Annotated in this window: 57 protein-coding genes and 2 pseudogenes; 38 read left to right on the top strand and 21 right to left on the bottom strand. The window is 65.5% G+C overall.

The window, feature by feature from the left end; all coding sequences use genetic code 11:
- Positions 1-174: 174 nt before the first annotated feature.
- The 9 genes from UC32_RS18475 (at position 175) to UC32_RS18435 (ending at position 4253) form a co-directional block, all read left to right on the top strand.
- Positions 175-372, top strand: coding sequence for a hypothetical protein (locus UC32_RS18475; RefSeq protein ID WP_045732627.1), 198 nt, complete (start codon positions 175-177; stop codon positions 370-372).
- Positions 373-384: 12 nt separating this feature from the next.
- Positions 385-735 carry a hypothetical protein gene (locus UC32_RS18470; RefSeq protein ID WP_045732626.1) on the top strand — a complete coding sequence of 117 codons (351 nt, stop codon included), beginning with the start codon at positions 385-387 and terminating at the stop codon, positions 733-735.
- 56 nt (positions 736-791) lie between these two features.
- Complete coding sequence (locus tag UC32_RS18465; RefSeq protein WP_045732625.1) at positions 792-1019, top strand: glutaredoxin domain-containing protein; 228 nt, start codon at positions 792-794, stop codon at positions 1017-1019.
- 52 nt (positions 1020-1071) lie between these two features.
- On the top strand, positions 1072-1407 hold the full coding sequence (locus UC32_RS18460) for a hypothetical protein (protein WP_045732624.1): 336 nt from the start codon (positions 1072-1074) through the stop codon (positions 1405-1407).
- Between the two features lie 81 nt (positions 1408-1488).
- Positions 1489-1884, top strand: a complete 396-nt coding sequence (locus tag UC32_RS18455; RefSeq protein ID WP_045732623.1) for a hypothetical protein — start codon at positions 1489-1491, stop codon at positions 1882-1884.
- A gap of 46 nt (positions 1885-1930) precedes the next feature.
- On the top strand, positions 1931-2296 hold the full coding sequence (locus tag UC32_RS18450; protein ID WP_045732622.1) for a hypothetical protein: 366 nt from the start codon (positions 1931-1933) through the stop codon (positions 2294-2296).
- Between the two features lie 88 nt (positions 2297-2384).
- Positions 2385-3017 carry a ParA family partition ATPase gene (gene parA, locus UC32_RS18445; protein ID WP_045732621.1) on the top strand — a complete coding sequence of 211 codons (633 nt, stop codon included), beginning with the start codon at positions 2385-2387 and terminating at the stop codon, positions 3015-3017.
- A gap of 12 nt (positions 3018-3029) precedes the next feature.
- The gene (locus tag UC32_RS18440) at positions 3030-3257 is read left to right on the top strand and encodes a hypothetical protein (protein WP_045732620.1); all 228 of its coding nucleotides are present in this window, start codon (positions 3030-3032) and stop codon (positions 3255-3257) included.
- 90 nt (positions 3258-3347) lie between these two features.
- Positions 3348-4253: a hypothetical protein gene (locus UC32_RS18435; RefSeq protein WP_152642663.1), complete on the top strand. Its 906-nt coding sequence runs from the start codon at positions 3348-3350 to the stop codon at positions 4251-4253.
- A gap of 13 nt (positions 4254-4266) precedes the next feature.
- Here UC32_RS18435 and UC32_RS18430 read toward each other — a convergent pair whose 3' ends face one another.
- The 3 genes from UC32_RS18430 to UC32_RS18425 all read right to left on the bottom strand — a co-directional run bounded on the left by UC32_RS18430 (position 4267) and on the right by UC32_RS18425 (position 6272).
- Positions 4267-4845, bottom strand: a complete 579-nt coding sequence (locus tag UC32_RS18430; protein ID WP_045732618.1) for a recombinase family protein — start codon at positions 4843-4845, stop codon at positions 4267-4269.
- A gap of 436 nt (positions 4846-5281) precedes the next feature.
- Positions 5282-5602 (bottom strand): hypothetical protein, encoded by a 321-nt coding sequence (locus UC32_RS21025; RefSeq protein WP_235423704.1) that lies wholly within the window; start codon positions 5600-5602, stop codon positions 5282-5284.
- A gap of 280 nt (positions 5603-5882) precedes the next feature.
- Entirely contained in the window at positions 5883-6272 is a 390-nt protein-coding gene (locus UC32_RS18425) for a heavy metal-responsive transcriptional regulator (protein WP_012623503.1), read from the bottom strand.
- A gap of 201 nt (positions 6273-6473) precedes the next feature.
- On the opposite strand from UC32_RS18425, the gene UC32_RS18420 reads away from it, so the two are divergent.
- The 8 genes from UC32_RS18420 to UC32_RS18385 all read left to right on the top strand — a co-directional run bounded on the left by UC32_RS18420 (position 6474) and on the right by UC32_RS18385 (position 13819).
- Positions 6474-6785, top strand: a complete 312-nt coding sequence (locus UC32_RS18420) for a hypothetical protein (protein ID WP_012623504.1) — start codon at positions 6474-6476, stop codon at positions 6783-6785.
- A gap of 110 nt (positions 6786-6895) precedes the next feature.
- The gene (gene merA, locus UC32_RS18415) at positions 6896-8344 is read left to right on the top strand and encodes a mercury(II) reductase (RefSeq protein WP_012623505.1); all 1449 of its coding nucleotides are present in this window, start codon (positions 6896-6898) and stop codon (positions 8342-8344) included.
- Positions 8345-8384: 40 nt separating this feature from the next.
- Positions 8385-9050, top strand: a complete 666-nt coding sequence (gene merB, locus UC32_RS18410) for an organomercurial lyase MerB (protein ID WP_012623506.1) — start codon at positions 8385-8387, stop codon at positions 9048-9050.
- Between the two features lie 83 nt (positions 9051-9133).
- Positions 9134-9757 carry a hypothetical protein gene (locus tag UC32_RS18405; protein WP_235423703.1) on the top strand — a complete coding sequence of 208 codons (624 nt, stop codon included), beginning with the start codon at positions 9134-9136 and terminating at the stop codon, positions 9755-9757.
- Positions 9758-9957: 200 nt separating this feature from the next.
- Complete coding sequence (locus UC32_RS18400; protein ID WP_235423702.1) at positions 9958-11742, top strand: cytochrome c oxidase assembly protein; 1785 nt, start codon at positions 9958-9960, stop codon at positions 11740-11742.
- Positions 11743-11789: 47 nt separating this feature from the next.
- Positions 11790-12095: a copper resistance protein CopC gene (locus tag UC32_RS21020; protein ID WP_235423701.1), complete on the top strand. Its 306-nt coding sequence runs from the start codon at positions 11790-11792 to the stop codon at positions 12093-12095.
- A gap of 382 nt (positions 12096-12477) precedes the next feature.
- The gene (locus tag UC32_RS18390; protein ID WP_012623529.1) at positions 12478-13212 is read left to right on the top strand and encodes a YcnI family copper-binding membrane protein; all 735 of its coding nucleotides are present in this window, start codon (positions 12478-12480) and stop codon (positions 13210-13212) included.
- Positions 13213-13249: 37 nt separating this feature from the next.
- Positions 13250-13819 carry a copper resistance CopC family protein gene (locus UC32_RS18385; protein ID WP_012623530.1) on the top strand — a complete coding sequence of 190 codons (570 nt, stop codon included), beginning with the start codon at positions 13250-13252 and terminating at the stop codon, positions 13817-13819.
- Between the two features lie 398 nt (positions 13820-14217).
- On the opposite strand, the gene UC32_RS18380 is transcribed toward UC32_RS18385, so the two are convergent.
- The 10 genes from UC32_RS18380 to UC32_RS18335 all read right to left on the bottom strand — a co-directional run bounded on the left by UC32_RS18380 (position 14218) and on the right by UC32_RS18335 (position 23863).
- The gene (locus UC32_RS18380; protein WP_082072212.1) at positions 14218-15705 is read right to left on the bottom strand and encodes an FAD-dependent monooxygenase; all 1488 of its coding nucleotides are present in this window, start codon (positions 15703-15705) and stop codon (positions 14218-14220) included.
- A 200-nt stretch (positions 15706-15905) separates the two neighbouring features.
- Complete coding sequence (locus UC32_RS18375; RefSeq protein WP_045732617.1) at positions 15906-16865, bottom strand: 2-hydroxyacid dehydrogenase; 960 nt, start codon at positions 16863-16865, stop codon at positions 15906-15908.
- Positions 16862-18061: a pyridoxal phosphate-dependent aminotransferase gene (locus tag UC32_RS18370; protein ID WP_045732616.1), complete on the bottom strand. Its 1200-nt coding sequence runs from the start codon at positions 18059-18061 to the stop codon at positions 16862-16864. The genes UC32_RS18375 and UC32_RS18370 overlap by 4 nt, the downstream gene beginning before the upstream one ends.
- Positions 18062-18344: 283 nt before the next feature.
- Complete coding sequence (locus UC32_RS18365) at positions 18345-19412, bottom strand: LLM class flavin-dependent oxidoreductase (protein WP_045732615.1); 1068 nt, start codon at positions 19410-19412, stop codon at positions 18345-18347.
- A 56-nt stretch (positions 19413-19468) separates the two neighbouring features.
- A complete protein-coding gene (locus UC32_RS18360) occupies positions 19469-19669 on the bottom strand; it encodes a tautomerase family protein (protein WP_012630825.1) in 201 nt (66 codons plus the stop codon).
- 12 nt (positions 19670-19681) lie between these two features.
- On the bottom strand, positions 19682-21163 hold the full coding sequence (locus UC32_RS18355) for an aldehyde dehydrogenase (RefSeq protein WP_045732614.1): 1482 nt from the start codon (positions 21161-21163) through the stop codon (positions 19682-19684).
- On the bottom strand, positions 21160-21900 hold the full coding sequence (locus UC32_RS18350; protein WP_152642662.1) for an alpha/beta fold hydrolase: 741 nt from the start codon (positions 21898-21900) through the stop codon (positions 21160-21162). The genes UC32_RS18355 and UC32_RS18350 overlap by 4 nt, the downstream gene beginning before the upstream one ends.
- Positions 21897-22448: an amino acid synthesis family protein gene (locus tag UC32_RS18345; RefSeq protein ID WP_045732613.1), complete on the bottom strand. Its 552-nt coding sequence runs from the start codon at positions 22446-22448 to the stop codon at positions 21897-21899. The genes UC32_RS18350 and UC32_RS18345 overlap by 4 nt, the downstream gene beginning before the upstream one ends.
- A complete protein-coding gene (locus tag UC32_RS18340; RefSeq protein ID WP_200896414.1) occupies positions 22448-23113 on the bottom strand; it encodes an amino acid synthesis family protein in 666 nt (221 codons plus the stop codon). The genes UC32_RS18345 and UC32_RS18340 overlap by 1 nt, the downstream gene beginning before the upstream one ends.
- Positions 23114-23167: 54 nt before the next feature.
- Positions 23168-23863, bottom strand: a complete 696-nt coding sequence (locus UC32_RS18335; RefSeq protein ID WP_045732612.1) for a GntR family transcriptional regulator — start codon at positions 23861-23863, stop codon at positions 23168-23170.
- Positions 23864-23980: 117 nt separating this feature from the next.
- On the opposite strand from UC32_RS18335, the gene UC32_RS18330 reads away from it, so the two are divergent.
- From UC32_RS18330 to UC32_RS18320, 3 genes are all read left to right on the top strand, one after another.
- Positions 23981-24931, top strand: coding sequence for a flavin reductase (locus UC32_RS18330; protein WP_045732611.1), 951 nt, complete (start codon positions 23981-23983; stop codon positions 24929-24931).
- A 116-nt stretch (positions 24932-25047) separates the two neighbouring features.
- On the top strand, positions 25048-26727 hold the full coding sequence (locus UC32_RS18325; RefSeq protein WP_045732610.1) for a BCCT family transporter: 1680 nt from the start codon (positions 25048-25050) through the stop codon (positions 26725-26727).
- 74 nt (positions 26728-26801) lie between these two features.
- The gene (locus UC32_RS18320) at positions 26802-28307 is read left to right on the top strand and encodes an NAD-dependent succinate-semialdehyde dehydrogenase (protein WP_045732609.1); all 1506 of its coding nucleotides are present in this window, start codon (positions 26802-26804) and stop codon (positions 28305-28307) included.
- Positions 28308-28551: 244 nt separating this feature from the next.
- Here the strand turns inward: UC32_RS18320 and UC32_RS18315 are convergent, their stop codons facing one another.
- Positions 28552-28752 carry a hypothetical protein gene (locus UC32_RS18315; RefSeq protein ID WP_045732608.1) on the bottom strand — a complete coding sequence of 67 codons (201 nt, stop codon included), beginning with the start codon at positions 28750-28752 and terminating at the stop codon, positions 28552-28554.
- A 354-nt stretch (positions 28753-29106) separates the two neighbouring features.
- On the opposite strand from UC32_RS18315, the gene UC32_RS18310 reads away from it, so the two are divergent.
- Together UC32_RS18310 and UC32_RS18305 are read left to right on the top strand one after the other, a co-directional pair.
- Positions 29107-30387, top strand: coding sequence for a glycosyltransferase family 87 protein (locus UC32_RS18310; protein ID WP_235423705.1), 1281 nt, complete (start codon positions 29107-29109; stop codon positions 30385-30387).
- A gap of 61 nt (positions 30388-30448) precedes the next feature.
- Positions 30449-31672: a glycosyltransferase 87 family protein gene (locus tag UC32_RS18305; protein ID WP_200896413.1), complete on the top strand. Its 1224-nt coding sequence runs from the start codon at positions 30449-30451 to the stop codon at positions 31670-31672.
- Here UC32_RS18305 and mptB read toward each other — a convergent pair.
- Complete coding sequence (mptB, locus tag UC32_RS18300) at positions 31669-33360, bottom strand: polyprenol phosphomannose-dependent alpha 1,6 mannosyltransferase MptB (RefSeq protein WP_045732605.1); 1692 nt, start codon at positions 33358-33360, stop codon at positions 31669-31671. The two genes, UC32_RS18305 and mptB, sit on opposite strands and share 4 nt — an antisense overlap.
- Positions 33361-33502: 142 nt before the next feature.
- Complete coding sequence (locus UC32_RS18295; RefSeq protein ID WP_045732628.1) at positions 33503-33892, bottom strand: MerR family transcriptional regulator; 390 nt, start codon at positions 33890-33892, stop codon at positions 33503-33505.
- Positions 33893-34085: 193 nt separating this feature from the next.
- Here UC32_RS18295 and UC32_RS18290 point away from each other — a divergent pair, with 193 nt between their 5' ends.
- On the top strand, positions 34086-35585 hold the full coding sequence (locus tag UC32_RS18290) for a SulP family inorganic anion transporter (protein ID WP_045732604.1): 1500 nt from the start codon (positions 34086-34088) through the stop codon (positions 35583-35585).
- 42 nt (positions 35586-35627) lie between these two features.
- Here the strand turns inward: UC32_RS18290 and UC32_RS18285 are convergent, their stop codons facing one another.
- Together UC32_RS18285 and UC32_RS18280 are read right to left on the bottom strand one after the other, a co-directional pair.
- Positions 35628-35972, bottom strand: coding sequence for a hypothetical protein (locus UC32_RS18285; protein WP_045732603.1), 345 nt, complete (start codon positions 35970-35972; stop codon positions 35628-35630).
- Positions 35973-36222: 250 nt separating this feature from the next.
- The gene (locus UC32_RS18280) at positions 36223-37251 is read right to left on the bottom strand and encodes a LacI family DNA-binding transcriptional regulator (RefSeq protein ID WP_045732602.1); all 1029 of its coding nucleotides are present in this window, start codon (positions 37249-37251) and stop codon (positions 36223-36225) included.
- Between the two features lie 133 nt (positions 37252-37384).
- Between UC32_RS18280 and UC32_RS18275 the strand changes: the two genes are divergently transcribed.
- The 3 genes from UC32_RS18275 to UC32_RS18265 are packed head-to-tail and all read left to right on the top strand — an operon-like array spanning position 37385 to position 40391.
- On the top strand, positions 37385-38614 hold the full coding sequence (locus tag UC32_RS18275) for a Gfo/Idh/MocA family protein (RefSeq protein ID WP_045732601.1): 1230 nt from the start codon (positions 37385-37387) through the stop codon (positions 38612-38614).
- Complete coding sequence (locus UC32_RS18270; RefSeq protein WP_045732600.1) at positions 38611-39309, top strand: ThuA domain-containing protein; 699 nt, start codon at positions 38611-38613, stop codon at positions 39307-39309. The genes UC32_RS18275 and UC32_RS18270 overlap by 4 nt, the downstream gene beginning before the upstream one ends.
- On the top strand, positions 39294-40391 hold the full coding sequence (locus tag UC32_RS18265; RefSeq protein ID WP_045732599.1) for a Gfo/Idh/MocA family protein: 1098 nt from the start codon (positions 39294-39296) through the stop codon (positions 40389-40391). Before UC32_RS18270 ends, UC32_RS18265 begins: the two co-directional genes overlap by 16 nt.
- Here UC32_RS18265 and UC32_RS18260 read toward each other — a convergent pair.
- Positions 40388-41539: a GGDEF domain-containing protein gene (locus tag UC32_RS18260; RefSeq protein ID WP_045732598.1), complete on the bottom strand. Its 1152-nt coding sequence runs from the start codon at positions 41537-41539 to the stop codon at positions 40388-40390. The genes UC32_RS18265 and UC32_RS18260 overlap by 4 nt on opposite strands.
- A 162-nt stretch (positions 41540-41701) precedes the next feature.
- Here UC32_RS18260 and UC32_RS18255 point away from each other — a divergent pair, with 162 nt between their 5' ends.
- The 8 genes and pseudogenes from UC32_RS18255 (at position 41702) to UC32_RS18220 (ending at position 50790) form a co-directional block, all read left to right on the top strand.
- Positions 41702-41938, top strand: coding sequence for a zinc-ribbon domain-containing protein (locus UC32_RS18255; RefSeq protein ID WP_045732597.1), 237 nt, complete (start codon positions 41702-41704; stop codon positions 41936-41938).
- 124 nt (positions 41939-42062) lie between these two features.
- The gene (locus tag UC32_RS18250) at positions 42063-43421 is read left to right on the top strand and encodes a hemolysin family protein (protein ID WP_045732596.1); all 1359 of its coding nucleotides are present in this window, start codon (positions 42063-42065) and stop codon (positions 43419-43421) included.
- Positions 43414-44454 (top strand): hemolysin family protein, encoded by a 1041-nt coding sequence (locus UC32_RS18245; RefSeq protein WP_045732595.1) that lies wholly within the window; start codon positions 43414-43416, stop codon positions 44452-44454. The genes UC32_RS18250 and UC32_RS18245 overlap by 8 nt, the downstream gene beginning before the upstream one ends.
- Positions 44455-44738: 284 nt before the next feature.
- Positions 44739-45899, top strand: coding sequence for a ribosome small subunit-dependent GTPase A (gene rsgA / locus UC32_RS18240; protein WP_045732594.1), 1161 nt, complete (start codon positions 44739-44741; stop codon positions 45897-45899).
- A 174-nt stretch (positions 45900-46073) separates the two neighbouring features.
- A complete protein-coding gene (locus UC32_RS18235) occupies positions 46074-46781 on the top strand; it encodes an alpha/beta fold hydrolase (RefSeq protein WP_045732593.1) in 708 nt (235 codons plus the stop codon).
- A gap of 110 nt (positions 46782-46891) precedes the next feature.
- A complete protein-coding gene (locus UC32_RS18230; RefSeq protein ID WP_045732592.1) occupies positions 46892-48007 on the top strand; it encodes an agmatine deiminase family protein in 1116 nt (371 codons plus the stop codon).
- A complete protein-coding gene (locus UC32_RS18225; RefSeq protein WP_045732591.1) occupies positions 48004-49734 on the top strand; it encodes an amidase in 1731 nt (576 codons plus the stop codon). The genes UC32_RS18230 and UC32_RS18225 overlap by 4 nt, the downstream gene beginning before the upstream one ends.
- A 205-nt stretch (positions 49735-49939) precedes the next feature.
- Positions 49940-50790 (top strand): annotated as a pseudogene (locus UC32_RS18220) (pentapeptide repeat-containing protein).
- A 45-nt stretch (positions 50791-50835) separates the two neighbouring features.
- On the opposite strand, the gene UC32_RS18215 reads toward UC32_RS18220, so the two are convergent.
- A complete protein-coding gene (locus tag UC32_RS18215) occupies positions 50836-52119 on the bottom strand; it encodes a glycoside hydrolase family 27 protein (protein WP_045732590.1) in 1284 nt (427 codons plus the stop codon).
- A 117-nt stretch (positions 52120-52236) separates the two neighbouring features.
- Here UC32_RS18215 and UC32_RS18210 point away from each other — a divergent pair, with 117 nt between their 5' ends.
- Both UC32_RS18210 and UC32_RS18205 read left to right on the top strand, forming a co-directional pair.
- Positions 52237-53493 carry an FAD-binding protein gene (locus UC32_RS18210; protein WP_045732589.1) on the top strand — a complete coding sequence of 419 codons (1257 nt, stop codon included), beginning with the start codon at positions 52237-52239 and terminating at the stop codon, positions 53491-53493.
- A gap of 50 nt (positions 53494-53543) precedes the next feature.
- A complete protein-coding gene (locus UC32_RS18205) occupies positions 53544-53879 on the top strand; it encodes a hypothetical protein (RefSeq protein ID WP_045732588.1) in 336 nt (111 codons plus the stop codon).
- A 53-nt stretch (positions 53880-53932) separates the two neighbouring features.
- Here UC32_RS18205 and UC32_RS18200 read toward each other — a convergent pair whose 3' ends face one another.
- A complete protein-coding gene (locus UC32_RS18200) occupies positions 53933-54529 on the bottom strand; it encodes a MarR family winged helix-turn-helix transcriptional regulator (RefSeq protein ID WP_045732587.1) in 597 nt (198 codons plus the stop codon).
- Positions 54530-54818: 289 nt separating this feature from the next.
- Between UC32_RS18200 and UC32_RS18195 the strand changes: the two genes are divergently transcribed.
- Together UC32_RS18195 and UC32_RS20635 are read left to right on the top strand one after the other, a co-directional pair.
- Complete coding sequence (locus UC32_RS18195; protein WP_045732586.1) at positions 54819-55688, top strand: hypothetical protein; 870 nt, start codon at positions 54819-54821, stop codon at positions 55686-55688.
- Positions 55688-55802: pseudogene (locus tag UC32_RS20635) on the top strand (phage holin family protein); the annotation flags it as partial. The gene UC32_RS18195 and the pseudogene UC32_RS20635, both read left to right, overlap by 1 nt.

The following is a 55802-nucleotide window of genomic DNA, read 5'->3' as shown; positions in this document are numbered from 1 at the left end:
ACCGGGGCAGTACGGCTGGGTTCTAAGGCACATGGGGGCTCCCAGCGAGCTACTGGCGGGGACCACCACTGCCAGGAGCGGCGCATACAGGCATATTTTCCTAGGGGGGCTTGAATAAATGTTCCTAGGGGGACTAGAGTAGAGATATCAGCAGCCCACCGAGAGGAATCGAAAATGCTCACCGAAACCACTTACGCAAGCGGAAACGCCGTCACCTTCGACCATGAAGACAAGTGGTTCCAGACCTTCGGAGCCACCAACAACATCCTCAGTGGTGACTACGTAGCCGCCGGAGGAACCGGACGCCAGCACTTCTGGATCGATAAGGAAACCCTGCGGGCATACGTCCCCGCCGCTATCCGCCACGAGTGAAGGAGCACCCCCATGATCCGCAAGTGCACCGCCCTGGTTATCCCCGCCCGACTCAGCGACGGAGTCACAGCCAACCCCCAAGACGTCCGCCACGGCACTCTTGAAGCGCTGTACGGACAGCTGGACTGCATTGTCAACGGCGACTGGCAGGTCTACCTCAGGGCCAACACCCGGAACCTCCGCCCCAACGTACGCGCCGGGCAATTGCTTCGGGAGACAGGCCTCTATCTGCCCGAGGTAGCAGGCACCGCTATTTATCTGGGACGCGCGGAACACGGCTGGGACACCGACGCCCCAACCCACCTGATCCGCCTCGCTGAAAAGTTGTTCGACATCCGCCTTCCCGCCGCTGAATTCGTCTAGCCAGCCAATGGTGGCCTGGAACCCTGGCCACCCCCGATCCCAAGGGAGCCGGAACCATGAGCATCACCGTCTACACCATCACCGATGAAACAGGCCGTGAGTGCAGTAACTGCACGGCCACCAAAAAGGCTTTGACCCGTCAGGGAATCATGTACCAGGTCAAGGAGATGACAACGACGGAGAGGGACACTTTCCGGCAGGCCGGCCACATGGCCGCGCCTGTCGTAGTCACCGATTCAGATTCATGGTCAGGCTTCCGACCCGACAAAATTCTTACCCTCTAATGAGTATCTAATCATTTACTCAATTGAGTATTGACAGCGAAAAGGAAGGATCATGATGGAGTTGGCCGGCCAGCTCACGCTATTCGACGCGGAGCGGTTCCCCACCGTATTTGACCCGGAAGGTTACGAAGTCGCCTACTGCCCGGCATGCCATTCCAACTGGGGAGCCGAACGTGCCCGCGCCCGCAGAAGCGAGCAAGAGCGCATCGAGCAAGACCACGAGCTGCAGGCCGATGGCCGCTGCGCCTACATGCACAAGCATCTCGTTACGGAGCCCTTTTACACGCTCAAAGAGATTCAACTGATTCGTGTGGGGGGATGGCCCACACCTCACCCACGCCCTGCCGGTTTTACGGGCTTGTACCAGCTCAACGAGGAATCCTGCTAGCCCCCCTGCGACAACTGCTCTAGGGGGACTAGCGTAGACACGGACAGCTGCCCGGACGCCAGGAAAGGACTCCCCCAACGCATGACAACCAAACGTGAGTTTGAAGCAATCGCCCATAAAGAGGGCAAATGGTGGGAGATACGTATCCATCAAATCAACCAGGCAGCCCGGGCCAGCCGCGCAAAAGACATCCAGGACATCGCTGCCGACCTCGTGGCCACGACGCTCAACCTCGATCCGGAAGAGGTAACGGTGCACGTCACCCTGAGAGCGCCTGGAAACATCATGGAACGCTGGACCCAGGCACGGGACGACCTGGAGAAGGCCCAGGAACTATCGACAAAGGGAGCCGCGGAATCCCGTGCCGTCATCGCCGAACTGAGCGAGGACTTCACCATCACCGAAGTAGCCCGCATGCTCGGCATCTCCACGCAGCGCGTATCGCAGTTGAAAGCCAAGAAAGCCCCGCCCGCATAGCCCAGGGCGGCCGGACGAGACACCCATACAGACAAGGAGACGACCAATGGACAACGAAACGCCCGAAGTGGTTCGCGCAGCAGATGAAGCCTATGAGGCTATTCGGGCAATCAATCACCTCACCCTTACGCAGGTCTATGCTGCTCCAACCGTGTACAGCGTCCTAGGGAACCTTAAGGGCATGGGACACTTGCTCCCCCAAGCATGCACGCAGCTGGCACGATCACTTGGAAAATCACTCAACGAATACGAGGTCTACGAAGACGACGGGCAGGACCCGGTCCAGAGCGTCGCCACGGCGGCCGACCACCTGACCCGGGCGGCCAACCTCGCTGCGGAACTTGGCACCGAACTCGAGAAGGCGCAAAGCGCCATATCTCGCCAAGGTTACAGGGACACGCCGCTCCCCTAGCTTCTCTCAAATACTCATCTACTCATGCGACACTCAAATGAGTATTTCCTCAAATACTCATTTGAGTTTGGACAGAACAGGACGCCACGTGAAAGTCATCGCAGTTCTCAACCAAAAAGGCGGAGCCGGCAAAACCACAATTGCCACGCATCTCGCCACGGCGCTGAGGCTTGCCGGCCATACGGTGCTGCTTGTTGACTCAGATCCCCAAGGCAGTGCGCGGGACTGGGCCGCAGCCCGCGAGGATCATCCGATGCCAGTAGTCGGAATGGACCGGCCAACCATCGAGCGGGACCTGAAGAGCATCGCCCCCGTGGACTTTGTCATCATCGATGGAGCCCCACAAGCAGCAGACCTCGCAGTGTCAGCCATCAAAGCCAGCGACTTCGCGCTTATCCCCGTGCAGCCCTCGCCTTATGACATCTGGGCAACATCCGACTTGGTTGACCTGGTGAAGCAGCGAATCGAAATAACGGACGGAAAGCTGCAGGCAGCTTTTGTTGTTTCCCGCGCCATTACTGGAACGAATATAGGTAAGGAAGTTTCCGGGATCCTGGAAGGCTACAACCTCCCCGTCCTGCAGTCCCGGGTGCACCAGCGCGTTGACTATCCAGGAACCGCTGCCGGGGGATCAACCATCCTGGAAGACTTCCCGGGATCTCCAGGGGCCAAAGAGATCCAAGAGCTCACCAGCGAACTCCTTGCACTTGTGAGTAAATGAGGAAATGAGTAAATGAGTAGTTTTTCCAAATTGTCCACTGGTCGCCCCAGTCAGTCCGCCACAGCCAAAGCCAAATTGATGGAAAGCCTCAAGGACGAGGTTCCAGCCGAACAGCTTCAGCGGGTGAACTTTGAAGTCCCCAGAAGTAAGCATGCCAAGCTCAAAATCCTCGCTGCCAAGCGCAATCAAAGCGTCAAAGAGTTCCTGACCGCTTACATAGATTCGTTTCCAGATGAGTAATTACTCATTTGAGTATTTGAGTAGGGGCGAGGATACCAGGGCACTAACTAGTTTTGCTTGGAAACGGGCGGACTCGGCATGAATCGCCGCATGACGCTGCCTATCTGGGAGAGCCTTGTCGCCGAAACTCAGTTCGCCTCCGATCTGGCCTTGGTCGGGCTTCGTAGGCTGTGTTCTGTCCCGACGGCTCCTGATTTGTTCCCCTGGGGCAGCAAAGATCAGAATTACGCACTTCATGTTGGGATGCACTCGTATTCGTCCGGATTGGAGCGCCTGTGCAAGCTGGCTATTGCCTGCAACGGGTACGCGGTCGCTGGCGAGTTCCCGAGGCTGCGTGACTACTCCCATAAAATTGGGAACCTCCTCAACGCGGTTGAAAAGTTGCCGATGCCCCCGTCGGGCCCCGGCATCGCGCGGCGTAAGAGGGGATACCTCGTCCGCCCGCTGGACGCCCTAGACCCCGACCTCACGAACATGGTCGAGCGGTTCGCCAACGGGGCTGGCAGATACGAGCACCTAGATTCGCTTTGGAACGATGACGCCGAGGTCAATACGTACAAGGAGTGGTCTGCACTTGCTGCAAGGGCTTCGGTCTCGGAAGACGTGCGCCGGCTGATCTCGATCAAGGAACGAGCGGCCGACGCAATCCAATCGGAACTGGTTGACAACGGGCTCCTATGGACCTCGCAGCGAGTAATACAGGACCTGGCTCTTGACCTGTACAAGCCGTCAGTCGGCGTAGTGATGAGCCTTTTCCGGAAGGTTCGGTGGGTGTCCGCAAACCTTGATGTGGCCACTTACTACACACGTCAGGAACTGCCACTGCTGGGGGAGATTGTCTCTCGAATCTTCATCCACACTTCCGCGGACTTCTTCAACTACCACATCGCAAGAATCGGGGACGAGGAAGCCGTGGGCGAAGAGCTCGAAGCCGCACACGAACGAATTCGCTTACGTGAGGCGGAAGAGGACGATGAAGGCCCCCTGGCGCCATGAGCCGACTTAGGTCTTAGTCCTTATCGTCGTGGCGAGGCGGTAGGTGGCGGTACAGCGTTGTTCGGGCCAGCCCCGTTTTGCTGACAATTTCCCGCATCGGGATACCCTTCTCCCGCAGCATGGCAGCGTGTTCAAGCTTGTCGGGATCGACAACGGAAGGCCGGCCCGTCCGCCGGCCATGTGCCGTCGCCACCGCCCTCGCATGGGATGCCCGTTCGGTTGCGTAGGTTCGTTCCATCTCTCCGAAAAGTGCCAGCATCACCACCGCCAGCTGCGCCATGGGGCTGTCCGGGTCCGATGTGTCGATTGGCAAGGGATCAGCCAGCGTCCGGACGCCCACCCCGCGACCTTTGAGCTCGTGCATCAGGTTCAGAGTGTCCCGCACCGTGCGCCCCAGTCGGTCCAAAGTATGCACCACGATCACATCACCAGCCCTGGCATGGTCCAACGCCCCCTGAAGGCCGGGCCGGTCCCTTGTGGCTCCGGACTTCTTATCGGCGAACACTTTGGTGATCCCGGCGACCGCCAGCGCATCCAGTTGCCGCCCTAGGTCCTGCTTCGCCGTTGAGACTCGCGCATATCCGATTTCCATCCGAGCACCGTACCGAAAGTTGCGCCTGTGACCTCCTTCTATGGCGGGCGTTTTGGCATAACATCCGGGACGCGAAGATTACGCGAAACGGTGCGGATCTGTCAGTTTTCGAAGTCGGCTGCACGGAATGTCCAAAGTCGTCTGCACAGCCCGCACCCATTGATCCCTGGACTTGAACTGTCTTGCATCGCTAGGGATTCGAGGCACTGAGGTTATGAGACACAGGAATTCAACTCTCCCGTAAGGGGATCCTGTACCGGCAACTGGGATGCATCGGTAGTGGAGAGCGCCTGACCGATCACCGTGGTTGCCGTGCTTAGGGCCGGGCGTCAGCTTCGCCGGGCTTGCTCGCCAGTTATCGCCAAGAAACGGCCCGCACGTCGAAAGTCACGGGCAACGAACCCAAGGCCTATGACCAATCCTGCCGCGCCGATGGTCATGAACCACCCGAACGGCTGTCTCCACGTCTAGCGAAATTTACGGCTTGAGGAATGAAGATGAGCGGGATCATTGGTTGCACCAGTAGCTGGGTGGCAACGTTCTTGCGAAGTTGCACCGCAGCGGCCCTGACGACCGGAAGGTGCTCGATATCTAGTGGTGCTTTTCCCGTGATCTGCCGGCGGATGCGCTTTCGTTCGTCGCTCTCCAAAGAGAGCAGCACGTCGATTCTTCCGGACTGCACAGCCGGCACAACTTTCTTCGCGTTGTAGATCAGGCCGCCAATCCAAGGCAGTACATGCGGCGAGTGAAATCCCAAGTGCCAGAAGGTTAGGTCCTTTGTCTGCAGTATTCGGGAAAAATCAGGGCTCCAATTGCTGCCCCACAGCCACGGAGAGTGCAGTCCAAGCGGGCAGTAACGGGTGTAATACCTCTTTATGGCCTCCCGTTGTCCTGGACGCCTTCGGCTCGTCGCATGGCCACTGTCCGGCCCTCGTTGGACTCGGCCATAAGATCGTCAATGCCGCTCATTGCTGCACAGTTGGCGCAGAATGCCTTGCGAACGGTCGTTCCCGTACTCCGTGCCTGAGGCGGAGTTCTTAAAGATAGCTGCAGATTTGGTCGGGATCACATTTCCTGGGGTCGCCGGCGGCCGCGGTGTCGTGGAATTCCGCGACTGCTGCGCGGAGGGCGGTAAGTTCGGCGATCTGGGCGTCGAGGTCAGCGAGTTGCCGGGCGAGCAGATCCCTGACATGGGTGCAGGGGGCGGTGCCATGGTCACGGACGGTGAGGATGTCACTGATCTGGGCCAGGGTTAGGCCCGCGGCGCGGCCCCTGCGGATGAATTCAAGCCGCGTGATGGCTTCGCCGCCGTAGTCGCGGTATCCGTTGGTAGCGCGATGGGCGGGCGGGAGAAGTCCCCGGTCCTCGTAGAACCGAAGGGTCTTGGTGGTCATGCCTGCAGCCGCTGCGGCCTCACCGATACGCATCATGTGCTCCTGCTGTAGATGTTTGGTCGCTGTGTTGAACCACTGCTTGACATTCCATTATAGGGGAAGGTTGAGAATGGGGATACGGCAAAGCCGGCCCATTATCGGGACCGGCACTGTAAGCCGGGTCGACGTCATTTCGGCCGGCGCTTTGCCTGTAACGGCACCCTTTCCAAACCTACTTTTGCCCGGGGATACAAGATGACTACCCACGCCTCACCCGCTTCCCTCGCCGCTCCGGCTGATGATCGCCAGGACTGGCAGACGCGTGTTCTTTCCGTGCCCGGCTTGGACGGCGCCGCACCCATTGGCGGGGGCTGCTGCGCTATCGCGGCCGATGACGCAGTCCGCGAGGAACTTGAGAGCTGGCCCGGAATCACGGTCGAAAATATCGATTCCGCGGCCGAAATCGTGACGGTCCGGTTGCAGCGCGGTGAGAGCGGGCGGCTCGCTGATGCCGTAGAGGCAGTACGTGACCTCGGTTTTCCGGGCGCCGGCGCCACTACCCTTTGACCAAGCGGTTGGGGCCTTATTGGTTCACCGCTCTCTTGACCTTGCCCTGTAGGTCAATGTGCAGACTGGGCATTGAACGGCATTGTCCTCTATGACTATAGGAAGATCTCATGACTGAAGCAGCAGCAGCGTTTGATTATGATCTGGCAGTGATCGGCTCAGGCGGCGGTGCGTTCGCCGCCGCGATCAGAGCCACCAACCTGGGCAAGCGGGTGCTGATGGTGGAGCGGTCCACCGTCGGCGGGACTTGCGTGAATACCGGTTGTGTTCCCTCCAAGGCGCTGTTGGCAGCGGCGGAGGCGCGGCATGTGGCACTGGATGCCTCCGGCCGGTTCCCCGGGATCAGCACTACATCCGAACCGGTCGATATGGCCGCGCTCATCGAGGGAAAACGTTCCCTGGTGGAGACGATGCGAGCCGACAAGTACGTGGACCTGGCCGCCGAGTACGGGTGGGAGTTGCGCCAGGGCAACGCCGCGTTCGCCGGCAGTCCGCAGGAACCGGTTTTGGAAGTCACTGGAGCGGATGGTGCCCGCAGTGAAGTGCGCGCCGAGCACTATCTGGTTGCGACCGGCTCGACCCCCTGGGCGCCTCCGATCGAGGGCCTTCAGGATGTCGAGTATCTGACCTCGACCACGGCCATGGAACTGGACGAGGTACCGGAATCACTGCTGGTGTTCGGCGGCGGATACGTGGCGCTGGAACAGGCCCAGCTTTTCGCCCGCCTCGGGTCCAAGGTCACCATGCTGGTCCGTTCCCGCCTGGCCTCGGCCGAGGAACCGGAAGCGTCCCGGGCCCTGATGAGCGTTTTCGCCGACGAGGGTATACGCGTCGTCCGCCGTGCCACGGTTTCCGCGGTGCACACCGACCCAGCCACCGGGGAAGTCGTCGCAACCGCGACGGTCTCCGGCGGGCAGGAACAATTCCGGGCCACCCGGCTCCTCGTGGCCATGGGCCGGCGCCCGGTCACCGAGGGTCTTAACCTGGACATCGTGGGCGTGAAGACCGGGGATCGCGGCGAAGTCCTAGTCCAGGACACGCTGGCGAGCACCAACCCCAGGATCTGGGCCGCCGGGGACGTGACAGGGCACCGGGAATTCGTCTATGTCGCAGCCTCGCACGGCACCCTGATGGTGGAGAACGCATTCAACCAGGTCGGCCGCGAGGTCGACTACCGGCACCTGCCCCGGGTCACCTTCACCAGCCCAGCCCTGGCCGCTGTCGGCATGACCGACAAGGAAGCCAACGAGGCGGGCATCCGCTGCGAATGCCGGGTCCTGCCGCTGGAATACGTGCCCCGTGCCCTCGTAAACCGTGACACCCGCGGGTTCATCAAGATCGTCGCCGACAACAGCACCGGCCGGATCGTGGGCATCACGGCCGTGGGTAAGGAAGCCGGTGACCTGGCCGCGGCCGGCGTGTACATCCTGGAGGCCGGGATGACCGTGGATCAGGTCGCGAACCTCTGGTCCCCGTACCTGACGATGGCCGAAGGTATCAAAATCGCCGCCCAGTCCTTCAAAACGGACGTCTCCAAACTCTCCTGCTGCGCCTCCTGACCCTTTTCCCGTCAACCTCAAAAACTCGAAGGAACAAATCATGACGAACGACATTAGCCACGTTACTGAACGCCTCGCCACCGGGGAGACCGGCATGCAGCCCTGGCTGTGGTTGCCGCTGATGAAGCTCCTCGCCCTGGGTGACCCGGTCGACATCGCGGACCTTGCCGCCGCGACCGGGCGGCCCGTCGAGGAAATCCGCGCGGCGCTTGAGGCCATGGCCGACACCGAATACGACGGTTCAGGCCGGATCGTCGGGCAGGGCCTGACTCAGCGTCCCACGCAGCACCGCTTCGAAGTCGGCGGCGAACAGCTCTACACCTGGTGCGCACTCGACACCCTGATTTTCCCGACCCTCCTCGGCGCCCCCGCCCGGATCGAGTCCGCCTACAAATCAACCGGAACACCGGTTCGGGTGCGCGTTGACAGCTCCGGTGTCACCAGCGTCGAACCGGCTACAGCCGTGGTCTCCCTGGTCAACCCGGAGGACATGAGCTCGGTCCGGTCCTCCTTCTGCAACCAGGTCCACTTCTTCGCCTCACCCGATGAGGCAGGACCATGGCTCGAAAACCACCCCGAAGGGACGGTCATCCCCGTCGAGGAGGCATACCGGCTCGCGTCCACCATGGCCGACCAAATGCTCGCCGGGACCACCAGCCAGAACAGGGAAAAACCGGGCAACGGAGCGCAAAGCTGCAGCTGCTGACGCCCCCCGCCCCCGGCGCCCTCCCACAGCGCCGGACCCGTCTGGTTCGAAAGGCCCACCCCTTCGGTATGAAACAGCGTTGGATGACCCTGACCGTCACAGCACTGGCTGCCTTGGCCCTTGCCGGGTGTTCCGGTACCGCGTCGTCCTCGGCGCCGGGGACGACCTCGGCCGTGGCGCCTGGCGTACCCGCGTCGGCCCCCCCTCCCACCGGGCCGTCCGCGACCAGCTGGGCGCTGGATCCTGCCGGGGCGGCCGGGAGGATCGAGGCCGCAGGGCTGCAGGTCCTCACGGCCGAGGGAACGGCGGAACATTTTCATGCCCACCTAGACGTCGTCGTGCACGGCAAACCCGTCACGGTTCCCGGGGGCATCGGGGTCACCCTCGGCCCGGACGGTAAACCCAACGGCATTTCCCCCCTGCACACCCACGACACCTCGGGAATCATCCACATCGAAGCCCCCACGGCCGGCCAGCGCTACACCCTGGGCCAGCTCCTGCAGGAATGGGGAATGCTCGGCGGCACCGGATGTATCGGCCCGGACTGCAGCTCCGAAGCGGACAAGTGGACGGTGTACGTCAACGGAAAGATCAAGACGTGGGACGTGACAGGTGTTGCCCTGGCCGCCCATGACCGGATCGCGCTGGTGTACGGGAAAGAGCCGGCTTTCATCGATCCGAACTACACATTCCCGGCCGGGCTCTGAACGGCGGGACCGCCTTCCGCCACACCTTGAGCGCACAGGAGAGGGTATGCCCCGGAATCGGGGACCCTGCTCCGGGTCCGGGAAGCTCGACCAGAACCTTGAAAGACCGATGACGACTGAAGGGTACCGGGGCGGCTCGAGAGCGCGTTCTGTCAGACCCCGGCATCATTGTCCGGTGGGGGCTAGCGCCCGTTCTGGTGTTGCATCACCTCGCCCTTGCAGCCGTCGTTGGATCGCTGATTTTCACCGCGGTCATCCTGCCCCGCAAACCGGAGCCGGATCAGGGCCCCGCCTTCGGCCGGGCCCTGACAGTGGCATTATGGGCCGCGGCCGTGTGGGTGCTGGCCGCCTTGGCCGTCCTTGTCCTGACGTATGCCGATGTGGCCGGTATTCCCCTCAGCGCCGGGGCGGACTTCGCAGACCAGCTCGGATTATTCGTGACCGGCGTCGGGGTCGGCCGGGCACGGCTGACGATCTTGTTCATCGCGGTCCTGGTGAGCATGCTGGTCGTTGCCGTGCGCTCTGCGGCCGGACTCCTGTCCGCTGCCGTGCTTGCGCTCTCCAGCATCGTTCCGGCGACTGCAGCAATCGGCCACGCTTCCGGTGGCGTCGACCACATCGGAGCCAGCAACGCCTTGGGCCTGCACGTCGGGGCCGGGACAGTCTGGGTCGGGGGAATCCTCGTGCTGGCATGCATCATTCCTGCCCTTGGCACGGCTGATGCCGACGGTTCCACAGCGCAGACGGTTCTCTCCCGTTTTTCAGCCCTGGCCGGACTGGCCTTCGCACTCGTGCTGATCACGGGAACGATCAGTGCCATTTACCGTCTCGGCGGTATCGGGGGGCTCCTCTCCCCATACGGCGGTCTCCTCCTTCTAAAGACGGCCGCTACGCTGCTCCTGGGAGCGATCGGCCTCCTACACCGGTGCTGGATAATCCCCAGATTGACCACTACGCACCGTCGGTCCCGTCTGCTGTGGCGGGTTCTGATCCTCGAACTGGTCATTATGGGGGCGGTTATGGGCCTTGCCGTCGCCTTGTCCCGTAGCCCTTCCCCCGTGCCCCTGGAACCGGACCCCAAGGCAACCCCGGCCCAGATCCTCACCGGCTATCTGCTGCCACCTGAATTAACCGCGTCAGCATGGCTTACCCAATGGCGCCCGGACTGGCTGTGGATTACCGCGGCGATCCTGGCGGCACTCTTTTACGGCTGGGCCTACAGCCGCGCCCGGTGTTCCCACGACCCGTGGCCCCGACACCGCTTGTTCAGCTGGTTTAGTGCGCTGATACTCCTGACCTTCATCACCTCCGGATTCCCCGCCGTTTACGGGCCGGTGCTTCTCAGCGTGCACGCCACTGCCACGATGGCTTTGGCCTATGCAGTGCCGTGGCTGCTTGTCGCTTCCCGGCCGCTGCGGCTCGCCCTTACGGTTCTGCCGGCGAGGGAAGATGGAAGCACCGGAGCGCGGGAAAGCGTCCTATGGCTTCAAAACACCGCCATCGCATCTGGGCCATTGTTCTCCGGGCTCGTGCTCGGATCAGTGACCATCCTGTTCTATCTGACGCCCGCACTCAGGTTGAGCCTGGCCGAGCATGTGGTCCATGAATTCGGCCTAATACTTTTCCTTGCGCTCGGGATCCTCCTCGCCAATGCCCTACAAGAGGGAGGAGAGGAACCTGAACACCTTCGACACCGCTTGGCTGGACTTACAGCCGGATTAGCAGGAATCGGAGCGATAGGTGTCCGATTCCTCAATCCCGATGTCATCGAACAAGAGTGGTTTTCAGGTCTCGGACGAGTTTGGGGGCCCGTCCCCGCCGCAGACCAACACAACGCAGGGATCATCCTGCTCTCCAGCTGCGTCCTGTCGGCCGTGCTCGTCATCAGATCCCGCCAGCGCAGGAGAAGGCCTCTGCAGAATTCCGGCAGGAAAACACGGTCTAGGGGCGCGCGATGGAAATCAATGTCCCGCGACCATGCCTAAGGACCCAATATTTCCCGTTCCCTCGTGCAGTCACCTTTACCGCCGCCATGTTCCCTCTGGCCGCCGGAGCCCACGTGCCAGCCGGCGGTTCCCTGCCCGAGCCGGCCATTTTCGCCGGACTCGTCGCCCTGGTGCTGGCACCGGTGATGATCCTGGCCAAAATAAGGATCACCGCCCCTGTGATGGTCGGGCTTCTCGCCGCCGGCGAACTGGTCCTGCACGAGGCCTTCAATGCCCTGTCGGTGTCAGCAGCGTTCACTCCCGGTCCCGGCGGGCATCTGCACGGCACCGGACCGGTGCCCCCTTTAGCGGGGGTTCAGATGCCGGAGCACGCCGCAGCCCGGGGGCGCTGATGCTAATCCTGCACGCCGCAGCGACTCTGGCCACCGCCCTGATCGTGGCCGGCGGCGAGGCAGCCGTGTGGGCGCTGGCCGCATGGCTGTGTCCCCTGATCCGGATCGGATCCTGACGGCGGTGGTCATTCCCGACTGGCCGCACCTTCCAGCCCCGCGCCTGACCGTCATTCCTTCCCGGTGGAGAAGCCTGCGGCTGCCCGCCCGGCGCGGGCCGCCGCGTGTTCAGCCCGCTTCTCTCTGAGCGGCACCTCACCCTACGCCGCTGATCCGCCGGCCCTGCCCACAAGCAAGGCCTCGCTGCCGGTCAGCCGTGTTTCCTCTCTCTTGCGCCGCCGCATCCGCGGCCCTTTGGCGCACCCACTTTTTGGAAGGCATGTTCATGAAAACCTCAATCCGTCGTACCCTCAAAACCCTCACCGCCGCCACCGCGACCGCCGGGATGATCGCCCTGGGTGCCACCGCCGCCTCTGCCCACATCACCGTGAACCCTGACGACACCGGAGCCAACGGCTACACGCACCTGACATTCAACGTCCCGAACGAATCCCCGACCGCGAAGACCAGCAAACTCGAAGTCAAGCTGCCCACCGACACTCCCTTCACCTCGGTCTCGGTCAAACCCGTCGAGGGCTGGAGCGCCCAGGTCATCACCAGCGACCTGCCCAAGCCGGTCACCGTGTCCGGGACCACCGTCACCAAGGCCCCGAGCTCCGTAGTCTGGAACGCCGACGCAACCCACCAGATCGGTCAGAACGAATACCAGGCGTTCTCGCTTTCCGTGGGCAAACTCCCCGCAGCCGGGACGACCGTGACCCTGAAGGCTGCCCAGACCTACACCGATGGGAGCGTCGTTAACTGGGACGAACAAAGTGCCGAGGGCCAGCCCGAGCCCAAGCACCCGGCCCCGTCCTTCACCACCACCGCCGAAGACGGAACCGCCCCCACCGCATCTCCGGCGGCAGCATCCCCGGCAGCCGCGACCCACACCTCGGAGACTTCCAGCGATGCGGCAGCCGTGTGGGGTATCGTCCTGGGCGCTGCCGGATTGATCCTCGGCGCAGCCGCGCTGGGACTGGTCCTGGCCAGCCGGCGAACTCGCACCGCAGCCAAGTAGCACCAGCCCCCCGCGCCCGCTCCTGAAAGAACCCGCAATGAAAACGACACACCGCTCCGCTTCGCGGGGCAGGCTCGCCCAATGCCTGCTGATCCTCGCCACCACAGCGTTCCTGATGATTCCCGCCGCGGCGGCGCAAGCCCACGATGTCCCCGAGACCACCGACCCCGCCAACGGCTCCGCAGTCCGCACCGTTCCCACGAAGATCGGCCTAACCTTCAACCACACACCGCTTGCCATCGGCTCCGTCGTCCGCGTCGAAGATGCCACCGGCACCGACCAGGCAGACGGTCCCGTGGCCATCGTCGACAACCACGTCACCCAGGCAGTGAAAACCAGCGCTCCGGAAGGTAAATACACAGTGGTCTGGCGCGTTGTTTCCTCCGACGGCCACCCCATCGAAGGAACCTTCACGTTCACCGCCAGCGCCACAAACACCGCGGGCACGGCGACACCATCAGCGTCCCCGGCCGCGGCGGCCACCGGAACGGGCCTCCCGACCGAACTAATCACAGCGGCAGGCGCAGTGCTAGTCCTGGTGATTGTGTTCGTCATGAGGGCAATCTTCGTCAAGCGCCGGCTCCGAAGCCCGGAGTCCGACCGCTAAGCACGGCCGGCAGATGTTGCTATTCGCTTCACCACACGGCTCGCTCCTCGGTCTCGTATCCCTTGGGAAATGAGACGTCTCGACGAGCGCATAATTGCCTGACCTCGGCATACCCAGACCTTCTGCGGAATCTTGGATTTCACGCTGACAAGCCCGATTCTCGTAACTATGTTGCATAACCATCTGGCAAAGATTGTGTACTCATTCTTAGTTATGAGACAGATGAACGGGCATCGCCTGGAGTTGCCCAAAAGCGAGCAAATCTTGTATTCCGTTGGTCAGCGTCTGGAAAAGCGACAGTCTTTAAAACTTCACTTTTTCACCGAGTCAGCCCCAGTGGAGGTTGGCCCCTGGACGGCCCTAACGTCTTGGAAAGGGTTCTCATCCGCTCGGTTCCCCTACCGAGAGGGCCCGAACCACCGAAACAGTGCCTCGGCAAGGCCCGACGCGGTTCCCTTCCCCACCCACGCCACGTAGCCGTCCGGGCGCACAAGCACGGCCGACGGCGGGGGGACAGTTCCGAGGACCGGCAGCTCCCACTCACCCCCGTAGGTGGCGTCCACCAGTTGAATTGCGGGCGGCAGGGGTATGGAGTCAAAGGTGCCGGCAGCGCCAAGATTCAGCAGGACCGGGCGTGCAGTGTGCAGCAGCGCGTACATCCGCCGCGGGCCGGCCGGTGTCTCCAGGTCCAGGTCCGGCATCCGGCGTCCCAGCAGCGGGTGGCCCTCGCCGAGGTGGTAGTGGACGTCCAGGCCTGACTGCATGCCGGCGAACCGGCGGCGCGGCTCCTCCATGCCCAGCAGCTCGGCCATGACCTCTCCGGCGGCGGCAATCCTCGGGTCCGGGCGGCGCAGCACCGACTGGGCCATGGTGTTGCGCAGCACCCGAGCCGCCACGGGATGACGCTCTGCCTGATACGTGTCCAACAGGCTTTCCGGCGACGTCCCCCGGAGCACCTGCGCCAGCTTCCAGCCCAGGTTCACGGCATCCTGCACGCCGATATTAAGGCCCTGGCCGCCGTCGGGCGCATGGATGTGCGCCGCGTCCCCGGCCAGCAGGACCCGCCCCTTGCGGTAGGTGGCGGCCTGCCGGGTGGCATCAGTGAAGCGGGAAATCCACGTAGGACTGTGGGCACCGTAGTCGGTTCCGCACACGGCGGTGAGGGCCGCGCTCAGGTCAGCCAGTCCCGGCTCCGCTGCGCCCACGTGCTCCTCGGTGACCATGACCGCCACCGGTCCGCTGTCCGCGTACACCACCTTGCCCTCCTGGATGGTGTACTCCCGCCGGCCGAAGGAGTGGATGCCGAACGGATTCTTATGGACGCCAAACTCCGGCTGCCCGGTCATCTCCACCTCGGCGATCAGCGCACTGGTGGTGGGATCCCAGCCGGGAAATTCGATGCCCGCAGCCTTCCGCACAAGGCTGCGGCCGCCGTCGCACCCTACAACGAAGTCCGCATGCAGCGTCCGGCCGTCCGCAAGGGAGACCTCGACGCCGGCGCCGTCCTGGACAACGCCCGTCACCTCAGTACCGCGGTGGAAGGCCACGGGCAGCTCCTCCGCCCAGCCGGCCAGGATGCGTTCAATGTGGTTCTGCCACAGCCCGAGCCCGTACGGGTGGCGGGTGGGAAATCCGGTGAGGTCGAAACGGGTGCCGGCGAACCCCGCCACCTGGGCCACCTGCCCTTCGGCAAGGAACCGGTCCGCGATGCCCCGCTGGTCCAGCACCTCGATGGTGCGGGCGTGGAGGCCACCTGCCCGCGCGCCGGCGAGCTCCTGGGTGGGACGCCGCTCAACCACTGCCACATCCACCCCGGCGAGTGCCAGCTCACCGGCCAGCATGAGCCCGGTGGGCCCGCTTCCCACAACGACTACCTGGTGCTTCACCCTCGGTGCTCCCCATCCTCCATGGGGCCGCGCTGGTGTGGCGGCCTCCGGCGAACGATTATCCGGCCCACCCGGGGCCTTGCCGCAAGCCCCACCCCAGGCGATACATTGGAAATACGAGGAGATACGCCCCCTGTCAGGGCACAAAAAGGGCCTGGGCGGGGTGCTGCAATCACCCCGCCCAGGCCCTGGTCATTTTTCTAGCGGATCGGCGTGGCTGGCCGTTCCCCGCTCAGCACGGCAAGGGCGTTGTCTGCAGCGAGCATGGCCATCGCGGTGCGTGTTTCCACCGTGGCGGAGCCGAGGTGCGGCAGCAGGACCACGTTGTCGAGCCCGAGCAAGCCGAAGTCGACCTGCGGCTCCTTCTCGTAGACGTCCAGCCCGGCTCCGGCGATGACGCCGTCCCGGAGCGCGGACGCGAGGGCTGCTTCGTCCACAATCGGCCCACGGGCGGTGTTGACCAGGAATGCCGAGTCCTTCATTGCCGCGAGCTGCTCGGCACCGATCAGGTGGTGCGTGGCAGGCCCGTACGGGCAGTGCAGGGAGACGACGTCGGAAATGGCCAGCAGCTCGTCGAGTTCAACCCTGCGGGCGCCAAGTTCTTCGGCGATGGCAGGGTCGATTTCGCTGCGTGACTGGTAGACGATCTCCATGCCGAAGGCCTTGGCGCGCCGTGCGGTGGCCTGGCCGATGCCGCCCATGCCCACAACGCCCAGGGTCTTGCCCTGCAGGCTGCTGCCCAGCAGGAAGAACATGCCCCACTTCCAGGCTTCACCGGAACGGATGAGCCGCTCGCCCTCGCCAAGCCGGCGGGTGGCCATGAGGATCAGGCTCAGCGCGATGTCAGCGGTGGCGTCGGTGAGCACGCCGGGCGTATTGGTGGCGATGACGCTACGTTCGGTGCAGGCCGGCACATCGATGTTGTCGTAACCGACGGCAACGTTCGCCACGACTTTGAGCTGCGGGCCGGCGGCGTCCAGCAGTTCGGCGTCGACGCGCTCGGTGAGCAGGCTGACGATGCCGTCCGCCCCCGCCACCCGGCGCAGAAGCTCCTCGCGGCTGATGGACTCCGGGCCCTGCCAGGCATCCACATCGTGCTCGGCGCGAAGCTTCTCGATGGCTGCTTCGGGGATACGCCCCGTAACGACGACCCGGCTCATGCCGACTCAATCCACTGGCTCAGGCGGCCGAGGCCTTCGCGGATGTTGGCAACGTCGATGCCTGAGTACGCGAGCCGGATGTACTGCCGCTCTTCGCCGGGCAGGCGCCGGCCGAAGTGTTCCCGGGTACAGAAGGAAACACCGGTCTTGTACAGGGCTTCGGTGGCGAAATCACCCACTGCCGTGAAGCCCATGCGCTTCATGGTTTCGGTAACGTCCGGGAACAGGTAGAACGTGGACTGCGGCACGGCGACGTGCATGCCCGGGATGGCGTTCACCAGTTCGCAGGCCGCATCCCTGCGTTCGCGCAGGATGTCCAGCATCTGTTGGACTGGCTCCTGGGGGCCGCGGAGCGCTTCGATGCCGGCCCACTGCACGTAATGCGTGGTGCAGGATTCGTCGTTGGTGTTGAGCGTGCTGAGGACCTTGGCGATTTCCAGGGGCGCGACGGCGCAACCAAGGCGCGACCCGGTCATGGCGAACTTCTTGCTGAAGGTGTAGAGGATGACTGTCCGTTCGGCCATGCCGGGCAGCGAGGCGATCGACTGCGAGACGCCTTCGTAGCGGGTCTCGAAGTAGGCCTCATCGGAGAGGACCCACAGATCGTGCTCCTGGGCGATCTGGGCGATGGCCTCGCGCTCCGCGGCGGTGGACTCGGCCGAGATGGGGTTCTGCAGATCGTTGTAGATGATGGCGACCGTGTTCGCCGTGATCGATGCGCGCACCTGGTCGAGGTCGATCGCGAAGCCGGACTCGGTGGGCACGTAACGGTAAGGAACAGCCGTCCCACCCAGGTACTCGATCTGGGATTCGTAGATCGGGAAGCCCGGGTTCGGGTAGAGCACTTCCTGGCCGGGGTTCATGACGGCCTGCAGGAACTTGGTGATCACCGGCTTGCCACCGGTCATCACCACCACGTTGTCAGGGGAGAACGTGATGCCGCGGCGGGAGCCGAGGTCCTCGGCAAGGGCCTCCCGCAGCTGCGGAATGCCGGGGCCGGGGCAGTAGCCCGTGTAGCCGTCGGCAATCGCCTTGTTCATGGCCTCGACGATGTGCGGGGCGGTGGGGATGTTGATGTCGCCCAGGTGGAAGGGATACACGAGGTTCCCCTGCGCCTTCCAGGACGCCGCGGCCTGCGCGACGCTGAAGGCAGTTTCCGTGCCCAGCCGTTCAAGACGGTGCGCGAGTTGCTGCATGCTGTTCTACTCCTCATCGAGATGACAATCATCCACTCCAGGCCCCGCCCAGGTTCGGGCGGGGCGGGATCCGGGCATGGCACATCCAAACCAGGCCGGTTCACCTGACGGCAGGAAACCAACATGATATAGCTATGCGTATTAACTAATATATTAGAGCTTGCCATGCTGCCCCACAAGAGGGAATTGGAGAAAGCACAACGAGAGCCGACCAGGGAAGTCCCCGATCGGCTCTCGAAACGACGCCTGCGGCCGGATCTGCCGCAGGTTCAGTTGTGGTGGATCAGCGCGCAACCGCGGCGGGCTGCTCCTGGAACGCCGGGACGACGTGTTCGATGAAGAGCTCGAGTGAACGCTTCTTTTCCTCGTGGGTCAGGCTGTTGTCCGACCAGACGCTGAATTCGGTGACACCCAGGGCCTCGTAGTGGCGAAGACGCTCGATGATCTCCTGCGGCGTGCCGATCATGGCCGTCTTGTGCAGGGATTCCGGCGTGAATTCCGGGCGCCCGGCGAACTTTTCCTCGGGGCTCGGCTCCAGGAAGCCGTTGGTGGGCGCAGTCTTGTTGCCGAACCAGGCATCGAAGGTCCGGTAGAACTTGTTGATGCCTTCGGCCGGGCGGCGCCAGCCTTCGGGCTCATCTTCGGAGTGGACGTGGGTGTGGCGCAGCACCATCAGGTCCGGGCGGGGAACACCGGGGTTGCTTTCGACGGCGGAGTCGAACTTGCGTGCCAAGTCCTCGACTTCCTCGTCGCCCTTCATCAGCGGAGTCACCATCACGTTGCAGCCGTTGGCAACGGCGAATTCGTGGGAGGAAATGTCCCGGGCCGCGATCCACATGGGCGGGGTGGGCTTCTGGACCGGCTTCGGGACGCTGGTGGACGTGGGGAATTGCCACACCTCGCCGTCGTGCGCATAGTCGCCTTCCCAGAGCGCGCGGACGGCGGGGACAAGCTCGCGGAGGTGCTTGCCGCCGTCGACCGCGGACATGCCGCCCATCAGGCGGTCAAATTCGAACTGGTACGCGCCGCGTGCCAGCCCTACCTCCGCGCGGCCGTTGCTGATGACGTCCAGGAGCGCGCACTCCCCCGCCACCCGGAGAGGGTTCCAGAACGGCGCGATGATGGTGCCGGCTCCGAGCCGGATCTTCGACGTCTTTGCCGCAAGGTAGGCGAGCTGCGGCATGGGGCTCGGCGAGATGGTGTATTCCATCGAGTGGTGCTCGCCGATCCAGACGGTGCTGAAGCCACCGGCCTCGGCGATGAGGGCGAGCTCCGTCAGGTTTTCGAAGCATTCCTGGTGCGAGACTGACTCGTCCCAGCGCTCCATGTGGACGAAGAGGGAAAAGCGCATGAGTAACTCCTTCGTTCTGCGGCGGTGTCCGCCGCACGCGTGGTTAGTGGCTGCAGCTACTGGGCTGCAGCGTTGCGTTCGGCAATGGTCTGGTTGCCGCGGGACCAGTGTTCGTGCTCGATTTCACGGATGATGACGGTGGTGTTCTCGGGTACGGCGCCCACGGCCTTCTCGGCTGCGTGGTGCAGTTCATCGATCAGCGAGCGGAGCTGTTCCGGGCTGCGGCCCCTGGCGATGGATACTTCGATGAGCGGCATGGCGGGTTCCTTTCAGCTGCGCAGGACGAACGGATCGGAGACGGGGCCTTCATCCGTGTTGATCCAGACGCTCTTGAGCCGGGTGTATTCGTGCATTGATTCCAGGCCGTGCTCGATGCCCACGCCGGAGTTTTTGAAGCCCTGGCGGGGGGACATCGGGGACATGGCGCGGTAGGTGTTGACCCACACCGTCCCCGCTTCCAGGCGGCGTGCCATCCGGTGGGCGCGTGCCAGGTTCTGTGTCCAGATGCCCGCGGCGAGCCCGTATTCGGTGTCATTGGCCAGGCCCACCACTTCGTCCTCAGAGTCGAACGGCATGATCGCCGCGACAGGGCCGAAGATTTCCTCGCGCACCACGCGCATGGAATTGTCGACGCCGGTGAGCACGGTGGGTGCGAAGAAGTAGCCGGGGAGCTCGATATCCGGGCGTTTGCCGCCGGTCCGCACCGTGGCACCTTCACTGACGCCGATGTCCACGTAGGAGCTCACTTTGTCCAGCTGGGCACCAAAGGCCAGCGGGCCGAGTTCGGTGGTGGCCAGGCGCGGATCGCCGATGATGATCGACGCCGCACGCTCGGCGACGCGCTCCACGAGTTCGTCGTAGACGCTGCGGTGGGCGAAGACGCGGCTGCCGGCGATGCAGGTCTGGCCGGCGGCGGCGAAGATCCCGGCGATGACGCCCATCGCGGCGTTGGACACGTCCGCGTCCTCGAACACGATGTTGGGGCTCTTGCCGCCGAGCTCCAGGGTGGAGCCGATGAAGCGCGACGCCGTCTCCGCGGCAATGCGGGCACCGGTCTGGGTGGAACCGGTGAAGGAGATCTTGGCGAGGTCGCGGTGGCTGACCAGCGCGGCGCCGGCTTCCTGGCCGAACCCCGTGACCACGTTCACCACTCCGTCCGGGAACCCTGCCTCGGAGGCGAGTTCGGCCACGCGGAGGATGGTCCGGGACGTGTACTCGCTGGGCTTGATCACCACGGTGTTGCCGGCCGCGAGCGCCGGAGCAAGCTTGGACGTGGTCAGCGTCAGCGGCGAGTTCCATGGGGTGATGGCGCCGACCACGCCGAGCGGTTCGCGCTGGGTGTAGTTCAGCATGGTGATGGAGTTGGTGGGGATCTGGCTTCCCTGGACCTTGTCCGCGAGCCCGGCGTAGTAGTACAGGTACTCGGGCAGGGAGGCGAGCTGTCCACGCATCTCGCGCAGCAGCTTGCCGTTGTCCAGGGTTTCCAGCTCGGCGAGCTCGTCCGCGTGTTCGCCAATGAGGTCCCCGAGTCGGCGGAGCAGGTGTCCGCGCTTGGTGGCCGTGAGGTCGCGCCAGAGCGGGGACCCGAAGGCCTCCTTGGCCGCTGCCACGGCGCGGCGGACGTCCTCTTCGGTTCCCCGGGCTGCCTCGTACAGCGTTTCGAGGGTTGCAGGGTTGGTGCTGGGGAAGTATTCACCGGCGGCGGGAGCTGACCAGGTACCCCCGATGAAGTGGTCGAGTCGGAGTGTCATGCCCGTTCTCCTTCGGATTCTTGGATGAAGTCGTTGACTGCCCCGGCCAGGACGTCAGCGTCCTGAACCGGCAGCATGTGCCGTGCGCCGGGTACCACGAGGCTCCTGGCGCCGGGGATTGCTGCGGCGAGGCGGTGCGTCATGTCCGGTGTGGATCCGGGGTCCAGTTCACCGGTGACGGCGAGGGTAGGAATGGTGATCTTGCCGAGCTCCGGTCCGATGACCGCGTCCCCGGTGGCGAAGACGCGGTAGGCGTGGACGAAGGAGCCGACGTCGTTCCCCGCCAGGGTGCGTCGCGTCGCTTCCACGACGCTTTCGGGAACGGATGTCCCGGTGTACCAGCGGTCGATGCTGGCCTCAACGGTTGCCGGGAAGTCCGATTCCGCCGCGGCGAGCCTGGTGAGGACCGCTGCGGATTCCTCTTCCGTGCGCCGGCACACCGAGTTCACGCAGGTCAGGGTCGCGACCCGGTCGGGGTGGAACCTGGCGATGTACTGCGCAATCAGGGCTCCGAGCGAGAACCCCACGAGGTGGCTTCTTTCGGGAAGCCGGTCCAGCACATCCCCGGCCAGTTCCGCCAGCGAGGTGGGTGCCGTGAGCGCCGGCTGCCGCCCGTGACCGGGCAGGTCAAGGGCCACGGAGTCACGCTTGAGGGCGTCCCGGACCGGCTCCCACATGCCGGCGTCGAGGCCCACGCCATGCAGGAGGGCAACGGGCGTCCCGGGCACGTGGCTCACTGCTCCGTGGACAGCGGTGCCAGGCGCTCCTGCGGCCGGCCCTGGGCGGAAGCGGCGAGCGCGATGAGGATTTCGCCGGGATGGGGCGCGTCGGCAACCCTGACCTCCACGCTCTGGTGGTGCGAACGGATGGTGGCGTCAGTGATGTGCTTCATCGGGATGTCGAAGACGGTGCCGGCGGGGGCACGCTTCTCGACGGCGGGCAGCAGCGTGGTGGCGGACGCGGCCTTGCGGTAGTGATCGCCGAACTTGAGGGTGTGGATCAGTGCCGAGCCGTGTTCCACCTCGCCTTCGATACCGACGATGGCCGCCTTCCCATAGGCCTCCACGGGCGCGCCGAGGGCTTCGATGACCTTGGGGGTGAGGAGGGCGCCGAGGTCCGAGGCGGTGGCATCGATGCCGGCGGTGAGGTCCTCGACGAATCCATGCCCGGCCCACGGGTTTTCCACGACGGCGACGGCGATGGCCACCCGGGCGCCGGGAGTCACGGGACGGCCGCCCTCGGTGAGGATTTCTTCGGACAGGGTGACGATCTTACGGATGTTCATTACAGGATTCCCTCCAGGATTTCGGCGGTAACGGGGCGGTCGGTGGTGCGGTCACCGATGCGGGGATGCGGACGCGAGCCGGTGGAAGCCGCGGCCACCACGACTATTTCGTTGGGGTGGGGCGCATCGCTCAGGCTCAGCGTCAGGGTTTGGTAGTGGCTGCGGGTGGAAGCGGCTTCCTTGTGCCACATGGGCACGGCGATGGTGTTACCGGGCTCGGCACGGTCGTCCGAGAAAGACAGGATTGAGGTGCCTTCGAGGAATTCGCGGACCAGGTTGCCGAAGAACGGGGTGTGGATCAGCGCTGCGGCGTGTTCCACCTCGCCTTTGAGGCCTACGACGGCGGACTTGCCGAAGGCCTCGATCTCGCCGGCGCCTCCCAGGGCTTCCGTGAGCCGGTCCGTGAGGATTTTGGCGAGCACGGGAGCGAGGCGTTCAGTTTCGGGCGCAAGATCGGTGGAGACGGCGGATCCGGCCCACGGGTTGCGGACGACGGCGGCGGCAGCCGCCCTGGTCACGCTGGTGGCCAGGGCGCCGGAGCCGTCCCGCAGGATCTCCTCGGTGAGCACGGTGACCTTGCGGACCCCGAGTTCCCTGGCGAGTTCTTCAAGTGTTGATGCAGGGCTGGTTCCCTCAGCGACGGGGGACAAAGCGGTTTCAGGCACAGTTCAACCCTTCTTTGGGGAGCTAATGGCGGTCATGGGGTTCCTCTCGGGTCACTAAGCATCTGTTGGCGCGCCGGCGTCCGTGCCGCGGGCGGCGGCGAGGCTGGACGCATTGACGTGGCCGCGCATGGCGAGTTCGGCGCCCACGGGATCCTTTTCCAGGAGTGCGTCGATCACCGACTGGTGCTCACGGATGGAGGCACGCATGCGGGCGGGACGCTCAACGGTCTTGAGCACGATCCGGTGGTAGGCAAGCTGGTTCATGAGGCGCCCGTAGTGCTCCACGAGCTTGGAGTTGTCTGAGCCCCGGACAATGGTCCAGTGGAACTCGTGGACAAGCTCCGCGTACTTAACGCTGTCCGCGTTCCGTTCCGCCCGCTCGGACTCCTCGATGTTGCGCTTGAGGATGTCCATCTCCGGAACCGGGCCGCGCCGGGCGAGGAGACTGGCGGCCAGGCCCTCGAGGCTCTCCTTCAGCTGGAAGAGCTCGACGATTTCGCGCCGCGTGGGGATCCGGACGAAGGTTCCCACCTTGGGCCGGATCTCCACCAGGCCCTCGTTTTCCAGCTGCTTCAGGGCTTCGCGTACCGGCGTGCGGCTCACGTCGAACTCCTCGGCCAGGAACAGTTCAGGCAGCGGAGCACCGGGCGGGTACTCACCGCTGAGGACCAACTTCCGCAGCTTGTCCAGAAGGCTGACCTGGCTGACGGACGTCTGTGCGGCTTTCCGCAACTGGATGACTTCTTGCATGCATCAACCCTACGTTGCATACAAGAAGCCCGTCAAGGGTTCGATCTATTTCCCTGTTTCTAGGCAAATTTTGAGTTCCCTATTGACGCAGATCACACTCCGTCCTACCGTTGTGGCATGCAACAGACAATCAACGACTCTGTATCGGCCGCCTGGACAGCAGCGTGGGACGAGGGCGACGTCACCGCATTCGACGCCATCGTCACCCCTGACTACCAGCGCGAAAGCACCGGCACCGGGAAGGTGTCCGGACTGAAGGAACTGCAGCAGGAAATCCTCGATGTCCGGTCCGCCTTCCCGGACCTGACCACCCGCATCGAGAAGGTCATCGCCAACGGCGACGACATGGCCATCTTCTGGAAGTCCACCGGAACCTTTACCCAACCGCTCCGCGGCGTCCCGCCCACAGGACGCGTCGTGGAGACCCGAGGGTCGAACGCCCTCACCCTCCGTGACGGGCGTATCGCCCACGAACAGGTGACCTGGGACGCCGTCGAACTCCTGGCCCACGTGGGCATCCCGTCCCTCAGCTCCGCCTTCGAGGACGAGACCCCGGAGGTCGTCGTCGACAATCTGTCCGGCAACCTGCCGCTGGACATCATGAAGGGGTTCAACCGGCAGTTCATCACCGGCGTCACCGTGGTGACCACCGTTGACGAAGAAGGCAACCCCCGGGGACTGGCAGCCAATTCCTATGCCTCAATTTCCCTGGACCCGCCCCTGGTCCTGGTCTGCGTCCAGAAGACGTCCTCCACCTACCCCGCCCTGTTCCAGTCATCCCACTTCGGGATCAACATCCTCAGCAACAACCAGCTGGGAACCGTCCAGACCTTCGCCTCCAAAACTCCGGACAAGTTCGCCGACCTGGAATGGCATACCGGCCCCAACGGCGTGCCGCTCATCGACGGGTCCGCCGCGTCACTCGAAGCGGAGATCAAGGAACGCTTCCAGGCCAAAACCCACACCATCTTCGTCGGCCGGGTCCGGCACGCCGAGGTGGCCGATGTGGATCCCATGATCTACAAGGCCGGCCACTTCTTTGACGGTGCGCAGCTCGAGGAACTCTGACCCTCAGGTGCCATCAGCGTCCCGGTCCGCCCCACAGCCGGCGGACCGGGCACCCGGGAGCCCCGTCCGGGAACCATCAACTTCAACCCCATGCAGCGTTGCATCTGGAGTACCCCATGACCCACACACACAATGCCGAGGACCTGATGGACACTTCAAGCTCAGGCACGGGCGCAAGCCCTACCATCCTTAACTCCCCCAACGGCGGGGGCCCGCACATCGAAAGCGCGCTGGCCAAGGCAGACCGGCTCCGGGGAAGGCCCGGGTCCGTTTTCTGGACCTCGGTGGGGCTCATCGGAGCCTTCACGGCCTGGGCCTCCTTCTCCCCCAGCAGCCTCAGTACGGTCATGACCGCGGCAATGGACTGGGTGGCGCAGAGCGTCGGCTGGAGCTACCTGGTGGTGACCCTCGGCTGCATCGGCCTGCTCATTTACATCGCCATCAGCCGGTTCGGCCGCATCCGCCTCGGCGCCCAGGACAGCAAGCCGGAATTCAGCACCTGGGCCTGGCTGGCGATGATCCTTTCGGCGGTCATGGGCATCGGACTCATCAGCTACGGCGTCGCGGAACCAATCTCGCACTTCGCTTCCCCGCCGCACGGCCTGGCCCAGGCCGGAACCATGGAAGCAGCAGTCCGCGCCATGCAGTTCTCCTACTTCGACTGGGGCCCGCACGCCTGGGCCGTCTTCGGGGTCTTCGGCCTGGCCATCGCGTACTCCACCCACTGCCGCAACAACCCCGGGCTGGTGTCGCCGATGCTGCGCCCGATTTTCGGCAAGATGGTGGACGGCTGGTTCGGCAAGATGATCGACGTCTTTGCCATCATCGCCACCCTGTTCGGGACCACCACGTCACTGGGTCTCGGTGCTTCGCAGATCGGCGAGGGCGTCAACCGCGTCTTCGGCATTCCCTCCAGCCTGTTCGGGCAGATCCTCATCATCGCCGTCATCACCGTCATCTTCACCCTCTCAGCCCTCTCCGGCGTCCACCGCGGCGTCAAGTACCTGAGCCAGGGAACCATGGTGCTGTCCGTCGGCCTGGGGCTCTATGTGCTGTTCACCGGCCCCACCAACTTCATCTCCAACCTCTTCTTCCGCTCACTCGGTGAATACCTGAGCAGCTTCTTCGCCGTCAGCCTGCTCACCCCGGGCACGCCGGAGGATGTCCAGTGGATGCAGTGGTGGACCTACTTCATGATGGCCTGGTGGCTGAGCTGGGGCGCCTTCGTGGGCGTGTTCCTGGCCAAGATCTCCAAGGGCCGCACCATTCGCGAGTTCGTGGCCGGCGTCATGATCGTGCCCAGCGTCGTCTTCTTCGTCTGGTTCACCATCTTCGGCGGCACGGCCATCAAGTTCGACATGGAAAACGGCGGCCAGATCGGCGCAGCTGCCCTCGACGACGTCAACTCGGCCTTCTTCGCCACACTCGCTGAACTTCCGCTGTCCGGCCTGACGTCCATCGTGGCCATCATCCTGGTGGTGATGTACTTCGTCTCCGGCGCCGATGCGAACACCTTCGTGCTGAGCATGATGTCCTCCCGCGGGACACTCGAACCCACCAAGCCGGTGCTGACCACGTGGGGACTGCTGACCGGCCTGTGTGCCGTGGTGCTGCTGATCGTGGGCGGCCTGGGCGCCCTCCAACAGGCGGCCATGCTCTCGGCCCTGCCGTTCACGGTGATCGTCGCCCTCCTTGGCGTCGGCCTGGTCAAGGAACTCCGGAACGACCCCCGGTTCGACCGGACCCGCTCGGTCACCCAAAGCGACCTCAACAAAATCCTCACGCCCCAGCCATAACCCCCCCGGTGGTTGAGCCTGTCGAAGCTGTCGACAGGCTCAACCACCTGTCCACGACCTTTTCAAGGAGCACCATGACTACTACCGCCCTGTCCCCTGCCGTCTCGCCGGAGCGTGAGGCGTCCCTGCTTGCCTCGGTGCCCACCGGCCTGTTGATCAACGGTGAGTGGCGGGACGCATCCGACGGCGGCACTTTCGACGTGCACGATCCCGCCACAGGCGAGGTCCTCGCCACGCTCGCGTCCGCCACCAGCGCAGATGCGGCCGCCGCTTTGGATGCGGCCGACGCCGCCCAGGCCGGCTGGGCGCGCACCGCGCCGAGGGTGCGGTCCGAGATCCTGCGCCGTGCCTTTGACCTGGTCACCGAACGCGCCGAGGACTTCGCCCTCCTGATGACCCTGGAAATGGGCAAGCCCCTGGCCGAAGCCCGCGGCGAAGTGACCTACGGCGCCGAATTCCTCCGCTGGTTCTCCGAAGAAACCGTCCGCGACTACGGCCGCTACCTCACCACCCCCGAGGGCAAGAACAAGATCCTCGTCCAGCACAAACCCGTGGGCCCCTGCCTGCTCATCACGCCGTGGAACTTCCCGCTCGCCATGGCCACCCGCAAAGTAGCCCCCGCCGTCGCCGCCGGCTGCACCATGGTGTTGAAGCCTGCGAAGCTGACCCCGCTCACCGCCCAGTACTTCGCCCAGACCATGCTCGACGCCGGCCTGCCCGCCGGAGTCCTCAACGTCGTCGCCTCCTCCTCCGCCTCAGGCATCTCCGGGCCCCTCCTGTCCGACCCCCGCCTGCGGAAGGTCTCCTTCACCGGCTCCACCCCCGTGGGCAAGCGGCTCATAGCCGACGCCGCGCAGAACGTGCTTCGCACCTCGATGGAGCTCGGCGGGAACGCCCCCTTCATCGTGTTCGACGACGCCGACCTGGATGCCGCCGTCGAAGGGGCGATGGCCGCGAAGATGCGGAACATGGGCGAAGCCTGCACCGCCGCCAACCGGTTCCTCGTCCACGAATCCGTCGCCCAGGAATTCACCCGCAAATTCGCAGCCGCCATGGCAGCCCTCACCACCGGACGCGGCACCCACCCCGACACCAAGGTCGGGCCTTTGATTGACGGCGGCGCCCGCGATGACGTCCACGCCCTGGTCAGTGCCGCCGTCGACGCCGGGGCCGTGGCCGTGACCGGCGGCGCCCCCGTGGACGGACCCGGGTACTTCTACCAGCCAACCGTCCTTGCCAACGTCCCCAACAACGCCGCGATCCTTGGCGAGGAAATCTTCGGGCCCGTCGCCCCCGTCACCACCTTCAGCAGCGAAGAAGACGCCATCCGGCTGGCCAACGCCTCTGAGTACGGGCTCGCCTCCTACCTCTACAGCCGCGACTTCAACCGGCTCCTCCGCGTGGCAGAGCAGATCGAATTCGGCATGGTCGGCTTCAACGCCGGCGTCATCTCCAACGCTGCAGCCCCCTTCGGCGGCGTCAAACAGTCCGGACTCGGCCGTGAAGGCGGTTCCGAAGGCATCGCCGAATACACCACCACCCAATACATCGGCATCGCAGACCCCTACGCCAGCCAGTAAACGCCCTCTGCGGTTGAGCCCGTCGGGACCAGGCTTCGACAAGCTCACGCACCGACCCAGCAGCACCGCGTCACGCACAGCACCCTTTCACCCCACCCCACCCGAACAATCCCCGGCAATCCGGCCACCCGCCGTCGGGCATTACCCAGAAGCGTGCCCGGCGTGACGGGGCCCCATACAAAAACAAGCCCCGGACCGAGAGGACCGGGGCTTGTTCGTGTGATTCAGGAATGAGGGAAAGCCCCTACCAGGCCTGGAGTTCCTGCGTGATGCCGAAGGGGACGGCGTCGCTGAGTGCCACGGTGAACTTGTTCACTCCGTGGCGGGTTACCAGGATGCCGTGCCGGCTGTCCATTGCATGCTTCCTGGCCACGGAGACGGCGGCGTCCAGTTGGTTGTCCATGCTCTGGCGGTCGGAGACGGTGAAGGTCAGGGGAAAGTTCATTGGTTGTGCCTTAGGGATGGTGCGGATAGGAGTGGAACAGCTGCGCTCCCCAAGGCTGCAGTGCCTGGGCACTATGGTGCATGACACATCCGCCGCCAGCAACTTTAGAAAAATACCGCAGGTCAGGCCAGGGATAACGCTTTCCAAGGTTATTACAATTACGGCGGACAATGGCCGTGAATTAGAGTTGAAGCCGGGCGGATACTGTTCCAGGCCCTTCAATGTTCTTGAACGACGCCGCTGTGCGCCTGCCCTGCGGCAGCGTCCAGCCATCCGCTCAACAACTTACGTGCGCCACGACCTGACAAGGATCCCGCCATTTCCACGGACGCTTTCTTCGGCAATCTCACCCGGATCCGCAACGTCATCCTCCCTTCCAAGGCCCGAGCGGTGCTGAACACACCTCGCGGATTGCTGGGCGGATTCATCGTGGTGCACCTGGTTTTCCTTATTTTCGCCGCCTTTCTGTCGCTGCGGGGTGAGGCCTTCAGCGATACGTTCATCTACCGCGACTGGGCCATGGCCGGGTTCAACGATGCCAATCTGTCCGGTGGCCCCAGCCCTTGGGTCTACCCGATCCTCGCGCTCATCCCCATGGCCATCGCCGGGGCCGCCGGGCCGGGGCCGTTCTTCTTCCTCTGGGTCCTCATGACCACCCTCCTCAACGGCTGGGCCCTGCTCAAACTGACCGAACGCGGCCGCAACACAGATGCCATCCCCGCGGGCTGGTGGTGGCTGGCCTTCACCTTCCTGATGGGCTGGCTCGGCTTCGCCCGGGTGGACGGCCTCACGGCTCCGCTGGTCCTGGTGGCCCTGGCCTATGGCGTGGGCCGGCCGTTCATCGCCTCCGTCCTGCTGGCCATCGGCACCTGGGTGAAAGTATGGCCGGCGGCCGTCATGCTGGCCCTCTTCGCCGTGGTCAAGAACCGGGTGGTGGTGGTCCTGGCCGGCCTGGCGACGTCAGCGGCAGTCGTCGCGCTGGCGGCCGCCCTGGGCAGCGTTTCCAAGCTGCTGAACTTCCTCACCCAGCAGGGCGACCGCGGCATGCAGCTCGAAGCCACCTTCACCACCCCGTGGCTCTGGCTGTCCGTCCTGAATGTGGACGGCTCCCGCATGTACATGAACACGGACATCAACTCCATGCAGGTGGACGGTCCCGGAACGGCCACCATGTCCGTGCTGATGCAGCCGCTGCTGATCCTGGCAGCCCTCGTGGTGGCGGGCATGACCTTCTGGGCGCTCCACAACGGCAAGCAGCACAAGGTGGCCGGCGGCGTGGACCGGACCGAGCTGCTCCTGGCCGGCGCCCTCGCCCTCGCCGCAGCATTCGTGGTTTTCAACAAGGTGGGCTCCCCGCAGTTCATGGTGTGGCTGGGCCCCGCCGTCGCCGTAGGCCTGGCGCACAGCTGGCGTGAATGGCGCGTCCCCGCGGTAATGCTGATTGCCATCGCGGTGGCCACCTACTTCATCTACCCGCTTTTTTACGACGCCCTCAGCCACAACAACCCGTGGATGGCGCTGGTGCTGACCATCCGCAACGTCCTGCTGGTGGTCCTGTTCCTGTGGAGCGTCCGCCGGGTGTACCTGCTGGGCAGGAAAACCCCGGCATCCGCTCCTGCGCTGAAGGAGTCCTGACATTTCCACGACGTTCTTTGACCGCCTGGTCAGTGTCCGCACCAGGCTGCTCCCGGCGAAGGTGGTGGACTGGTTCGCCAGGCCGTCCAGCGTGTGGTGGGGATTCGCCGTCGTGCACCTGTACTTCCTTGGCTGGATGGCGTCCTTCTTCCTGAACGGCGACACCTTCAGCGACACGGAGCAGTACCGCCAGTGGGCCACGGACGGCTACAACCCACAGGACCTGGACGGCAAGATCAGTCCCTGGGTCTACCCCGTACTGGCCCAGCTGCCCATCTTCCTGGCGAACATCGCGGGGCCCAGCCTCTACCTGCTGATGTGGTTCCTGATCATCACGGCCCTCAACGCCGTCGGGATCCTGTACCTGACGCGCGGGCCGCGCAGGGTCAGCGGCATCGCCCCGGCGTGGTGGTGGCTGTTCTTCACCATCTTCATGGGCTACCTCAGCTTCGCGCGGGTGGAAGGCATCACCGCCCCGATCGTGCTCATCGCGCTGCTGTATGCCGCGGAGCGCCCGGTCGTTGCCGGCGTCCTGCTCAGCATCGCCACGTGGATCAAGGTGTGGCCAGCGGCCGTCCTGGCTCCCATCGTGATTGCCAGCCGCAAGCGCATCCAGGTGGTCCTGGCCGGCGCCGGCGTCACCGCCGTCGTGGCCTTGGGAACGTGGCTCTCCGGCGGCCTGCCGCACATCATGGACTTCCTCCTGAACCAGGGCGAACGCGGGATGCAGCTCGAAGCCACTTTCTCCACCCCGTGGGTGTGGCTGAGCGTCTTCAATATTGCCGGATCCAAAATGGCGGACAACACGGCCATCAACTCCACCGAGGTCTACGGCCCGGGCGCCAGCACCGCCGCGTTCCTCATGCAGCCGCTGCTGATCCTCGCGGCCGTGGTGGCTGCCGTCTTGCTGGTCCGCGCATTGAAGCGGGGCGCCGAACGCGAGGAACTGTTCCTCGAAGGGTCCCTGATGATGGTCACCGCCTTCATCGTGTTCAACAAGGTGGGCTCGCCGCAGTTCATCATCTGGCTGGCTCCGGTGATCATCGCCGGCCTCGCGCACGACTGGGACCGGTGGAAGGTCCCCGCGGCGCTGCTGATGGGCATCGCCATGACAACGTTCGTGATCTACCCGCTGTTCTACACCCCGCTGATCCACGCCCACCCGGTCATGGCAGCCATCCTGACCACCCGCAACGTCTTGCTGGTAGTCCTGCTGTGGTGGTCGGTCAAGCGGACGGCCGAGCTGGGCCGGAAGAACTCCGCACCGGTGCCTGCCGGGGCTTAGCCCCTTTCGGCCTGGTCCACGGACGTCCGGTCTGCCGTCTCCGGATTCTGGGTGTGCGCGCCGTCGGCGGTCCCGACGGCGGCACTTGCCTTGGCGCCAGCGTCCCCGTTCGCGCGGCGCGCGGCCCGGCGTTCCGCCACCCACTGCCAACCCGTGCGGGCCAGGTCCAGCGGACGCCCCTCGATGAGCAGCTTGCGTGTATGCACGTCGAGGAATAGAAGGTAGAACGTAAAGGCCAGCGCGGTGACGAACGCCAGCGACGACGGCGGGATGGGCAGTTCCACGAAGCCCCAGACGGAGAGCTGGTCCTGGGCACCGAACACCACGAAGAACGTGACGCCCACGTACAGGGACCGGATCTGCCAGTCGTCGCGGATCCCGGTGACGGCCAGGAACGGCAGGAACCACAGGATGTACCAAGGCTGGATGATGGGCGAAAGCATCACTACGGCTGTGAATGCCAGCGCCATCCGGCGCACCGCCCGCGAGTAGTCGCCGCGGAACATGAGCAGCAGCACCAGCCCGATTGCGGTCCACTTCATGCCGGTCCGAAGCCACGTGGCGAAGGTCCCGCCGGGCAGTCCGAGGACGTTGGCGAGGAACTCCACCTGCTGCCCCAGGAACCCTGAAGGTGAGTAGCCGGTGTAGCCGGGGGTGGTGTCCAGGATGGCCCACGTCCAGCCCATGCCGAGGTTGTACGGGATGCCGCTCAGCAGCAGGACGGCCAGGCTGATGCCTGCCGTGGCACCCCACATGAGGAACTTCCGCAGCCACGACGCCGACGGTCCGGCCCACATCACCCCGATGAACGGCAGCAGGAGCACGGTGATGGGCTTGATGCCGATCGAGGCGGTGACCAGCAGGATGCCGACCAGATAGCGCCGGGTGGCTGCGAAGTACACGCCGGCGACCGCCAGGCCCACCATCAGGGCGTCATTGTGGGCGCTGGCGATGAAGCTGATCAGGAACAGCGGGTTGGCCACCGTGATCCACAGCGCCCGGGCACCGTTGATGCCATGCAGTTCGGCGAGCTTGGGCACGTAGATGACGCAGAGCAGCACGCCGACGCCGGCCAGCAGGCGGAAGAGCAGGACGGACGCGTCGGGCTGGGCCCCGGTCAGCCCCACCACCCCGCGGGCGAGCCAGAGGAAGTACGGGCCGTAAGGTGTCCGGTTTTCCGCCCACGCGGGATCGGCGCCAAGCGCGAACCAGTTGTTGAGGGTGGAGATTCCCACCTCGTACGGGTTCTGGCCTTCCTGGACCAGCCGTCCCTGGCCGGTGTAAGCGTAGACGTCGCGGGAAAACACGGGGACGCAGAAGATCAGCGGCAGCGACCACGCGGACACTGCAATCACCACGGACCGCAGGGATTTGCTGCCCCAGTCCGCGAGCCGTTGGCCCAGGCGCAGCCAGGAGCGCATCAGGAGCATGGCGCCGAGCGTGAGGAGGAAGGTGGACACCGTGACGCCCCAGCCTTCGGTGCGCAGGGCGATGACCACGGGCTGGCGGATCATGGGTGAGCCGTTGGCGATCCACCCTGTGCCGATGGAGCCCACGAACATCATGAGGGAGCCGATGAAGCCTTCGATGGTGGCGAGATAGGCACGTCCTTTGGCCGGCGCGGACGCCGTTGCCGGTGTGCCCGGCCGGCTTTCCGAAGTCCGGAGGTGTGACCCGCCTGCCGTCATGATTGTGTCTGGTCCCCTACCTGGTTGCGGCGCTGGCTGGACCAGCGAGAAAAGGCCGCCCTGCAACCCGCCCATTTTATCAGCCGGCTTTGCTGCTGCTCCGGTCTGCCGCAGGGAGGCTGCCCACAGTTTTTGCGAAGCCCTATTGGGCGTGGAGGAGCGCCAGGAACTCATCGGCCATGCCGAGTTGTTCCTCGAGCTTGGCGCGGCGCCGGGCGGCCTCCTCGATGAAGGTGTCCAGCTCGGCTCTGATGGCTGTGTCATCCTGGCCGGGTTCGGACGCTTCCAGCGCGTCAATGACCCGAAGGAGCCCGGCCATGGCCTCAAGGGTGAATCCCAGTGGCTTCATCCGGCGGATCAGCAGCAGGCGGGTGAAGTCGCGTTCGGTGTAGAGGCGGAAGCCGCCCTCGGTCCGGCCTGACGGTTTAAGCAGGCCCACCTCGTCGTAATGCCGGATGGTCCGCAACGACATCTGCGACCGGTCCGCGAGCTCGCCGATGTGCATCGTCGCCACCACTTCTTCGGCGGTCATTTCCTTCACCATTACGTCACCAACCCTGGTCAACCCTCACGTTAGGGTAGTGTTGCACACGCAGCCGGACGTTGCCGGTGCTTTCCTTCTCCACCCATTGTCTTCCATGACCGGGCTGGACCCGTGCGCAGCGTGGCGCAGAAACGTTCCCCACCGCTCTTCCCCAACAGAGCCGAGTCCCTGGAGCCGCTCCTTGGCCGTCGCTAGCCGCCCCCGCCCTTTCCGGCAACCCATCACCGTACTGACCGCCCTGCGCTCTCCACGGCAACTGTCCCGCGAGGTCCTTGCCGGGATGGTCACAACGCTCGCGCTGGTCCCGGAGGTCATCTCCTTCTCGATCGTCGCGGGAGTCGATCCGATGGTCAGCCTTGTCGCCTCCATCGTGCTGGCCCTGGCGATGTCCATCCTTGGCGGCCGGCCGGGAGTAGTCACTGCCGCGGCCGGTTCCGTGGCCCTGGTCATTGCCCCGCTGGTGCACGAGCACGGCGTGCAGTACGTCCTGCCCACAGTGCTCCTGGCCGGTGTTATCCAGGTGGTCTTTGGCCTGGCCGGCCTGGCCCGCCTGATGCGGTTCATTCCCCGCTCGGTGATGATCGGGTTCGTCAATGCCCTGGGTGTGCTGATCTTCATGGCCCAGGTGCCGCACGTCCTCAACGTTCCGTGGCTCGCCTATGCCCTGTTCGCCCTGACGTTTGCGATCATCTTTGTCCTTCCGCGGTTCACCAAGGCGGTCCCGTCACCATTGGTGGCAATCGTCGTCGTGACCGCAATCGCGATTATTGCCGGCCTCGCCGTCCCAAATGTCTCCGATGAGGGGCCCCTGACGGGCAAGCTGCCCGGGTTTACGCCGTTCCTCTTCCCGGTGAACGTTGAGACCTTCCAGCTCATGCTGCCCACTGCGCTGAGCGTGGCCTTTGTGGGGCTCATGGAAACGCTCCTCACCGCGAAACTCGTGGATGACATTACCGACACCCCGTCGCACAAGGGCCGCGAGTCCTGGGCGTTGGGCGTCTCGAATATCCTTGCCGGTTTCTACGGCGGCATCGCCGGGTGCGCGATGATCGGCCAGACCGTGCTCAACGTGAAGACCGGTCAGGCCCGCACCCGCATCTCAACGGTTGTCGCCGGAGTCTTCCTGCTCGCGCTGGTGACGGGGCTTAGCTCGGTCATGGGCCAGATTCCCATGGTGGCCCTCGCCGCGGTGATGATGGTGGTGGCCGTCACCACAGTCGACTGGCACAGCGTCAAGCCGTCCACCCTGAAGCGGATGCCGCTGCCGGAGACGCTCGTCATGGGCGTCACGGTGGCGGTCGTGGTGTTCACCGGCAACCTTGCCTACGGCGTCCTGGTGGGCGTGGTCCTCGCCATGGTGCTGTTCGCGCGCCGGGTGGCCCACGTCATCAGCGTGGACAGGAAGCTGGCGGACGACGGCGACAGCGTCCGCTACGACGTGGTGGGACCACTCTTCTTCGGCAGCAGCAACGACCTGGTGGAACACTTTGCCTACGCCGAAGATCCGGCGTCGGTAACCATCAACCTCAGCCGTGCCCAGATTTGGGACGCCTCCACTGTCGCCGCCCTCGACTCCATCGAAACGAAGTACCGCGACCACGGGGCGACAGTGACGATCGAGGGCCTGGATGAACGCAGCACCGGATTCCACCGCCGCCTCAGCGGGCACCTCGGCTCCTGACCCCTCCGGCCCGTCGGTACCGGGGCCAGCGTTTAGCGCGCGTCAGCGCCGGACCAGGATGTTGTCCTGGATCAAGGCATAACCCTGGCCCACCAGGTCCCCGGTCTCTCCGCCGTCGGCCACCACGGCCGCCTCGCTGCCGTACCCCAGAAGATTGGTGGTCAGCACCGGCTTGCCATCCGTCGTACACGCCGAACCCCACCGGTCCTTTCCTGCCTCAGCAACCTGGAGCAGGCAGAAGCCCGCCCCCTGGTCCGGGCGGGCAAGGTAGAAGCGGAAACCTCCGTGATCGGCAGCCAGCCTCACAGTCGAAGGGTCTTTGCCCTTGAGGTCCACGAACGCGGGGACCTCATCTTCGGCCGAAGCTGCCCGGTCAAGAATGGCCATCCCCGGCCGCTGCGGCTCCGGGGTACACCCTGCCAATGCCAACAGGGCCAAGCATGCAATAACCCAACCCGGCCCCGCGCTTCGTACCTGCAAAATTCCCCCACCATAGTCCGATCAGTCCCCAGCCATGCTAGGGACCCGCACGGAGGACCACAAAGGCCCTGTTGACTTGATCCGGGGTGGGCCCGATGTTAGCCGGCGGATCCGCGTGCCGCCGAGTCAGGCGGCAGCGCGCGTGTGGGCAGCAGCCCTAGTCCCGGCGAGGCGCCGCCGTCGATTCCCGGACCACCAGCTTCGTGGCCAGTTCAACCCGCCGGGAGTCCGGCACTTCACCCTGCACTTGGCGCAGGATAATCCGGAGGGCCGCACGGCCGATGTCCCGCAGCGGCTGCGCCACGGTGGTCAGCGCCGGAACGGATTCCTCCGCCTGCCGGATGCCATCGAACCCCACCACACTGAGCTCCTGCGGAATCCGGACCTGTTGGCGAAGGGCTTCGGCAACAACACCCAAGGCAATGGTGTCGCTGGCCGCAACCACCGCTGTGGGCCGGGGCTCGAGCAGCAGCAGGTCGCGGAGCCGCCGCGCGCCGTCGTCGGACCTGAACTCCCCGGCCAGGACGTACCGGTCCTCCGCTGCAATTCCCTGCGAGCGCAACGCCGCAAGGTAGCCGTGCAGCCTGGCCTGGCTGCACTCCACCGCTTCGGGACCGCCGAGGAACGCTATTCGCCGGTGCCCCAGCGACAGGAGATGCGCCGTGGCGTCCTTGGCCCCTGCCCAGTCGGTACAGCCGACGCTCACTACCTGTTCCGCCGGTGGATTCAGCGGATCGATGACCACCACGGGAACGCCGCGGCGGTGGAAGGCATCCAGCGGCGCACCGCCGAAGGCCGACGTCACCACGATCATTCCGCACCGCCCCTGATCCACGATGCGCTGGGCGCGCTGCTCCGGATTGGGAGCTCCCCCGTGCGAACCCGTACTGCTCAGCACCACCTCCACGCCACCGGCCGTGGCCGAATCCATGATCCCAGCCAGCACCTCCGCCGTGTAGCCGGAGTTCAGGGAGTCCACCACCACCTCCACCACAGGGACTGCGGCCAGGGAGCGGCGGTGCTGCACCGGCGACCTGTAGCCGGACTCTTCCAGGATGGCGAGGACCCTCTTCCGGGTTTCCGCGGCCACATCCGGCCTGCCGTTGATCACCTTGGACACGGTTGGAACCGAGACGCCGGCCTGCCGCGCCACCGCCGAGAGGGTCAGCCTGCTGCGATTCTCCATCCGCCAATACCGTCCCGTCGTCGAAAGTTTTCGGTGACTGAAAGCCTTGACGCGGAAAAAGAAGCCAAAATAGCGTCAAAGTGTCCCCGAAATGATATCGAAAACTTTCGATCGGCTGCAAAGAGGCACACGCATGGAACACTCCACCCCGCTGCGCATTGGCATGGCGGGCTACGCCTTCATGGGAGCCGCGCATTCCCACGCCTGGCGGACGGCCCCGCGGTTCTTCGACCTTCCGCTGGTTCCGGAGCTGACCGCCCTGGCCGGCAGGAACGCCGACGCCGCGGCAGCAGCCGCTGCCAGGCTGGGCTGGGGTTCCACCGAAACGGCCTGGCGCAGGCTCATTGAGCGGGATGACATCGACCTCATCGACATCTGCACTCCCGGTGATACGCACGCCGAGATTGCCATTGCCGCCTTGGAAGCCGGCAAGCACGTCCTGTGCGAAAAGCCCCTGGCCAACACGGTGGAGGAGGCCGAACGCATGGCCGCCGCGGCACGGACCGCTGCCACGCGCGGCGTCTACGCCATGTGCGGCTACAGCTACCGCCGCACCCCGGCCCTGGCATTGGCCAAACGGATGGTGGACGGCGGCAGGCTGGGAACCATCCGCCATGTACGCGCCCAATACCTCCAGGACTGGCTCAGCGACGAAAATGCCCCCATGACCTGGCGCCTGGATAAATCCCGGTCCGGCTCCGGCGCCCTGGGCGACATCGGCGCCCACATCATCGACGCCGCCCAGTGGATCACGGGCCAGCAGATCTCCGGAGTGTCGGCCTTGATGGAGACGTTCGTCCGGGAACGGCCCCTCGCCGGCGACCTCGTGGGCCTCGGCGGCCATGGAAACCTCGACGCCGGCTCGCCCCGGGGCGCGGTCACGGTGGACGACGCGGCGATCTTCACGGCAAGGTTCGACGGGGGCCCGGTGGGGGTTTTCGAGGCCACGCGCTATGCGCTGGGGCGACGCAACGCGATGCGGCTGGAGATCAACGGCAGCGAGGGCTCGCTCGCCTTCGACTTCGAGGACAACAACGTCCTGTCCTTCTATGACGCCGCCGAAGGGCCCGACGCCGGCTTCCGCAGGATCATCGTCACCGAACCCGAGCACCCCTATGTGGGCAACTGGTGGCCAACCGGCCACGGACTCGGCTACGAGCACGGCTTCACCCACCAGGTAGTGGACCTGGTGACGGCCCTCGCGGCCGGCCGCCAGCCTGAACCGTCCTTCGATGACGCCGTGCAGGTGCAGCGCGTCCTCGCAGCGGTCGAAGCCAGCGCTTGCAACGCCTCCCGCTGGCAAGAGATCCGCCAACCAGACCCAGCCTCCAGCTCCTATGCACATGAAGGAATATCTCTATGACAGCCACGAAAAACGCCCTGGTGGTCCGAGGCGGCTGGGACGGGCACCAGCCCGTCGAAGCAACTGACCTGTTCATCCCGTTCCTCAAGGACCACGGGTACGACGTCCGGATCGAAGAGTCCCCCAAGATCTATGCCGATGCGGACTACCTGACCGGCGTAGACCTCATCGTCCAGTGCATGACCATGAGCACCATCGAAAAGGACGAGTTCGCGGGCCTGCGGACCGCCGTGGAGAACGGAACCGGCCTGGCCGGATGGCACGGCGGGATCGCTGATTCGTACCGCAACACCTCTGACTACCTGCACCTGATCGGCGGGCAGTTCGCCTGCCACCCCGGCAAACATCCGGACGAGCGCCGCGGGGAACAGGCGGACAACTACGTCCCTTACACAGTGAACATGCTTCCCGCCGCGGCGGACCACCCCATCACCCGCGGCATTCCCGACTTTGAGCTGGTCACCGAGCAGTACTGGGTGCTGGCCGATGACTACATTGATGTCCTTGCCACCACCACGCAGAAGGTACGGCCCTGGGATCCGTGGCACCGCGAGGTCACCTCACCGGCTATCTGGACCCGCCAGTGGGGAGCGGGAAAGATCTTCGTCTGTACGCCCGGACACCGTGTGGAAATCCTGCAGGACACCAACGTTCGCACCATCATCGAGAGGGGGCTGCTGTGGGCCAGCCGCTGATCACAGACACCGCCATCACCGTCGGAATCATCGGCTGCGGTGCCATCAGTGCCCAGTACCTGGCGAGCTTCCGCCGCCTGCCGAACATCAGGCTCACGGCCGTCGCGGACTTGGACCTGTCCCGCGCGGAGGCCGTCGCGGACTCCTGGGACGGCGTGCGTGCCCTGACTGTGGACGACTTACTGGCTGATCCCGCCGTCGGCCTCGTTTTGAACCTCACCATCCCCGCCGCGCACGCAGACATCGCGCTCCAAGCCATTGCCGCCGGGAAGGCCGTGTACGGCGAAAAGCCGCTGGCGGCGAGCACCAAGGAGGCCCGGGAGGTCCTGGACGCTGCGAAGGCGGCCGGCGTCGCCGTGGGATGCGCTCCGGACACGGTCCTGGGCACCGGAATCCAGACCGCCCGGAAGGCCATCGACGACGGCCTGATCGGCACCCCGATCGCCGCTACCGCCGTCATGGCTACCCCGGGACACGAGCGCTGGCACCCCAACCCGGACTTCTACTACCAGCCCGGCGGCGGCCCGCTGCTGGACATGGGCCCGTACTACGTCACCGCCAGCCACACCAGGGACCAGCGCTCCATCGGCTCGGGCCCCCGCGCCGGCGAAACCGTTCCCGTCCACGTGGACTCGCACGTCACCGGGACACTGACGCATGCCGGCGGCGCCATCTCCACGCTGGTGATGAGCTTCGACGCCGTCCGCACGAAGAGTCCCAACCTTGAGGTCCACGGTGAGCGCGGCTCGCTGGTGGTTCCGGATCCCAACAGGTTCGACGGCGACGTGGAGCTTTTCACGCTCGGCGCAGCGGACTGGGAGGTGCTTCCGGTTATGGCCGGCTATGAGGGCGCGGGCCGCGGATTCGGGATTGCGGACCTGGCGGCGACGCCGCCCGGCACCGAGCCGCGGGCCGGGGGCGAGCTCGCGTTCCACGTCCTCGATGTCATGGAATCCCTGCTGGAGGCGGCACGCACCGGCACCGCCATGGAGGTGCGGAGCACCGCGGCCAGGCCCGCGCCGGTCCCGCTGACACCCGCCGGGCCGGAAGGCGTTCCGGACAACAGCCTGCCTCGCGCCTAAACGCGCCCGTCGCTGCGGGCGCTCCGGTTCCGGCCCAGGGACTTGGCCGTGTACAAAGCCGCGTCCGCTGCCGCGATGAGATCGTCCACCTGGGAAGTCCCGGCGTCGTACGTGGAAATCCCGTAACTTGCCGTGGGCATCTCCACCCCGTCCAGGCGGGCGTCCGCGGCGAGGCGGCGGCTGATCTCGGAGGCCACCAGCTCCGCCCGCTCGGGGCTGGCCCCGGGCATCAGGAGGACGAATTCCTCGCCGCCGTATCGGCCCACCAGGTCGGTGGTCCGCACCGTGGCCGTGCAGGCGTCAGCGAACCGGCGCAGCGCCACGTCTCCTGCCGCGTGGCCGTAGGTGTCGTTGACGGATTTGAAGTGGTCCAGGTCTGCCAGGATGAGGGCCCCGGAAGCACCGGTGATGGCCCGGTCCGCCAACTGTTCGGCGGCCAGGTCCAGGAAGGCTTTCCGGTTAAGGAGCCCGGTGAGGTCATCGCGCGAGGCCACCACGCGCAGGGCCCGCGTCTGCTGCTCGCTGCTCAGGGCCGCCATGCTGAAGGACACCACCACGAGGAGCACCATGGTCACCAGGGTGGTAACGGCAGACCCGAACACGGTGGCGAAGATGCGCCCGTCCTGGCCCTCCAGGACGAAGGCCAGCCAGCGGAAGAAGTAGTAGACGGCCAGGCCGCCGGCGGAGACCGCCATGGGGATCCGGACCCTCGAGTACCCCGGCTCGAGGCGCCACAGTTCGCGTGATGCCAATCCGATGCCGATGCTCATGGCAGCCAGGAAAACGGTCCCCCCGGACCAGGTGTTGGTGGCGGGATTGTCGAGGACGGACGCCACCAGGGTGGCCAGGGGAAGACCGGCGAAGGCCCACACGGGCGGCCGGACTGTACGCAGCGACCGGGCGCCTGCCCAGACCGCCACGCCGCCGATCACCAGCAGCACGTTGCCCACGGGGTTGGCCCAGACCTGGTGCGGCGTTCCGTCCAGCAGGAAGCACCCCGAACCGCCCAGGAAGAAGATCAGTGCCACGCACCACCAGCCGCTGTACGGGGAGCGCGTTACCCGGTACGCCGAGAAATAGAACAGCACCACCAGCACCAGGGCCATCAGGCCGAATGCGATCCGAAGGGTCGTCGTATCCAGAACCATGTCTTCGAAAGTCCCCCAAACGCCGAAACCCTAACTGCCCCCAAGTATCGCACCGCCCTGAGGGGCCCGCACCCATCCGCGACGCCATGACGAACGTGTCCAGACCGCCTAGTGTGGAAGACGCTGCCGGATCACCGGTACAAGCCACCAGAAAGGCCCGCCATGCTCCTTCTCTTTGGCTTTAAAACGGTCGACAAAGCCCTGCCCGGCAGGCCCGGTACGTGCCAGCACTGCCGCGCCCACGTACACCACTCACTGGTTGAGCGGGCTACGAAGTTCACCCTGTTCTTCATCCCGGTGTTCACCACGTCCCGCAAATTCCGCATCACCTGCACCAACTGCGGTTACGTTTCGTCCATCTCGGGCCGCCAGAAGCGGGCGCTGGAAATGCGCAGCTGACGCTGCGGGAACTTCCGGCCGTCCCGTACAGTTAAGAGCACTATGGACGACCCTCCTTCACATATGCCCTGGCCCCTCTGCCAACTGACCGGATCACCGGCCACCACAGGAGAGGGGCGCCCCAATGTATGAATGGATCATGCTGGGCATCGGCCTGGTCCTGACCGTCGGCACCGGCTTCTTCGTCGCCTCCGAGTTCGCGCTGGTGAACCTGGACCGGCATGACCTCGAAGCCCGCCAGGCCCGCGGCGAGAAACGCCTGGGCCCCACCATCAAAGCCCTCAAGATCACGTCCACCCACCTTTCGGGTGCACAGCTGGGCATCACCCTCACCACGCTCCTCACCGGCTACACGTTCGAGCCCGCCATCAGCCGGATGCTGAACGGCCCGCTGACCTCGGCGGGACTGCCGGAAGCCTTGGTACCCGCCATCGGCTCCGTGGCCGGCATCTTCCTGGCCACTATCTTTTCGATGGTGATCGGTGAACTGGTACCGAAGAACTTCGCGTTGGCCCTGCCCCTGGCAACCGCCAAGGTGGTGGTGCCGTTCCAGGCGCTCTTCACCACGGTCTTCAAGCCCGTGATCCTGCTGTTCAACAACACCGCCAACAAGATCATCCGCGGCTTCGGCATCGAACCCAAGGAAGAACTGTCCGGCGCCCGGAGCGCCGAGGAGCTGAGCTCCCTGGTGCGCCGCTCCGCCGTCGAAGGCGTTCTTGACCTGGATCATGCCACCCTGCTGCACCGCACGCTCCGCTTTACCGAGCACAGTGCGGTGGATGTCATGACGCCGCGTGTCCGGATGACGGCTGTGGGTACCGCGGACACGGCCGAGGAGATCGTCAGCCTGGCCAAGTCCACCGGCTACTCCCGCTTCCCGGTCATCGGCCGGGACCGGGATGACGTAGTGGGCGTCCTGCACGTCAAGCAGGCGTTCGCCGTCGCCCTCTCCGACCGGGCCGGCACCACCGCCGAAGAACTGATGATCGAACCGCTCCGCGTTCCCGAATCAATGGGCGTTGACACCCTCCTGAACCTGCTCCGCAAGCAGGGGCTGCAGGTGGCCATCGTCTCCGACGAGCACGGCGGCACCGCCGGGATCGTCACCCTGGAGGACCTGGTGGAAGAGATTGTGGGTGAACTGGAGGACGAGCACGACCGCGCCCGCGTGGGGGTGGTCCGCACCGGCCGCTCCATCACCTTCGACGCCGCGCTGCGGCCGGACGAACTCCTGGACCGCACCGGCATCCGTGTGCCGGACGGTGAGTACGACACCGTTGCCGGCTTCGTGACGGACCAGCTGGACCGGCTGCCCGAGCTCGGAGATGAGGTGGAGGTCGACGGCGGCACGCTCCGTGTGGAGCGAGCGCTGGAGACCCGCGTGGAGCGGCTCCGCTTCACGCCCGCCGAATCCGGCGAGACGCCGCAAAGCCCGCACGACAGGATCGTGGACAACATCACCCGGGAGCTGACCCATGAGTGAATATCTTCCCGGCATCATCTGGCTAGCCGTGCTGTTGGTGGTCAACGGCTTCTTCGTGGGCGCCGAGTTCGCAGTGATCTCGGCCCGCCGTTCTCAGATCGAACCCAAGGCGGAAGCAGGAAGCAAGGCCGCCAAAACCACGCTATGGGCCATGGAGCACGCAACGCTCATGCTGGCCACCAGCCAGCTGGGCATCACCGTCTGTTCGCTGATCATCCTGAACGTCTCCGAACCGGCCATCCACCACCTCCTCGAAATTCCGCTGGGCCTGACATCCCTGTCCTACGAGGCCATCAGCATCATCGCGTTCATCGTTGCGCTGCTGCTGGTGACCTTCCTGCACGTGGTGCTGGGCGAGATGGTGCCCAAAAACATTTCGTTCTCGGTTCCCACCCGCGCTGCGCTGATCCTGGCCCCGCCGCTGGTGGTTGTGGCGCGTATCTTCAAGCCCGTGATCTGGACGCTGAACGGCATCGCCAACGGCATCCTGCGCCTGTTCAAGGTGGAACCCAAGGATGAGGCCACCAGTGCCTACACCCTGGATGAGGTGGCCAACATCGTGGAGCAGTCCACCCGCGACGGCATGCTGAAGGACACCACCGGCGCCCTGACCAATGCGTTCGAGTTCACCGCCAAGACGGTGGCTGACGTGCAGGTTCCGCTGGCGGACATCGTGCTGCTGCCGGAGACGGCCACCCCGGCCGACATCCAGCAGGCAGTGGCCCGGCACGGGTACTCGCGGTACATCCTCACGGACAATAGCGGTGACCCTGCAGGTTACCTCCACCTCAAGGACGTCATGGACCTGACCTCGCCGGAGAAGTTCGGCAGGCCGGTGCCTGGTAAACGGATCCGCCGTCTCGCCTCGGCCTTCGCGGGTTCTGAGCTTGAGGACGCCCTCGCAGCCATGCGCCGCACTGGAGCCCACGTGGCCCGGGTGTTCGACGCCGAGGGCGCCACCACCGGCATGCTCTTCCTTGAGGACATCATCGAAGAGCTGGTGGGCGAGGTGCAGGACGCCACCAGCGCCTGACCTTCCTTTACCGCCATGGGGTGCGGCCTCCTTTGGGGGCCGCACCTTTTTTGTGCCGGGCCCTAGCCTCCGACGGCGGACGCCGCTAGAGTGGGTCCCGGTTCCGCCCTGCCGTTCCCGGCAGGACGTGGAGGAACCCTTCGAGGGAATGGAGGTGGTTTTGATGACTGCTTTTGTCGCGCGCCCTGGGCGCCCCGCATCCATCAACCCAACCCTTTTCCCCGCTTGCACCGCCAGCGCCTGACGGGCGCCGGTGCACCGGGACATTCTCCCGAGGAAATACCGTGAACACTTCTTCAGGCAACGCCCTGGACAGCACCATCACCAACCAGCAAAGCAGTGACGGTCCATTCGGTTTTGGCTACACGGCCGCCGTCGCCCGATATTTCGAGGACCATCCCCGTCCGGAGGCCACCGGACGCGGGCGGGTGGTCCGTGTGGACCGCAACCTGCTGCTCGTGGCAGTGGCCGACGGGCTGCTCCACCTCCCCTATCCGCTCAGCGGTGAGGCTGCCGTCACCGGCGACTGGGTCTGGATCGGGCCCAACCGGGCCGGTGACCAGCAGATCCTGGCCGTCCTTCCGCGCCGGTCCGAACTCAGCCGTAAACGGGCGTTCGAGGATTCGTCAGCCGAGCAGGTCCTGGCGGCGAACATGGACACCGTAGGGGTGGTGGTCCCTGTGGACCGGCCCCTCACCCACAACCGGCTCGAGCGCACCCTCGTGGCGGCGTGGGACTCCGGCGCCACTCCCCTGGTGATCATCACCAAGGCTGACCTCGCGCAGGTGGCGGACGACGTCGTCGGGAAGGTTATCCTGCAGGCGGCGGGCGTAGAGGTGGTCACCACCTCGGCCGAAAACGGTGACGGGATCGACGAACTGATGGCGCACATCCCGGCCGGCGGCACCATCGTACTGCTGGGCCCCTCCGGCGCCGGTAAGTCCACGCTCATCAACGCCCTGGTCGGACGCGAGGTGCAGCATACCGGCGAGGTCCGGTCCGGGGACTTCAAGGGCAAGCACACCACCACCTCCCGGGAACTGGTGCCGCTGGCCAACGGCACCGTGCTCATGGACACCCCCGGCGTCCGCGGCTTCGGCCTGTTTGACGCCGAGGACGGCATGGGCGAGATGTTCGGCGATGTGGAGGAACTGGCCGCCCGGTGCAGGTTCGCGGACTGCGGTCACGGGAACGAGCCGGGATGTGCAGTGCGGGAAGCCATCGAGGACGGCTTGCTGACGGAGCGACGCTGGCACTCCTACCTGAAGATGCAGCGCGAAATTGCGGCGCTGGCCCGCCGCTCGGACGTCGCCGCCCAGCGGGCGTACTACCGCGAGTGGCACCAGAAGGTGGTGTCCGTGGGCAAGTCGCAGCGGTGGGCGGAGCGTGAGGTGGCGGAGAGGCAGGAAAAGGCCGGGGGTAAGCGGCGCAAAGGGAGCCGCTAACCCGCCTGGGTGTTCGTTCCTGCCCGGTTGCTTTCCGCCGGTATCAGCTGGGGCCTTGTCCTGCCTTGCAGCACCAGGCCAGGCCGCCGTTGGTTCGACCGGCGCTTGCCGGCAACCGGGCAGGAGTGCACGGGACCCTGCCGCAGTGTCGGTCCACCGCGGTAGGGTGCGGTCATGGACATCATCCTCGTTCCCGGATTCTGGCTGGACGCTTCCTCTTGGGACGGGGTGATCCCGGCGATTGAAGCTGCCGGGCACCACCCCGTTCCCCTCACCCTGCCCGGGCTGGAGTCGAAAGACGCCAACCGGGCAGGGATCGGCCTGCGCAACCACATCGACGCCGTGGTGGCAGCAGTGGATGGCCTCGACGGAAAGGTGGCGCTGGTGGGTCACTCCGGCGGTGGCGCCATCATCCACGGCGTCATCGATGCCCGGCCGGAGCGCGTGGCGCGGGCCATCTATGTGGACAGCGGCCCCCTTGGCGAAGGCGGGGTGATCAATGACGAACTTGAGGCGGACGGCGATGACGTTCCACTGCCTCCCTGGGAGGGCTTCGAAGACGCCGACCTGGTGGACCTCGACGACGCAATGCGGGAACAGTTCCGCGCCCGGGCAATCCCCCAGCCTAAGGGAGTGGCCTTCGACCAGCAGCACCTCCACGACGAGCGCCGCTACGACGTGCCGGCAACCGTGATTGCCTGTGAGTTTCCCTCTGCGATGCTGCACGAGTGGATCGCGGGAGGGCACCCCTTCGTTGCTGAGCTGGGCCGGATGAAGGACGTCGAGTACGTGGACCTGCCCACCGGCCACTGGCCACAGTTCACCAAGCCTGACGAACTGGACAAAGCCATCGTGGCCGCCGTAGGCACCCAGGAAAGCTGAGGCGCCGGGCTTCCGTCGGCACCGAGGTGCCGGACCGCGCGCCTTCCCCGGCGGCCGTCATTTTGGGCGGGACCCTTGCGCGGCCGGGCTGCACTCCCCATACTAAATGAATGACATTCATTTATGCTTCTCTTGACGGAGTCAGCGCCGCCCCCGCTCAAGCAACCCCGGCTGTCCGGGCAGCCGCTTCCGGTGTCATGCCGGCTGAGTGGGGCGCCCACCAGCAGACCTGGATGGCGTTCCCGCCCGCCAACGAAACCTTTGGTCCACTGGGAAGCGCCACTTTGGACCGCGCCCGCACGGCGTGGACCACGGTGGCACAGACCATCTCCCGGTACGAACCCGTCACCGTGGTGGCCGACCCCCGGGACGCCACCGCCGCCCGCGAATGGCTGGGTAACGGCATCGCCGTGATGGAGGTTGCCCTTGACGACGCCTGGATCCGGGACAGCGGCCCTACCTTTGTGCACGGGACGGACGGATCACTGGCAGCCGTGGACTGGATCTTCAACGGCTGGGGTGCCCAGGATTGGGCGGCGTGGGAGAACGACCAGCACGTGGCCACTGCAGTGGCGGCACAGACCGGCGCCCCGGTCCGCGCCAGTTCGCTGGTCAACGAAGGCGGCGGGTTCCACGTGGACGGCGAGGGGACAGTGCTCCTGACGGAAACAGTCCAGCTGGATCCGGGACGGAACCCCGGCGCCACCAGGGAATCCGTGGAAGCCGAAATCCACGCGGCCCTGGGCACCACCAAGGCCATCTGGCTACCGCGCGGACTCACCCGCGATTACGACGAGTTCGGCACCCGCGGCCATGTGGACATCGTGGCCGCTTTCGCCGGGCCGGGATCCATCCTGCTGCACCGGCAGGACAACCCGGACCACCCCGATCACGCCGTCTACCTACAGCTGAGGGCGGTCCTCCAGGGCCAGCTGGACGCCCAGGGCCGGCCGTTGCGAATCATCGACGTCCCGGCGCCCACGGTTCTCACGGATGACGAGGGCTTCGTGGACTGGTCCTACATCAACCACTACGTCGCCAACAACGTGGTGGTGCTGTGCGCCTTCGACGATCCCAACGATGCCATTGCCCAGGGCATCCTCGAACGCGCCTACCCGGGACGGACGGTGGAACTGGTGGACGCCCGGGACATTTTCGCCTTCGGTGGAGGCATCCACTGCATCACCCAGCAGCAGCCGGCACCCCGGAAAAGCGCCGCATCATGAGCCCCTTCAATGTGGTGGAAGCCGGCATCAGCACGCTGCGCGCCGCCCTGGAGAGGGGCGAAACCACCAGTGAGGAGCTGGTCCGTGCCTACCTGGCGCGAATCGAGAAGTATGACTCAAACGGCATATGCCTGAACGCCCTGGTGGTCATGAATCCGGACGCTCTGGAAGAGGCCCGGGCATCGGACCGGCGGCGGGCTGACGGTTCCCTGCTCGGGCCGCTGGACGGTATCCCCTACACCGCCAAGGACAGCTATCAGGCCCGCGGCCTGACCGTGGCCGCCGGCTCGCCCGCGTTCAAGGACCTGGTGGCGCAGCGGGACGCGTTTACCATCGAGCGGCTCCGCGCTGGCGGTGCCGTGCTCATCGGCCTGACCAACATGCCGCCCATGGCCAACGGAGGTATGCAGCGCGGCGTATACGGGCGCGCCGAGAGCCCTTACAACGCGGACTACCTCACCGCGGCATTCGCCTCGGGATCCTCCAACGGTTCCGGCACGGCCACTGCAGCAAGCTTCGCGGCGTTCGGGCTGGCTGAAGAGACCTGGTCCTCCGGCCGTGCCCCGGCATCCAACAATGCGCTCTGCGCCTACACTCCATCCCGCGGCGTGATTTCGGTCCGTGGCAACTGGCCCTTGGTACCCACCATGGACGTGGTGGTCCCCCATGCGCGCACCATGGCGGACCTCCTGGAAGTCCTGGACGTAGTGGTAACGGACGACGACGAAACCCGGGGCGACTTCTGGCGCGTCCAGCCGTGGATCCCACTGCCCAAGGCATCTGCTGTCCGGCCGCCGTCGTACGTGGACCTGGCCGTTCCGGACGGCCCAGCCGCGGCAGGCGTTCTCACCGGTAGACGGTTCGGCATCCCCAAGATGTACATCAACGCGGACCACGAAGCCGGCACCGCCCCCAGCCCGGGAATCGGCGGCCCCACCGGCCGGCGCATCTATACCCGCAGTTCCATCATCGACCTGTGGAACGCTGCCCGGCGCGATCTCGAGGCGGCGGGGGCTGAAGTGGTGGAGGTGGACTTCCCCGTAGTCTCCAACTACGAAGGCGACCGCCAAGGCGCGCCCACCATCGCCACCCGCGGCCTGGTGCCTGCCGAATACCTCCGCCACGAGATCGTCGACCTTTCGGCCTGGGCCTGGAACGACTTCCTGGACGCCAACGGCGACACCCGGCTGAACCGGCTCGCCGACGTGAAGGGCGCGGACATCTTCCCGGCGCCGGACGGTTCCCTTCCCGACCGGTACGACGGTTTCGATGATGACATCAGCGACTATCCGGCGTGGATCCGCGAGCACGGTGTACCGGAACTTACCGGCATTCCCCACCTGCGCGCCGGGCTTGAGGGCCTTGAAGAGACCCGCAGGGTGGACCTGGAGCTGTGGATGGACCGGCTGGGCCTTGACGCGGTGGTGTTTCCGGCAGCCGCTGACGTGGGTCCCGCCGACGCGGACACAGACAAAGACTCCGCGGACCTTGCCTGGCGCAACGGGGTGTGGGTGGCCAACGGCAACCTGGTCCCGCGGCACCTCGGCATTCCCACCGTCACGGTCCCCATGGGACTGGCCGCGGACATCGGCATGCCCGTGGGACTGACCATCGCCGGCCGGGCCTACAGCGACACGGAACTGCTGCGTATCGCTGCGGCCTTCGAGGCCACGGGAAACCGGCGCATGCCACCACCGCGCACCACGGTCGCAGGAGACATTGAATAGCCCTGCCCCGGACCTGGATGCAGCAGCTATTCTGGACGCAGTGATCTTCATTTCCTGCCTGTGATCCACAGCTTCCGCAGTCTTCACCCGTCGCTCCGGCCTCCGGCTATGAACGGAGCGGTAATTCCGCATGCCATGGAGGGGAACCCCGTTGTGGGTTCCCCTCCACCCGGCACCCTTATCGGAAACATCTTCGGGAGACCCCATGAACATCCAGCCACACGGCACACCCCTCCTCACGCCGGACGCCCTCCGGCCTGACTGCTCCAACTGCTTCGCGCTCTGCTGCACTGCCTTCGGCTTTACCCGCTCGGCAGACTTCGCCATCGACAAGCCACCCGCTGCCGAATGCCCCAACCTTGCCGCCGACTTCTCCTGCACCATCCACAACCGGCTCAGGCCCCGCGGCTTCCGGGGCTGCACGGTCTTTGACTGCTTCGGTGCAGGCCAGTCGGTCAGCCAGGGCCTCTTTGGCGGGATCAGCTGGCGGGAGGAGCCTGCGTCGCAGCCGGCCATGTTTGGCGCCTTCCGGGTGGTGAAGCAGCTCCACGAGATGCTCTGGCACCTGGCCGAGGCGCACCGGCGGACCTACAGCCCGGACACCGCCGCCGACGTACAGCACCTTCGAGTGACCCTTGAGGAGGCAGCACCAAGCGGCGCGCAGGCAGTCCTGGAACTCGACGTGGAGGCTCTGCACCACAGCACGGCGCAGCTCCTGCGGACGGTGAGCGAGGAGGTCAGGGAAGGCTACTTTGCGGACGACGGCGGCCCGGCCACCCGCCTGCGCCCCGGCGCGGACCTTGCCGGTGCCCGGCTGCGCGGGTTGCGACTGTGCGGAGCGGACCTTCGCAACGCGCTACTGATTGGCGCCGACCTCCGCGGGGCGGACCTCACCGCCATTGACCTGCTCGGTGCCGACCTGCGCGATGCGAGGCTCGACGACGCCGACCTTGCCGGCGCCCTCTTCCTCACCCAGGCGCAGGTCACCTCGGCCCGGGGCAACAGGGCACGCGGCTTCCGACGGTGCTGGCGCGGCCCGGGCACTGGACGGACTGAAGCGCACGGCGGAACGCGCGGCGGGCCTGCAGTCAGGACGGGCAGTCAGGCCCGGGAGAACGTGTAGAAACCAACCCCGTGGGCAGGAAGATCCACCTTGAGTGCCGGCACCCGGTCAACTGCCGTGATTCCGGCCCTGGAGCCGCTCCAGGCCTCCCGCACCTGCCAGCCGGAGGGTTGCGGGAGGCCCAGGTCCGCGAGCGGCAGGGAACGGGCCAAGCCGGCCGTCCCGGTGTTGAAGCATGCAGCATACCGGTCCTCCGACGTCGTGCTTTCCGCTGCCCAGACCACCAGGTCCCCGTCCCGGAGCAGCTCGCGGCTGTTCGAACCGGCCCGGTGGGCTGCCAGCAGATGCGGGTTGGTCAGCAGGTCAAGGGTCTCCGGGGGTGAGGCCGGAAGGTCACAGCCGAGCATGAGCGGAGACCGGGCGATGCACCAGAGCGAGAGCATGCTGCGCTGCTCATCGGCGGTGAGGCGGCTGAGCCGTTCTCCGCCGCGTTCGGCCCGCTGCGCCATCCGCCCCACCGGCAGCATGTCCGCGTCCGCCCAGCCGCCGGGCCGCTGGTGGGGCGCCCAACGGGCCAGGCGGGCGAACTGTGCCTCCACGTCTTCCCACACATCCCAAAGATCGTCGGACACCCGCCACATGTTGGCGTTGCCGCGCAGGTGCTCCAGCCTGGCCAGGGACAGCGCCCGGCCCGGCGACAGGCTAAGAACCATCTCCCGCCCGGACCTGTCGATGGCCCTGCGGTAGGCGGCGATCTCCGCGTCGAAGTAGGGTCCCAACATGTCGTCCGCCTTGATGAAGTCCACGCCCCATGAGGCGAAGAGCCGAAGCTGGGAGTCGTAGTAGGCCTGGGCGCCGGGCTGGCTGTGGTCAAGACCGTAGTTGTCCGCGTTCCAGCTGCAGGCGGAGGCGGTGTCCGCGACCAGGTCTGCTGTGGCGGACGTTCCTTCCACCCGCAGCCGCTCAGTGACCGCCTGGCGGGGAATGCCGCGCATGATGTGCAGGCCGAACTTCAACCCCAGGGCATGAATCCGGTCTGCCAGCGGCTTGAACCCCAGCCCGCCGGCCGCCGAGGGAAACCTGTTGAGGGCCGGAAGTTGCCGCCCGTACGGATCCAGTTCCAGCCTGGCGCCGTCGTTGTAACCGCCGGCCCGGGCCGCCGGTTCGTACCACTGGATGTCCACCACCACGGTGTCCCAGCCGTGCGGCAGGAGGTGCCGGGCCATGAAGTCGGCGTTGGCCAGCACTTCAGCCTCGGTGACGGACGTACCGTAGCAGTCCCAGCTGTTCCAGCCCATGGGCGGCGTGGCGGCGATAGTCATTCGGCAAAAATACAACGTTGGAAATGGATGCGCCAGCCTGTGGAAGCACCTTGACACCTCGATTTGTTAGCGCTGACAGTTGATGAAGCCAAGAACCCGAACCGGAGAGCCGCGTCAATGAAGAACTGGGCAGGAAACCTCGAATACGCATCATCCGCCGTGCACCGGCCAGGGTCGGTGGACCAGCTGGCCGCCCTCGTTGAAGCAGCACCCCGGGTCAAGGCGCTGGGATCACGGCACTCCTTCAACCGGGTGGGTGATACCGAGGGACTGCATATCCTGCTGGACGGCCTGCCGCACAGCATCGAGCCGGACAGCGAACGCCAGACCGTCCGGGTCAGCGCGGGCGTCAGTTACGGCGAACTGTGCCGGGCACTTGAACAGTCAGGCCTTGCCATTCACAACCTGGCATCCCTTCCCCACATCTCGGTGGCTGGCGCCATCCAGACCGGGACGCACGGTTCCGGGGTCAACAACCAATCCCTGGCCGGCGAGGTGCAGTCCATCGAGCTGGTCCGACCGTCCGGGGAAGTTCTCACCCTGTCCCGTGCCGACGGGGACGACTTCCTGGCCAGCGTGGTGGGCCTTGGCGCCATGGGCGTGGTCACCGCCCTCGAGCTCTCCACCCGGCCCAGCTTCCGGATGCGGCAGCGGGTCCTCGAAAACCTGCCCTGGGATGCCGCGTTGGCGAACTTTGACGCCCTGGTGTCCGCCGCCTACAGCGTGAGCCTCTTCACCACCTATACGGGAGATTCCGTCAGCCAGGTCTGGCTCAAGGCCCTCGACGCCGAACCTCCGCTGGCCGAACTTTTCGGTGCCACCGCCGCCACCCGTCCGCGGCATCCGCTGCCGGACATGTCCGCCGAAAACTGCACACAACAGCTGGACGAAGCCGGCCCCTGGCTGGACAGGCTGCCGCATTTCCGCCACGAGTTCACTCCCAGCAACGGCGAAGAGCTGCAGAGCGAGTACATCCTGCCGCTGGAACACGCACCCGCCGCCATCGAAGCCGTGCGCACCCTGGCGGAGCGGATGGCCCCGCTGCTGTTCATCTCGGAAATCCGGACCGGAGCAGCCGATGAGTTCTGGCTCAGCCCGTTCTACCGGCAGCAAAGTGTGGCCCTGCACTTCACGTGGAAGCCGCTCCAGGCGGATGTGGAAGCCCTCCTCCCGGAACTCGAGGACCTGCTGCGTCCCTTCGGCGCCAGGCCCCACTGGGGCAAGCTCTTCACGCCGTCGCGGTTCGACTGGGAGCAGCTCTACCCGCGCTTCGCCGGCTTCCGGTCGCTCGCCTCGGCCCATGATCCTGAGGGCAAGTTCCGGAACGCACTGCTGGACGGCATCCTCGGCGTTCCCGCTGCCAGCGGACGCTGAAGCCCCGGGGCGCAGCAGGCCGTGACGGCTGCGCCCGCTACGCTGGAACCATGAAACGCCGCTTCGCAGCCCTGTCCGCCGCCCCGCTCCTGCTCCTGCTCGCTGGCTGCGGCGCCGTGGAGGACGCCGCCACGGATGCCGCCAACGATGCGGCATCCAAGGTTGCCACAGCAGCCGCGGACGAGGTCAACAAGCAGATCTGCGCCGTGGTCCAGGACGGCCTGGTGAGTGTTCAGGACAAGCAGGTGCTGGCCGGGCTGGTTTCTGCTGCACGCACGGCGGGAGTTCCCACGGACATCACGACGCCGTTGGGCGAGATCGCGGAGGCCGGAGACCAGGTGCCGGCCGAGTCGGTCCAGGCACTTCAGGACGCCTGCGCAGCCTAGCGGCCTACGGCAGCACCGTTCTACCGCGAGCCTCGGGCGGCTTGGTATTGCGCCTATTGCGACTGGTCGAGTCCGTGCAGTCCGCCCGTAGCGGGAGGCCCGTGGCCCTTCCGGTCGTGGACCGTCCTGTCCCGTGAGGACCGCTCGGAAGGCTGCGTCCCGTGCGGGGTCCGCTCGTGGCCGGCCCTGTGCTGGGGCGGGGCAAAGGGAACCACGTCCGAATTCCTGCTGGCCGGTGCCGCCCGGATGAACTTGGCCAGTTCTTCACGCAGCACACTCCAGCCGATATCGGGGTCATTGGGGTAGGCATCGACTTCCGCCTGCCGCGCTGCTTCCAGCGCCAGGGTGCCGGCTTCGGTCAGTTCCACTTTTAACTGCCGGCGGTCCGAGGCCTGCCGCGTCCTGGTGATCTGCCCCGCGGCCTCCAGCCGGGTGAGGACCCTGCCGAGAGTCTGGCTTTGCACGCGGATCGCGTCCGCCAGCCGCTCCTGGTTCAAGGGTCCACCTGATAGTCCTTCCAGGGCAATGACTGCCGCCCGGGTCAGGCCCAGCGGAGCCAGTGCTTCATCCTGCCGCCGTTGGACCAGGCGCGCCGCGAGGGTGATCAGTCGATAGCTGTTCCGGGCATCCGGATCAAGATTGCTGGTCATCGGGCCGTGGCCTTCCTGTAGGTGGCAAAGCGGGGGTCGCCCTTCATCGCTACCTACCTACCATAAGCATGCTTAGCATCATTGCCGCAAGTAAAGTCCCCGCTCCTCCCCGGAAAGCCAGGATTGACGCCCCTTCAGCGCCCACAGCGGACCCTCTTGAGAAAGTCCGCACCAACCCCCTTGCCGACCGAAAGGAAAGTGTGCTTACTATCTAATTAGTAACCTTGCTTACTAAACAGCCAGCACTGCTGGTTCTGAATCGCCAGCTGACTTGAGGAAAGAGAGCCCGATGACAGAGAACCAATGGCCCCAGAATCCCAACCCGGCCGTCACAGATCCCTACGGCGCCGCCACCATCGAGGATGACTTCACCACCGCGTCCACGTCCGGCCCCGCCGGGGGATCGAAGACCGACACAGCAAAGGCGGAGGCCTCGGATGTGGCAGGACATGCCACTGCTGCAGCCCAGGACGTGGCGCAGACGGCGAAGGAAGAAGCCGGCAATGTCGCTGCGGAAGCAAAAACCAACGCCAGGGACCTGATGGACCAGGCAAAAACCGGCCTCACCAGCGAGGCAGGCGCGCAGCAGCAGAAGGCTGCCGAGGGCATCCGCAATATTTCCGGCCAACTGCACAGTATGGCCAGCGCGCCCGAGCAGCAGGGTGTGGCGAGCGACCTGATCCGGCAGGCAGCCGAACGCGGCGACTCGGTCGCTTCCTGGTTGGAGAACCGCGAGCCTGGCGACCTGATCGGTGAGGTCCAGCGGTTCGCACGCAACAAGCCAGGGACGTTCCTGCTGCTCGCCGCCGGCGCTGGCCTGCTGGCCGGCCGCCTGACCCGCAGCCTCACCGCGGGTGCTCCTGAACAGGCTCCCGGTACGGCGGGTGCGGGCCAGCCGCACGCCCCCGCGGCCACGCAGCGGGCGGCGCATTCCGCACCGGTCCAGCCGCTCCACCAGGAGACCGTCTACGCAGCCGGCACCGATGACCTGTTCGCGGAACCCACAGTTTCCGGGGGCACACCGTCCTCAACGTCAACCCTGCCGGGCGGCACCGCCGAGGACTCTCCGCTGCGGTATGAGGATGCCCCGTTCCGTGACGAGGACGGCTCCTACCGGACCGCGGAGGGCGGCTTCCGGTCGACGGAAGGACGCCCGTGATGAGCAGTCAGATTCCTGAGTCGCCGAATGTGGCGCACCAGAAAGCGGACAACGCCTCCCTGGGGGATCTTCTTGGTGATGTCACCCGGGACCTGTCCACCCTGATGCGCCAGG

Source organism: Pseudarthrobacter chlorophenolicus, from assembly GCF_000962805.1.
GTDB lineage: Bacteria > Actinomycetota > Actinomycetes > Actinomycetales > Micrococcaceae > Arthrobacter > Arthrobacter chlorophenolicus_A.
Note: the sequence above shows the minus strand (reverse complement) of the source record. Positions and strands in the feature narration are given on the sequence as shown.

Coding starts and splice junctions, on each gene's coding strand:
- UC32_RS18475 (WP_045732627.1), top strand. CDS start 175: ATGCTCACCGAAACCACTTACGCAAGCGGAAACGCCGTCACCTTCGAC.
- UC32_RS18470 (WP_045732626.1), top strand. CDS start 385: ATGATCCGCAAGTGCACCGCCCTGGTTATCCCCGCCCGACTCAGCGAC.
- UC32_RS18465 (WP_045732625.1), top strand. CDS start 792: ATGAGCATCACCGTCTACACCATCACCGATGAAACAGGCCGTGAGTGC.
- UC32_RS18460 (WP_045732624.1), top strand. CDS start 1,072: ATGATGGAGTTGGCCGGCCAGCTCACGCTATTCGACGCGGAGCGGTTC.
- UC32_RS18455 (WP_045732623.1), top strand. CDS start 1,489: ATGACAACCAAACGTGAGTTTGAAGCAATCGCCCATAAAGAGGGCAAA.
- UC32_RS18450 (WP_045732622.1), top strand. CDS start 1,931: ATGGACAACGAAACGCCCGAAGTGGTTCGCGCAGCAGATGAAGCCTAT.
- UC32_RS18440 (WP_045732620.1), top strand. CDS start 3,030: ATGAGTAGTTTTTCCAAATTGTCCACTGGTCGCCCCAGTCAGTCCGCC.
- UC32_RS18435 (WP_152642663.1), top strand. CDS start 3,348: ATGACGCTGCCTATCTGGGAGAGCCTTGTCGCCGAAACTCAGTTCGCC.
- UC32_RS18430 (WP_045732618.1), bottom strand. CDS start 4,845: ATGGAAATCGGATATGCGCGAGTCTCAACGGCGAAGCAGGACCTAGGG.
- UC32_RS18425 (WP_012623503.1), bottom strand. CDS start 6,272: ATGCGTATCGGTGAGGCCGCAGCGGCTGCAGGCATGACCACCAAGACC.
- UC32_RS18420 (WP_012623504.1), top strand. CDS start 6,474: ATGACTACCCACGCCTCACCCGCTTCCCTCGCCGCTCCGGCTGATGAT.
- merA (WP_012623505.1), top strand. CDS start 6,896: ATGACTGAAGCAGCAGCAGCGTTTGATTATGATCTGGCAGTGATCGGC.
- merB (WP_012623506.1), top strand. CDS start 8,385: ATGACGAACGACATTAGCCACGTTACTGAACGCCTCGCCACCGGGGAG.
- UC32_RS18405 (WP_235423703.1), top strand. CDS start 9,134: ATGACCCTGACCGTCACAGCACTGGCTGCCTTGGCCCTTGCCGGGTGT.
- UC32_RS21020 (WP_235423701.1), top strand. CDS start 11,790: ATGTTCCCTCTGGCCGCCGGAGCCCACGTGCCAGCCGGCGGTTCCCTG.
- UC32_RS18390 (WP_012623529.1), top strand. CDS start 12,478: ATGAAAACCTCAATCCGTCGTACCCTCAAAACCCTCACCGCCGCCACC.
- UC32_RS18385 (WP_012623530.1), top strand. CDS start 13,250: ATGAAAACGACACACCGCTCCGCTTCGCGGGGCAGGCTCGCCCAATGC.
- UC32_RS18375 (WP_045732617.1), bottom strand. CDS start 16,865: ATGAGCCGGGTCGTCGTTACGGGGCGTATCCCCGAAGCAGCCATCGAG.
- UC32_RS18370 (WP_045732616.1), bottom strand. CDS start 18,061: ATGCAGCAACTCGCGCACCGTCTTGAACGGCTGGGCACGGAAACTGCC.
- UC32_RS18365 (WP_045732615.1), bottom strand. CDS start 19,412: ATGCGCTTTTCCCTCTTCGTCCACATGGAGCGCTGGGACGAGTCAGTC.
- UC32_RS18360 (WP_012630825.1), bottom strand. CDS start 19,669: ATGCCGCTCATCGAAGTATCCATCGCCAGGGGCCGCAGCCCGGAACAG.
- UC32_RS18355 (WP_045732614.1), bottom strand. CDS start 21,163: ATGACACTCCGACTCGACCACTTCATCGGGGGTACCTGGTCAGCTCCC.
- UC32_RS18345 (WP_045732613.1), bottom strand. CDS start 22,448: ATGAACATCCGTAAGATCGTCACCCTGTCCGAAGAAATCCTCACCGAG.
- UC32_RS18335 (WP_045732612.1), bottom strand. CDS start 23,863: ATGCAAGAAGTCATCCAGTTGCGGAAAGCCGCACAGACGTCCGTCAGC.
- UC32_RS18330 (WP_045732611.1), top strand. CDS start 23,981: ATGCAACAGACAATCAACGACTCTGTATCGGCCGCCTGGACAGCAGCG.
- UC32_RS18325 (WP_045732610.1), top strand. CDS start 25,048: ATGACCCACACACACAATGCCGAGGACCTGATGGACACTTCAAGCTCA.
- UC32_RS18320 (WP_045732609.1), top strand. CDS start 26,802: ATGACTACTACCGCCCTGTCCCCTGCCGTCTCGCCGGAGCGTGAGGCG.
- UC32_RS18315 (WP_045732608.1), bottom strand. CDS start 28,752: ATGAACTTTCCCCTGACCTTCACCGTCTCCGACCGCCAGAGCATGGAC.
- mptB (WP_045732605.1), bottom strand. CDS start 33,360: ATGACGGCAGGCGGGTCACACCTCCGGACTTCGGAAAGCCGGCCGGGC.
- UC32_RS18295 (WP_045732628.1), bottom strand. CDS start 33,892: ATGACCGCCGAAGAAGTGGTGGCGACGATGCACATCGGCGAGCTCGCG.
- UC32_RS18285 (WP_045732603.1), bottom strand. CDS start 35,972: ATGGCCATTCTTGACCGGGCAGCTTCGGCCGAAGATGAGGTCCCCGCG.
- UC32_RS18280 (WP_045732602.1), bottom strand. CDS start 37,251: ATGGAGAATCGCAGCAGGCTGACCCTCTCGGCGGTGGCGCGGCAGGCC.
- UC32_RS18275 (WP_045732601.1), top strand. CDS start 37,385: ATGGAACACTCCACCCCGCTGCGCATTGGCATGGCGGGCTACGCCTTC.
- UC32_RS18270 (WP_045732600.1), top strand. CDS start 38,611: ATGACAGCCACGAAAAACGCCCTGGTGGTCCGAGGCGGCTGGGACGGG.
- UC32_RS18260 (WP_045732598.1), bottom strand. CDS start 41,539: ATGGTTCTGGATACGACGACCCTTCGGATCGCATTCGGCCTGATGGCC.
- UC32_RS18255 (WP_045732597.1), top strand. CDS start 41,702: ATGCTCCTTCTCTTTGGCTTTAAAACGGTCGACAAAGCCCTGCCCGGC.
- UC32_RS18250 (WP_045732596.1), top strand. CDS start 42,063: ATGTATGAATGGATCATGCTGGGCATCGGCCTGGTCCTGACCGTCGGC.
- UC32_RS18245 (WP_045732595.1), top strand. CDS start 43,414: ATGAGTGAATATCTTCCCGGCATCATCTGGCTAGCCGTGCTGTTGGTG.
- UC32_RS18235 (WP_045732593.1), top strand. CDS start 46,074: ATGGACATCATCCTCGTTCCCGGATTCTGGCTGGACGCTTCCTCTTGG.
- UC32_RS18230 (WP_045732592.1), top strand. CDS start 46,892: ATGACATTCATTTATGCTTCTCTTGACGGAGTCAGCGCCGCCCCCGCT.
- UC32_RS18225 (WP_045732591.1), top strand. CDS start 48,004: ATGAGCCCCTTCAATGTGGTGGAAGCCGGCATCAGCACGCTGCGCGCC.
- UC32_RS18215 (WP_045732590.1), bottom strand. CDS start 52,119: ATGACTATCGCCGCCACGCCGCCCATGGGCTGGAACAGCTGGGACTGC.
- UC32_RS18210 (WP_045732589.1), top strand. CDS start 52,237: ATGAAGAACTGGGCAGGAAACCTCGAATACGCATCATCCGCCGTGCAC.
- UC32_RS18205 (WP_045732588.1), top strand. CDS start 53,544: ATGAAACGCCGCTTCGCAGCCCTGTCCGCCGCCCCGCTCCTGCTCCTG.
- UC32_RS18200 (WP_045732587.1), bottom strand. CDS start 54,529: ATGACCAGCAATCTTGATCCGGATGCCCGGAACAGCTATCGACTGATC.
- UC32_RS18195 (WP_045732586.1), top strand. CDS start 54,819: ATGACAGAGAACCAATGGCCCCAGAATCCCAACCCGGCCGTCACAGAT.